Raw genomic sequence first — 55,696 nt, forward strand, 5'->3', positions numbered from 1 at the left:
TCTCCCTTAATTTCAACGGTTTGGATTTTTTGATCACCGGTAATCACCACTTTAATACCCTTATCCTCAACCTCAATCTCTTCAGCCGCCAATTCCCGTTGAATGGCCATCGCCTGATCGCGCATCTTCTTCAACTCTCTCATTTGTTGAAATGAATCAGTAATTCCCATTGAGAAAAGAATAACGAATTAAGAAAGCTTTGTCAATTAGCCCGAGTACCAAAAATTTCTTCCGCCACCTGGAAAACATCTGGTTCTGATTTTTCTTCTTTAACTATTTCCTCTTTCTGACCCAAAACACAACGCAGTTTAAGTGGTTTGTTGGCCACTTCACTGACCACCTCTTCGACCACAGACCGACATTTATCTGTTTCCAATCTTTCTTTATGAAATTTATAAAAGACTTCGAGGATTAAAATACTACCCTGGACGCTGGATGGTCGACTTGCTTTTAAAAGAGCTTCGACCGAATGATTAAGTGGCCTGACACTATCAAGAACTTCTTGCCAATGATTTTCGATTTCCTTAAACAATTCACTATCCTGACGACTAGACTGTTTATTAATCACTGGTTGTTCTTCAATTTTCTTTGTTTCCCCAATGATTTCTTTCTGCTCATCTCCCAACCACTCGACCACCACTAATTCTAAAGGTAATTGAGGAATAGGATTAGTTTTTAAGTCATTAATCGCTTGAGAAAAAAGGCGAATTAGACTAGTTAATTCTCTAATATTAAAACCCCTGACTTCCTCAGGCGAACTAATTTCAGTTAAGCCAGCCTGGGATAACAAACCCAAACGAAGTTTGTCCAAAACTTCTCGGCAATATTGAGACAAATCAGCCCCTAAAGAAACAATCCGATCAATTTCTAAAAGAGAGCTTTTTAAATTTTTTTCAGCCAAAAGTTGTAATAACTTACCCGGCGCTGTGGCTTCGACTCTACCTAAAAGTTCCTTTGTTTTCTCTAGACTAATTTTCTTTTTTTCCATAGCCAACTGGTCAAGAATCTTTTGGGCATCCCGAAAACTACCATCAGTTGACTTAGCGATTTCCTCCAAAACCCCTTTTTCTACTTTAAGTTTTTCTCCTTTGATGACCCTCTCTAAGGACCGAAAAATTTCATCCTCAACCGCTTTCTTAAAATTTAAACGGAGACAACGAGAAATAATCGTGTCCGGTAATTTCTCTGGCGCGGTCGTACAAAGAATAAAAACCGCGTGTTCCGGCGGTTCTTCTAAAGTTTTCAACAAGGCATTAAAAGCCTCTTTGGTCAACATATGAACTTCATCAACGATATAGACCTTGTAACGACACTCGCTGGGAGAAAATTTAATTTTATCCCGCAACTCCCGAACATCATCAATCCCTCGATTCGAAGCAGCATCAATTTCAATTAAGTCAATCGCCCGGCCTTCGGTAATTGACTGACAAATTTGACAACGATTACAGGGCTCGTGATCTTTTTTCTTACCAATACAATTAATCGCTTTGGCCATGACCCTGGCCGCTGAAGTCTTCCCAATCCCCCTGGGTCCAGAAAAAAGCAAGGCATGAGGAATTTTTTTGGACTTCAAAACTTTGGTTAGAGTTTCGCGGACGTCAGTTAAATCAAGTTCGGAGATTTTTTGAGGACGATATTTGAGATAATAAACTCTGTTGTCTTTCATTAGCTTTGATTAGATTCTTTAATCCATGAACCAATAATTCTTCAAGAGAATAACCTTTTTTTTCGGCTTCTTCTAAACAAATAACAAGATCGCCTAAAATCTTTAATTTTCTAGGGGACTCTGGAAAAGCCTGCCCCTCATTTTTCTCCTGCTGGGAAAAAGTCAAAACCGTGGTCACCTGATCAATCTCTCGATATTGTCTATTCAATCGCCGCATTATTTGCCCTTTAACAAAGATCAAACTGACTTCAACATTGTCAATCTTTTCTTTTTCTAAGAATGACTTGATTATCTTTTGGGCCTTATTGTTCTGTGCAGGAGAGCGATTTACTGGCTTTATTAAAACGGAAATCATTCAAAGCTGTCAACTATTAATAAACATATCAGAGGGTATCATTGACTTAAAATCTTTTTAACAGCCTCACTCACTGTTTGACCATCAGCCCGACCCTTAACTTTAGTCATCACCACTCCCATCACCTTACCAAAATCGCCTGGCCCACTGGCACCAATCTCCTTAATCACCGATTGGACAGTTGTCTCCAGCTCTTCGACAGATAATTGTTGAGGAAGATATTTATTCAATGTGGCCAATTCTTCTTCTTCTTTACTAACTAAGTCATTCCGCTTTCCTTTTTGATAAGCTTCAATTGATTCCTTTCTTTGTTTAATTTCTTTTTGAATCAAACCAACAATTTCCTCTTCACTTAATTGGCTCTGTTTAGCAATCTCCTGATTGTGAATCTCGGCCAATAACAAACGCAAAGTAGAAACAACGTTTTCCTTTCTCTCTTTTAAGGCCTGATTTAAATCTGATTGAATTTTATCTTTCATTAATACCTCTTTACTCGTCTTCTCCTTAATTCTGCTTTTTGCTTTTTTTTCTTAACTGACGGTTTTTCGTAATATTCTAACTCCTTAATTTCGGTTAATAATTGTTCTACTTGAACCTTTTTCCGAAATTTAGCGATAAGCTTATCATCAGATTCTCCTGGTTTTTTACGTACCACGGTTGCCACTTCATATAGCACCTCCTTCCCCAAGTCTCTTTCTAACTAACTCTATAAACTCCGGCAAATCTTTCCAACCACCCACCAAATGAAGATGCAAGTGAAAGACTGCTTGTCCTCCTATCTTACCACAATTAAAAAAAACACGATAACCTTTTAACTTCTTTTGCTTAGCAATTTTACTAGCGGTCAAAAGAATTTTACCTAAAACAACTTGATCATCACTCTTAACTGTCTGAATCCCTTCAATATGTTTTTTGGGAACAATCAAAATATGGCAAGGAGTTAAGGGATTGATGTCATGAAAAGCAACAACATCTTTATCTTCATAAATTAAATCATTTGGCATTTCTTTTCTAATAATTTTGCAAAAAAGACAATCTTTCATTTTTTAAAAACCTCAATTATTTCTGCTAAACTTAATTTGGTTGGTTTCATCTCATGACTGGTGGCGGCATTAAGCAATAATTTTTTTGATTGATGCAAATACCAATCTGAATTAGGGTCCCTTTTTCTGAATTGATTATAAGCCTTAGTCAAATCAACCTCAGTATCATAACGACCATAAATCCTCACCCCGCCCGATTCCGGATCTCTTCTAATCACCAAACTATAACCACCCTTTTCTCCCTCCCACAAGACATTATCATTACCAGTTTCTAAACCAATGCCTTTACCCCAAAGGGTTGAAAATTCAATCCCCTCTTTCAATTCTTCCTGAGCGTCAAGACTTTTTTTAATTTGATGGAAAACCGCATCCATCCCTTTTAAGCCAAAATTCATTGCTTCCTCATCACTCCCAGCCATGCCTCTAATCCCAGCAATTAAACTATGTAAATAAAAATCATAACGATGAGTTTTTGTTTCTGGCCAATTCAAATCCCGAGCATTATCAACTTCAGTCGCCACTTTAATTATTTGAATCAAAGATTTTTCATCTAAATCTTTAAAAGGACTTCCTTTCCTTTCTTGCTTAAGGAACACAAAACAACGTTCAGCGGCCGAAGTTATTTCTTCCAACTGGTGATGATCAAGTTTCCCCAAACCAGTATCAACATGTAAAACATTGGGGTCTTTATCTGGTGGTTTTTGGTCAATCGTTTCACCAGCTTGACAATAAGCAATTTCCGCCTCTTCCCAATCAGGTAAAAAACGTTTGATTAACCAAACAGCCACCACGGCATCCAAATCAGGATTAATGTGAGTAACGATCTTTTTCATTGAAACAATTCTATCACAAAAGTTTAATTATTGCCCGAGCGAGTTTTTGCGAATCATGACGAAGAAGATTGCCTTTTTGAGAAAAATCTCGAACGATTACTACCACATTAAAATTTTTCCCCTGACCTAAATCATTCTTAACCAACTCTGCTTTGTATTTTTTATACCAACGTAAAGTTTTGGGGGTCACTTTAACTTTCTTACTGACTAAAGCATAATTTAATCTCTTTCCCGCCGGCCCTAAATATTTTTTTATCTCCCTGACAAAATCACTGGCTTTAAAACCATTAGTCTCACCATGTTTAGTCATTAAATTAACAATTAAAATTACTTTTGCTTTTGAATCCTTAATCGCTTTGTTAACTCCAGAAACTAAAAGATTAGGAATAATCGAGGTGTAAAGATCGCCAGGTCCCAAAGCAATCAAATCAGCTTTTAAAATCGCTTTTTTTGTTTCAGAAAAAATTCTGCCTTTAGGGGAAAGGTAAATTTCCTCAATCGGTACTTTTGGTTTAATATCCCGAACATCAATATTAGTTTCACCTCGAATAATTGTCCCGTCCTTGAGACGAGCAATCAATTCGGTCTTACCTGTCGTCACTGGTAGGACTTGGCCAGAAACTTCCAAAATTCTGGCGGCTTCAGAGATAGCGATATCGGTCCGACCGGTTATCTGCATTAAAGCTGCTAAAAGTAAATTACCCAAAGAATGACCGGCCAATTCACCATTGTCAAAACGAAAATCAAAAAGGGCGTTAAGCGTTTTCTTCTTAATCCGCAGACCAGATAAAGCCAGTAAGGCTCGGCGAGCATCACCAGGCGGTAAAATACCTAACTCCTTTCGTAAACGACCACTCGAACCACCAGAATCAGACATGGTCACCACAGCGGTTAAATCAACTGGAAATTGACGAAGTCCAAGAAGTACTTGGTAAGTACCTGTTCCCCCACCCAAACAAACTATCTTGGGGCGTCGCTTCATTAAGGAATCATTATAACAAAATAAAGCAAGAAGGTTTTTTTATTTTAATAAGCTTGGGCAAAAAACCAACGATGTTGAGCAGATCGACCACAACAAACACACTTCCCTTTTTCTACCTTAGCATCTAAAGGCAGTAATCGCGAAGTTGCTTTAGTTTCTTCTTTAATTTTAGTTTCACATTTGGGATCCTCACACCAAAAGGCCTTAATAAAACCTTTCTTTCCTGTCATTATCTTTTTAAATTCCTGATAATCCTTAACTTCATGAGTATTATCATCTAGAAATTTCCGGCTTTCATCAAGGATTGAATCTTGAATTTCCTCAAGAGTTTTTCTTGTCTCTGCTACTACCTTATTCAAGTCTACCTCCCACTTTTTTTGTTGATCCCGTCGTCCTAAGGTAACTATTTTCTTTTGAACTTCTTTTGGACCAACCATCATCTGAATAGGAACGCCTTTTAACTCCCACTCATTAAATCGCCAACCAGGTGTTTGCTCTTCCCGAGAATCAAGAACTGTCCGAATACCAGCTTTTTCTAAGTCATATTTCAGTTTACTAGCCATTTTAAAAACTGCCTCGTTATTCTTATCATTAATAGGAATAATCACCACTTGATTGGGAGCAATTTTAGGAGGTAGAACTAATCCTTGATCATCACCATGAGCCATAATTAGAGCGCCAATCGAACGAGTCGAAAAACCCCAACAAGTCTGCCAAACATTTTCCAACTTTCCTTTTTTGTTTTGAAACTGAATCTTAAATGGCTTAGAAAAGTTTTGACCCAGATCATGAGAAGTACACCCCTGAAGAACCTTACCATCAGGCATTAACATTTCGTAAGCAAAAGTATCAACCGCTCCAGGAAATTTCTCTGCTTCAGATTTTTTTCCCATTAATCCTGGCAAAGCCAACCATTCTTGATAGAGTTTGGCATACATCATAAGAGCTCTATCAACTTCTTTCTTTGCCTCCTCATGGGTAGCATGACAAGTATGTCCCTCTTGCCATAAAAACTCTGTGGTTCTCAAAAAAAGATAAGTCCGTTTTTCCCAACGAACAATGTTGCACCACTGGTTAATACATAAGGGTAAACTCCGCCAGGAATCAATCCACTTGGCGAACATTGAATAGATAATTGTTTCTGAAGTAGGCCGAACGACTAATTTCTCCTCCAACTTTTCACCACCACCAATGGTTACTACCGCCAGTTCTGGTGAAAAACCCTCAACGTGTTCTTTTTCCTTTTTAATAAAGCTTTCAGGAATAAAAAGAGGAAAATAGGCGTTTTTAATCCCAGCTGATTTAATCATCTCATCCAAAGCAGACTTAATATTCTCCCATAAACCATAGCCATAAGGCCTAATTACCATACAACCCTTAACCGGTGAATAATCAGCTAAGCCAGCCTTCAAAATAACGTCGGTATACCAACGAGAAAAATTCTTTGATTTCTTAGCAATTTCTTTTTTTTCAAATTCTTCTGCCATTTTAGAAAGATTCTAAATTATCTACAAAATTCATTATAGTGAAACCTATTTATAAGAGCAAGATTAAAATGGAAGAATTGAATGAAGTTTGGTTCCCAAAGAAGTCGTTTCAATTAAACGTCGCACATCATTAATCGTCACTAAGGCCAAAAGTAACATTAAAAGTGCCATACCAATCAGATTAACCCATTGTTCAATCTTGGGTTTAGGTTTTTTTCTGGCAATCGCTTCGTAAGCAATAAAAATCAATTTACCGCCGTCTAAAGCCGGAAAAGGCAAAATATTAAGAATCGCCAAATTAATTGATAAAACACCAATAAACTGAAGAATAGTTAGCCAGCCACTTCGAGCCACGGTTGAAGTTAATTGAAGAATTCCCACTGGACCAGCAATTTCCTTAGGCACCTGGCCTTTAGTGACCAAATCACCAAACATTTGACCGATACCTCCAGCAATCAAACCTGTCCAGGCAAAAGCTTCTTTAAAACCCTCTTTTGCTCCGTAAAAGGGCATTTGCCAAAGCGGATACTTTTTCATTTCCATATCACTAATCACCACTCCCAAGGCCCCTTCGCCTTCAGGCGGATTTTCCCGCGGTGTCATAAAAAGAATTAATTTTCCATTCTCACAACTAAAACCCAAACCGCCTAAAACCTTTTCCAAACAGGGATTGTTTTCTTTTCTGTCTACTTTAAGGGTAATTTGTTTGCCTTTTTCCTGATTAACCAAGTCAACAAATTGATTAACATTATCAACCACCACCTCATTAACACTCAAAACAAGATCACCTGTCATTAAACCGGCTTGAACCGCCGGTCCGTTTTCCACCAAACCGACAATTTCCACTTGATTAGTCTTGGTGGGAATACCGGCTACCGAATAAACAACCGAAAAACAAACAATGGCTAACAAAAAATTGCCTATAACGCCGGCAACAATCACTCCGGTTCTGGCTCTTTTTGATTTATTCCAAAAACTTCTCTCTTGTTTTTTAAGTCGCTCACTTTCTTCTAAATCTTCACCCAAAAGCCTGACAAAACCACCAAACAATAACCAGTTAATTGAATAAACGGTCTCACCAATCTTTTTAGCAAACATCCGAGGCGGGTAACCAAAGCCAAATTCTTCCACCCCAATTCCGGCTCTTTTGGCCACTAAAAAATGGCCCAGCTCATGAACTAAGATTAGAAGGGATAAAACTAATAAGGCGAGAATAATGGTTAAAAGCATTTAGATGGTTAGTAATTGGTCTTCTTTTTGCTTACCTATTTCCGCAATTTTCTGATTAAACTCGTTGGTAATTTCCTGTAATTCCTTTTCTCTTCTAAATTTTTCATCTTCAGAAATTTCTTTTTTTTCAAAAGCACTCCGAATCTCCTGCATCTTATCCTGACGCACCTGACGAATCATCACCCGGCCTGATTCCAATTTTTGACCTAAAACCTTAACTAACTCCTTCCGTCTTTCCTCACTCAAAGGAGGGATGGTTAAACGAATCGTCTCACCATCAACCACCGGATTAAGACCCAAATCCCGATCCAAAGATAAGGCCTTCTCAATATTTCTGATAACCGCTTGATCAAAAGGGGTAATTAATAATTGGTTGGATTCAGGAGAGGCAATCGTTGCTAACTCCACCAAAGGCATTTTTGTTTCATAAGCCTCAACCTGAATTTGTTCGACTAAAGCCGGTGTCGCCCGGCCCACTTTCAAACTTACCAGTTCTTGGTGCAGGAGGTCGAGCACTTTTTCCATTTTTTGACGAACTTCGTCCACTTTACTCTCCTAATTCAAAACGGGCCACTCGATTAACAACAATATTCTCACCGGTCTTACTGATTAATTCCTTGACTAAAGAATCAATTGTTTCCTTTTCGTCTCGAATCCAAACTTGTTTTAAAAACTCTTTCACATTTTTAGGTTTCATTGCCGCCGCTTGCATGGCCAATTCATGAGCTAATTTTTTAAACTCGTCTGTTCGAGCCACAAAGTCGGTCTCACACAAAAGTTCAACCAGACCGGCAATCTTGCCATCATTATGAAGATAAACCTCGATCAAACCCTGTTTTGTTTCTCGACCCTCTCTTTTAGAAGCTGATTCAATCCCTTTTTTTCTCAACCAAGCTTCGGCCTTTTTCAAATCACCACTCGACTCTTCCAGAGCTCGACGACAATCCATCACCCCTGCCTTGGTTTTAGCTCGAAGTTTCTTAATCTGGTCTGCCTTGATTTTGGTCATGATGTTTCCTTCTTTTCCTTACTGGCTTTTTTCTGCCAAGCCTCTCGGCCACTTCTCGCTGCTTCACCGATAATTGAAACAATTAATTTAATCGCGCCGACGGCATCATCATTAGCTGGTATTAGATAGTCTACCAAATCAGGATTGGAATTAGAATCAACAATCGCCACCACTGGAATATCTTTCATCTTCGCTTCCCTAATCGCAATTTCCTCTGTCTTGGTATCGACCATAAAAATAGCGGCTGGCAAATCTTCTAAATTAACCAAACCGCCCAATTTTTTATTCAATTTTTCCATTTCCCGATCAAGTAACAATTGTTCTTTTTTAGTATATTTCTTATAATCACCTTTTTCCTTCTGCTCTCTCATCTCTATTAAGCGATTAATCCGTCCCTTGATTTCTTGCCAATTGGTAATCGTTCCCCCCAACCAGCGTCGATCAACAAAAGGCATACTGGCTTTCTTGGCTTCTTCTTTAATAATCGCCTGGGCCTGACGTTTAGTACCGACAAAAATAATTTGACCACCTTGGGCCGTCAATTCTCTGACAAAATCAGCCGCTTTTTCTAAGCCCTTCTTAGTTTTGACCAAATCAAAAACATGGACTCCGTCTCGAACCCCAAAAAGATAATCCTCCATTTTAGGATTCCAACGACGCGCCTGATGACCGAAGTGAGCTCCGGCTTCCAATAAATCTTTAAGCGATACTTTAGTGGCCATTAATTTGTTTCCTTAAACCTCTATCCGGAAGGAGCAGTCAGGAAACTTCGTCCCGGATATGTGTGATGAAATAATTTTAACACAAAACTTAAGGCTTCACAAGCGTTTTAGCTCCATTCAAAATCTCATCAATTTTATTTTTTAATTCGACTAAATATTTTTCATCTTTAATAAAAGGAAGGTTGGCCCGAACATTTTCTAAAGCTCCGTAAACAGCCGCTGTCGCCAATTCAATGGCGCAAAAAGCATCAGAGCGAAGATTTTGGTTACCATATTCAGAAGCATAGATAGCTCTTTTTAAAACTTCCAAAGATTTTTGCGCCGTCTCCAAGGGCACTTCAGCTGCTTTTTTAGTGGCCGCTTGGCCGCCCTTGGTTTTAACCACCGCTTGATAAGCCCGCATATCCTTATCAACTAAAATAAACAAATCTTTCTGAAGTTTAACAATTTCCTTGTTTAACTGTTTAAACTGTTCCTCAACCTCTCGATACTTGCCTTTACCAATCGTTAAAAGACAAACCTTATTCACCAAAGCCGCAGCCAAAGCACCAGCCAAAGCCGAAGCACTACCTCCACCAGGAGCGGATTTTTTAGAAGCAACTTCATTTAAAAATTTTTTCATTCTTTTAATTTGTTTTCCAAAATCTGGTCTTCTTTAAAATCGATTAATTGAAGTTCAGCTAAATCAATCCCCTCTAAAGCCGCCTTGGGAACCATACCATAGATTTCAGAGCCAAAAACCTTAATTCCTCTTTTTCCCACCTCTTCCTTAACTTTTCGAAAAACCACATCCATGTTCGTTTTTTCAAAATCACATAAATTAATCGAAACCTGAACAAAACCTTTATCCTTAATAGCAAAACCTAAAGCCTTGACTGCCGGAAAACCACCGTCTTTTTCCCGAATCAACCTGGCAATCTCTTTAGCAATTTCAACGTCTTGAGTATCAAGATTAATATTGTAAGCGATTAAAAACTTCCGGGCGCCAATCACCATTGCCCCAGCTGTGGGATGCATTTGACTCGGACCAAAGTCAGGTTTTCTTTCAGGATTACTAGTAATTTCCTTTTTCAAATCCTCGTAATCACCTTGCCTGACATTAGCCAAATTAACTCTTTCTGGTCTACTAGCCGCCGCTTCATATAAATAAACTGGAATCTTCAATTCTTCGCCAACTCTTTTCCCCAATCTCTTAGCTAATTCAACACACTCTTCCATGGAAACATTGGCCACCGGTATAAAGGGAACGACATCAATGGCCCCAATTCGAGGATGTTCACCCTGATGTTTTTCCATATCAATTAATTCGGTTGCCTTTTTAATCATCTCCCAAACCGCAACCAAAACCGCTTCTGGTTCACCAACAATTGTCGCTAAAGAACGGTTATGATCCTTGTCCCACTCAACGTCTAAAACTCTAACCTTTTCTTTATCACGAGCGGCATTAGCAATGGCCTGAATAATCTCTTGGTTTCTACCTTCAGAAAAATTGGGAACACACTCAATAATTTTATCCATCAGAAGAATTATATAATAAGATTCTCTTGAAGCCAATTAGAAGTAATAATTAAAATTGACAATGCCCTCTGCCAGACCTACTCTCAACTCTAGCAATAAAAATATCTCCTTCTTGGATAGGCTCAATAATTTCACAGGAAACAGAGCCAATTTCTCCAGGATAACCAACATTAACACTTCCCCCTACTTTTAAGCTATTTAAAACCTCAGAGCCATAAACTATTTCTTGTTGAATATCGCCTTCAAATCTAACTCTTATTGATCTTTCTTGATTTTTATATCTCTCCATCCTATTTTTTAATAATCTTTTAATAATTATTTATTTACCAAGTCCCCTCGATATCCTCAGGATTAACTCCAGAGTTTAATAATCGGGCCGCCTCTTCAGCTGTTTCAGGATCGAGAAAAAGCTGATCACCCGCACCGGTTCTGGCTCCTTCTCCAAATCTAACAATACCACCTTTTTGGGTATCTCTAACATGGGGATAACACCCTATCTCACCAGGTAGATAAACTACCTCAAACCTTCCTTCAGCTTCTAAATTCCTTCCCATTTTATTTTTTAATTATTTTTCTTTTTTTCAAAGCCTCTAAAACCTTTTCGTGAATCTCTTGAGGCGTTAACAAATCATCATCAAAACAATTAATTCTTATCCAATAAGGATATCTTCTTACCAATCGCAAATAAACTTCCGAACTCTTTTTTTGATGGTCCAAATCAGCTTCGTGAATATCCCGCCCCTGACCTCCAATATAACCACGATTTCCCTTCTTGTCAACCAATAGCTGGCCAATAACAACTGGCATATAAAGAAAAATAACAATATCCTCCTTGGGAATACCAAAAATTTCATATTCCAACTTTTCTAAAAAACGAAGAAATTTTATTTGTTCTTCTTTAGGCAATTTGGCGGTCTGGTGACCCATACTCGAACCTGTATAACGATTAGCGACCACAAGTTTGCCTTGAGTCAACCATTTCTCAATTCTTTCCTTGGCTTCAAACCGATCACCAGCATAAGTCAGAGAAGCTAAATAAGGACTGACTTCATCATTGCCACCAAATTCCCCTTTTAAAAACCGCCCCACTAACTTCCCAAAAAAAGAAGTGTAGTATTGAGGAAAATCAGCCTCTTCAACCTGATAGCCATTTGCTTTTAAATAGAAAATCAACAACTTTAACTGAGTTGTCTTCCCGCTCCCATCGGTTCCTTCTAAAACAATAAACTTGCCTTTCTTCGTTTCCTTAACAGGTTTTCTCATTTTAGTCTATCCAAATGAGTATAATTCCTAACGCCAGCGTAATTAATAACAGCCCATTTTCTATAAGCCCTCTCGCCATGAATCTCAACATGGCAATGCGAACAAACAGGAATATAAACATTCTCAACGGCTACTCTTTCTTGATCAATCGGTACTAAAGGCCTCACAACATATTCCTCTCCATCACTAAGCATTCCTTTCCAGTAATAAAGCTCAGTCAAGGCTTGTGTTTCTGCTCCGGCACCACAAAGACATTGCGGATACATTGTAAAATACTCAATCTCTCTATTTTCTCTCTGAGCCCTTAAGACTTCTAAAATCGGTGGGAAAGCTTCTCCAGTAGCAAATCTTTCTATAAGTCCACCAGCATACTTTATACCCCTAGCGATAGCAATCTCAGGAATTGTTACCGCAGCTCTTTCTCTTTGGTAAAGATAAGGCAAAGCTTTAGATTTCCCAAAGGTTATCAAATTAATTTCATCCTGAATAAGCAAATCAACATTACATTTTCTAACAACCTCTATAGCTTGAGCGATATCTTCCACCTCAATAAGTTCGACCGAATCAGGAAAAGCCTCAATCAACGACTGATGTCTATCTGCTTTTCTCGCTTTTGCTGGTCTCAAATGAATAACCTTCAATCCTCTCTTAGCAGCCTCATAGCCTAATCCGGCTAAAAATATACTTTTACCTCCCCTCATCCCTCCTCCTGCATACAAAGCTTTGTAATCTGCATCTCCCTCCAAAAAACCATGTCTCTCAACAACAAGTTTAACCATCGCCTCGACCCGAGGACGAGTCTGCCAACCAAGTTCTCTGTCTGGAGCAAGATAATAATTAACTCCTTGTTCATCCATAATAATATGACCGAACTCGCCATCAACAACTTCAGCGGCTGGTCCTGGAAAAGGAGCCTCTTCTTCCATAAAAGAAGGTAAAGGTTTTTCCTTTATCTTTGGATCAAAACTTTCAAATCTAATCGACCCTGACCAATGCAAATCAAGATCCTGCTTCATTTCAGAAAATCTTGTACAAGGACTATTTTCGGGTGTCACAAATTATTAATTCCTTTCTGGGCAGAAAAGAAATAAAAAGGAAGAGTCTAATGTTTTTATTTTTAGCCCTTATCCTTTTGCGAGTCAAGACTTAAAGTTTCTTCAACTCCTGCTCGCCATTGTTGATAAATCTCTGGATGACCACAGGATTTTGATTCTTGACACTTACCTTTGTAACAACTAGGTCCAAGCTCTTCAAATAATTCTGGGTAATTTTTAATTGAAACCTCGGCAATCTGAAACATCCAATCACGACTTTCCCATTGGGCTCTATCACAGAGTCTTCGCTTACCAATATGAAGAATATCAGTGGCATTGGTCACTAAAAACGTAGGTACACTAATCATAACAAGAACCCCATGATCAAGTTCTGGCTCCGGAAAACCCAACTCCCGGCCTTTTCCGATAAAAGCCTTTGATAAGCCCAAAGTTTGGAGAAATAATTCTTTGGCTCTGGGATTGGCCTCAATTGAAGGCGGAATAACCACCTGATACCTTTTAGCGGCCTCCCAAATCGTCATTGCCCGTCTAATAGGAATTCTATGTCTCCTTATTTCTTGACCATTAGCTTCACTCATCGCTCCCATAACCAGAAAATGAGGATGTTCAGTCACAGAGGTATGGCCTGATTCAATAATATTCTCTAAAACCCTTAACTGTTCTTCTCTAGAAAAATCGGTAACAAATTCTGAAGGCGGTTTCTCCTGCCAGCAAGTCTTGGCCGCAACCGCCGCTCGGCCAACTGGATTGAAACTTAGAGGATGAACAATCACCTCGCCTTCATAACCATATAAATAAGCGGCTCTCATCTCTTCGATTCTCATCCGGTCCTCAAAACTAATTCCTTCTTGCTTAGCTACCCTTTTTAAATTTTCAATCGTCATTGGTAACTCTTGACCTAAAGTTTGAAGAACCTCCTCAGCCATATCCCTCATCGCCTGATAGGGTGAATTCAAATTGTCAATGGCAAAATCAACTAATTTCGGTCCTTGAATGGTAACCACCATATTCGAATCAAAAGACCAAGGAAAAACATAACGAGCGTCTTCTTTAGGAATTCCCATTTCAACCATCTGATTATAAGCAGCCATTGCTTGGTTCGCTAATTCCAAAAATTGGCCTTCAAACTCAGTTCCCATAATGCATTTAGGAGGATGAATCCTGCTAAGATCACCTTTTTCAATATTAATTCTCGCATAACGCCATGACTGGGCGCTGTAAACATCCCTGCCTAAGGTAATTAAATCATGGTCTAATCTTGGAATATGTTCCAAAGAAAAGCCAACTACGATTCCGGCCAAGGCTTGTCTTAGACCTTCAGCGTTAAAATATTTTTCCGAAACCATTTGTTCAAGAGTATCTCTTAATTCAGGCGAACAGCCAATTTCCATCTCTTTAACATGGGCTTCTTCAGGAGGAAAAGGAGATTCGGCTCTAAGACAATAAAGTTCACCTAAAAGTGGCTCTCTTCCTAATTCTGGCGAGGTCATTCTGTCCTTTCTACTACTGATAACTGGCAGAAAACTATTTCTTCTTTTGGGGTAGTTTAGTTAATTTAATCTTCGCTTGTCTTAAAAGTTTTTTTGTTTCCGGATCAGGTCGATAGACTCGACGATAAACAATTTTTTCAATGCCAGCATTAATCAAAACTTTAGCACAATTATAACAAGGAAGCCAGTTAACATATAAAGTCGAACCATTAGTGGAAACGCCGTGATAAGCCGCTTGAACAACAGTATTGACTTCAGCGTGAACTGTCCGAACACAGTGACCACCCCTCACCAAACAACCCTTAGCATAACAATCAGGAATACCCTTAGGGGCGCCACAATAACCAGTAGAAATAATTTTCTTATCCTTGACCAAAATGGCGCCAGCATGAAGACGTTGGCAAGTCGCCCGAGTTGAAACTAAATCAGAGATTTGAAGAAAATAATCATCCCAAGAAGGTCGGAAGTTTTTCTTTCTTTTGCCTGCCATCTGTTATTTGATAACAGATAAAGAAAATCTTTGTCAACTAGCAAAAGATAAAATTAAAGAAAAATAATAGCAATATTTTTACTTTGGTTTTGTCCAAGAAGCCCAATCACATTTAGGGTAATTGGAGCAACCATAAAATTGTTTGCCTTTTCTAGTTTTCCTGACCACAATTTCCCCACCACATTTTGAACACTTGACTCCTTTAAGTTTCGGCACATAAGGAGCCGTGTATTTACATTCTGGAAACCGGGAACAGGACAAAAACTTACCAAACCTGCCAATCCGAATCACTAGTTTCCCTTGTTTGCATTCCGGACATTTTTCATCAGTGACTTCAGTAGGAATTTGAACCCGCTCGGCCACTTGAGCTACTCCCTCAAGCTGTTTTTCAAAAGGCTGGTAAAATTCTTTAATGACTGGCACCCATTTTCTTTTACCATTAGCAATTTCATCTAATTCATCTTCCATCTTGGCGGTAAAATCATAATCAACAATTTCCGAAAAATATTCGACCAAAAAATCATTAACCGTGGTCCCTAAAGGGGTTGGCTGAAAAAGACCTTCTACCTTTTCCACGTATTGACGAGTCTGAATCGTAGAAATGATGGGAGCGTATGTCGAAGGCCGACCAATGCCTCTTTCTTCTAAAGCTTTAATTAAAGAAGCTTCGCTGTATCTGGGTGGCGCCAGGGTGAATTTTTGTTTGGGATTAAGCTTAACCAAATCTAAATCATCACCTTTTTTAACTTCGGGCAATTCCATCCCTCCCTCTGGCTCCTGCCGATTATCAAGAATTAACCAACCAGCAAATTTAATAATCTTGCCTTCACTGGTTAAAAGATAAATATTTTTCTTAGAAGTGGCTTGGGTTTTAATCTTCGTTTTATCCCAAAGAGCGGCTTTCATCTGCGAAGCCAAAGCCCTTTTCCAAATCAATTCATAAAGACGTTGTTCTTCACGACCTAATTTTTCAGAAATTTTATTAGGCGCTCTTTGGATATCAGTCGGTCTAACCGCCTCGTGGGCCTCTTGAGCCACCTTGGATTTAGTTTGATAAAAATAAGGCTTCTCCGGAACATATTCCTTCCCATAAGTACTATTTATATAGGCGCGCATCTTTTCGACGGCTGACTGAGCCAAATTAAAGGAATCAGTCCGATGATAGGTAATCAAACCTTTTTCATAAAGACGCTGGGCCGCATACATCGTTCTCTTACTGGAAAAACCTAAACGCCGAACCGCATTCTGTTGTAAAGTGGAAGTACTAAAAGGCGGCAAAGGTCTTTGTTTAACTTCTTTTCTTTCAACCTCGTAAACCTCGTAATTAGCCTTCTTCAAATCATCAACCATTTCTCGAGATTGAGTTTCATTCTCAATCTTGACTGTCTGGCCATTTTTCTTAATTAATTTGGCTTCAAAAATAGGGGCGTCCTTTAATTGACCACCAAGAAGCTTCTTTAATTTAGCCCAAATCTCCCAATATTCTTCAGGAACGAATTTTTCAATCTCTCTTTCCCGATCAACAATCAAACGAACGGTCACTGACTGAACCCGACCAGCTGATAAACCCCGTCGGATTTTGCGCCAAAGGAGAGGGGAAAGTTTATAGCCAACTAGCCGATCAAGAATCCGCCGGGCTTGCTGGGCATGAACCAAATCAAGGTTAACTTTCTTAGGATCAGCCAAAGCTTTTTCAATTGCCTCTTTAGTAATCTCATGGAAAACAATTCGAGCTAAATCATCGGCTTTTCTTTTAAGAATATAGGCAATATGGAAGGCAATCGCTTCACCTTCGCGATCCGGGTCAGTCGCCAAAAAAATCTTCTTAGCTTTTTTAGCGGAATCTTTAATTTTCTGAATCGCTTCTTTCTTCTGAGGTACCAAAGCATATTCAGGTTTAAAGTCTTTTTCGACGTCAATACTTAATTTCTTTTTAGGCAAATCCCGAATATGACCCATCGTCGAAACCACCTGATAACCTTTACCCAAAAAGCGAGTTAAAGTTTTTGATTTCGTTGGTGACTCAACAATAATTAAATTCATTTCTTTATTGAATATAACATATTACCCAAATTTTTGATTTGACCCTTGATTTCCATCAAACTTATAAGCTTCATTACCTGACCAGGATCAAAACCTGATTCCTGGACAATCTCCTCAATAGATTTTGCCTGACTCTTAAGTAAAAATAAAATCACTTCTTCTTCAGGATTTTCAGCAACTATTTCCTTTAATCTTTTAATTCTAGTCTCTTTGTCAAAACCTAACTCTTCTAAAATATCATCAACCTCAAAAACAAGTTTGGCTCCCATCTTAATTAAATAAGCCGGACCAGCCGCATTTGGCGAAGTAATCGGACCGGAAACAGCAAAAACCTCCCGGCCTTGTTCGGCCGCATGACGGGCGGTAATTAAAGTCCCAGATTTTTTCGGCGCTTCAATTACCAATGTCCCTAAAGATAAACCAGAAATAATCCTATTCCGGGATGGAAAACTGCCTGGCGTGGGTCTCACCCCTAAAGGAAATTCGGAAACAACTGCTCCATGATCCTTAGTAATCTCCTGAACCAAACCAAGATTCTCAGGCGGATAAACCAAATCCAAACCACAAGCCAAAACGCCAATTGTCCGACCACCAGCTTTTAAAGCAACCCTATGAGCCAAAGAATCAACCCCGCGAGCTAATCCAGAAACAATCGTCAAACCGGCTTTTACCAGTCCCTTAACCAGGTTTTCCGTCACCTGATAACCGTAATTTGTCATCCTTCTTGTACCTACCACCGCCATTGCTAATTTGTCTCGAGGACTGATAGTGCCTTTACTATATAACACAAATGGCGGATTATCTGTCTTTTTTAAGCTTTCTGGGTAACGATTATCATCTAGAAAATAGCACTCTATTTCATTTTCACGCAACCGAAGAAAATACGAATCTGGATTAAAGTCACGCCTGAATCTAACCAACCGAGAAGTTAATTTTGGTCCCAAACCAATCGCCAACAACTCCCCTTTCTTGGCTTGCCAAGCTTTTTTAGCCGAACCAAAATAATTTTTAAGAAGAGCAAATCTTTTAGGACCAATTCCCTCAAAAGCCGAAAAAGCTAACCAAGACAATCTCTCTTCATTCACCCTTCTAGAATAACATAAGAAGTTTCTTGCAAAAAAGTAGCGAGGTTTAACGCTTTTCCATTCGAATGGAAAGACCTCGCAATAACGTACACTTTACGGGTGTAAACCGTTTTCTTGAACTTGAATCGAAACCAATTGGTTTGACGGTTGATCTGGATGAGGATCTGTTATTCTCCAGACCAAACAGAGAAGAATCATAGCGATGACCCGATTCGGCTGGCAGTTGAGTATGTCATCTACTAACCAGAAGGCAATCGGATACGAAACCAGCCCGCTGATGAAAATGTAGAAGCTGGTTCTGGCTATGATTCTATCCGTCATCGTCAACCCAATGACTCCAGTCATGATGAAGAGGAGTGGGATCAAGATCATATAGAAAAGCACAGGCACCTCCCATAGGAGATGAATGCTAATCTCTCTCATCTGAACCCACCTCAGCCAGGTGCTGAAGATATGATACTCGAATATCACAGCAGCACCTATCAGACTGAAGTAGTAGAGTCCCGCCAGTACCTTCTTTCTCATCTCTCCCCCTCTCCCTTAGTAGGAATTCTTCACCATGAAATAGTGGCAAGCAGCCGCTCCCGAGGCAATGCTCGCAACAATCAGGACCATTCTCGGGATATAGCGCCAAGCTAACGCAGGGTCTCTTAGTATGAGGAGAAACAGGATTATTCCCATGGCCAAGAGTCCAAATATGCCACCCCACATGAACATTCGATATGGCGGCATTGGCGAAGGGTAACCTATCTTGTCTATCCTCCAGTAATTGAATGCTGCTACGAATAAACAACCGCCCGCGAAACCCTTCAGTAGATCCCAAAGCATGGTCCCCTCCCTCCTTTAGTTTACTTTTGAGTGTGCTAAAATCTAATATAAATAGTATTCTATCAATTATTATAGGATTTGTCAATCAGTTTTAAACCAGACCTCCATTACTTCTTTGACAATCGGCGCGGCCACATAAGAACCCTCGCCTCCAGCTTCTACTAGAGCGGTAACGACAATTTCTGGATCATCCACCGGCGCAAAAGCGGTTAACCAAGCATGAGTTCTGTCTTCAGGATCGCCAAATTCAGCCGTTCCGGTTTTACAGCCTACTTGAGGACTAAAATCAAAGAAAGGAAAAGCGGTCCCTTCAGGCGAACAAGCTTCTTTCATTCCCTCTTTGATTAATTTCAAAGTTTCCGGTTTTAGTTTTAAATCCACACATTCAGCAGTCTGATCTCCTTGTTTGATTTTGGGTGAACAAAGCTTGCCATTATTGGCAATGACACTGGTCATCATATTAACCTGCAGAGGTGTTGTTAACAGGTCTGCCTGACCAATGGCAAAATGATAAGTATTGCCTAAAAACCATTTTTCGCCAATGGTTTTTTCTTTCCATTCTGGTGTCGGCACTAAACCCTTAACCTCTCCTTTCAAATCAATTCTCGTTTCCCGACCCAAACCAAACGCCTTACCCCACTCTGCTAATTTATTGGCCCCTACCCACTCGCCAATTTTGTAAAAGAAAGTGTCGGTTGAACGTTTAATCGCCCTGACTAAATTAATTTCTCCTTCGGTTCGACCGTATTGAGTGTAATACCAATTCTTGTAAATGTAATCACCAATCTGAATAAAACCTTGGTCTTCATAAACAGTTCCTTCATCAACTTTACCCTCCTCAATCCCCGCCGCTACCGTCACAATTTTAAAGGTTGATCCAGGTGGATAAGCCCCACTAATGGCCCGATTAAACATGGGTTTTGACTCATTAATTAAATCTTCAGACTTAATCTGATTAGGATCAAAGGAAGGCGAAGAAATGAGTACAATAACTTGGCCGGTTTTAACTTCAGTAACCACCACGACCCCTGGTCTGCCTTTTAAGGCCTGGTAAGCTACTTTTGAGAGCTGGGCATCAAGGGAAAGATGAAGATCTTGACCTGGCAGAGATTCTGTCCGACCAATTTCCCGAACCCGATTCCCGGCCGTGTCCACTTCATAGATAACACCACCATCCTGACCCCGTAGAATCTTCTCATACTCTTCCTCAATTCCGGTCCGACCCACCAAATCACCTAATTGCCATTGATTTTTTCTGACTTCCTCTTCACTCGCCTCGCCTAAGTAACCTAAGACATGGGCCAGAGCCTGACCATAAAGATAATCTCGACCGACATCTAAACGCAAATCTGCTTCCTTTTTCCCACCAGCCACCTCAATCCTCAAAGCTTCCTCACGACTAATTTCCTCAAAGCAATCCCCTTCTTCCAAATCACAATTTTCTTTTTTCAATCGGTAAACCGGTTTGTTTTTAATTAAAGGCTTTCCCTGACGATCATAAATCATTCCCCTGGGCGCCGGAATGATTTCTTTTTTAATCCGATTCTCCTCAGCTAAAAGCCTATTTCTGGCGCCAAGAATAATCTGCAATTCAAAAAGACGACCAATTAACAATAAAAAACAAATAATTAAAAAACCATAGAAAAAATAGATTCTGCCTAAAGAAAACCTATTACCTTGTCTATTTTCTATATCTGATTCTGTCAGAAAAGAAGAATCAGGTTTAGCGGTGATATCTGTAGAAAGTTTCCTCATTGAAGTCTAAGTTGCTTGCGATCAATCCGACCAACCAAAAAGACTAAAAGATATCTGGCTCCTAAAGCCACCAAAGCCAAGATTAAACTCTCAAACCAGAACCAATAATGAGAGAAAATAAACCTATAAACCAAAGAACTAAAGAAAACAAAAACCGGTAAAAATAAAGGATAGAGTGAATCAAAACGCCGTGAATAAAGGGAAAGAAGAAAAACAACTACCAGGAAAATTAAACTCGAAAGACCAAGAGGCATACCCTTAGCCAAATCAAGTAACAAACCTGAAAAAAAAGCCACCAGAAAAACTTCTTTAGTTGGCCGAAAGATTGCCCAAGCAAGAACTAAAAGCAAAACCAAATTAAGCCTTAAAAAAGCACCCTGTAAAATAGCTAAGAAAAAAACCAGAATTAGAATTAAATAGGGCTTCATGGTATGACCAAGAAAACAAACCTTAATGACGAATAATCAAGTAAAGGAGAAACTACGGCCTGCTGATAAATCTCGGCTGTGCCTTTGTTCACTTCCTTGATCTGACCAATGACTAAATCAGGCAAGTAGCCTTCTTCGCCAGAAGTGACTATCAAATCACCTTGACGAATATCTTCTTCTTGTAAAACCCGTTCCAAAACCAATTGACCCCCAAATTTACCAATCAATAAACCTCGGGCTTGAAAACCAGTGGCCCCAGGTTGTTTAATCACCACCGGTATTCTTGAATTAGGGTCAGTGGGTAACTGGACCAAACTTTCTCTTTCATTAACCATAACCACTCGACCCACATAAATATTTTCTGAAACTAGATTCATGCCTACCTCAACCTCCTTACTCCTCCCTAAATCAATCTTCAGTTGTTCAGTCAAACCAATCACCCTAACCATTTTAAACTGCCAAGCTGAAGGTAAAGATGTTCCCAAAAGTTTTTTCAAGTATTCGTTTTCCTCAAGGCAAGTAGTTAATTTATTTTGATCAAGAGCCAATTGACGCAATTCAACCTGAAGTTCAGCAATCTGCTGACTTTCATTTCGATCAGCCAATTGATTAAAAGACTGATTAACAGATTGATAGACTGAATAAAAAGGACGTTCAATAAACAAAAAAGGTCTTTCGAAAAAACCTGTCACTCCGGTTAGCCAACCAAAATAATCAAACAAAAAGAAAAAAATAGAGATAAAAACTAGAAGTAAAAAGAAAGGAAAAATTTTCCTTAAAGAATCGTTACTCATAAAAATATCTTAACATAGAATATTTTAATTAACAGGATAATGGGCAATAAATTTAAATTCGCAACTAAAAAAACCGCAATCCTCCTCTCCAATCTCTTAAGACTCTAGATAGACAATGAAAATGAAAAATAATAGCAATTAATCTAAGGGGGTATTTCCTGCCAAGTGTAAGAAGGGGTAAAGAGCACTGAAGGAGCAGTCATCAAAAAGTCTGGTCGGTAAACAAATTTCTCTGCTGGTCTTGTTCTGTTCAAATCCTCTCCTAAATCTCTTGCCAACTCAAAAGACTGAGCCACAAAAACTCCTTCACCCACAAACTGAACATCGTTGCCTTCACCAACTTTATCAACCTCAAACTCTTTATCAGTAATAAAGACTCCTTCCACTTGAGTTACTGTTTCCGCTACCTTGATTTTTCCTGAGGCAATAATGGCTAAAAAGCCATTAACATCAAGATTACTATCAATATTCACCTCATTATCAACTAAGATAACAATTTTTGTTCCCTCAGGAATACTCCAACCATCAACCGTTAAAGCATCAGCAGTGTAGTAAACTCCAGAATCAGATGGTAAACCACCACCGTAATCTTCTTCAGGTGAACCCAAAAGTTCATAAAAGTAATTGAATCTCTTCCGAGAAAATTCTGTATTGGCTAACCAGCCTTCCACAGAGACGTTCCCTTCCCCCCAAGGATTATCTCCCAAAGTTTCTTTATGAGAAACCACGCCTGGAGTGCCTCCCTCACCCGCTAAACAAAAATTATCATCCTCTCCAGGTAAATCAGAATTAATACTCTCTTGAGAATGAACATCACCTTCTTGAGCCTGAAACCAAGACCCAGCCGCCTTAGTCAAACCAATATTGATTGTCTTAGTTTCTCCTCCCTCAGTTAACATCACTTGATTAGTCTCATCACCCTCATCATCACAATAAATCGGATCAGAATACTCTCCAGGAAAAGCAGTCATCATCACTGTATGCAATTGATCTATAGGTACCTCAAAGGAATAATCAGGATCAGGAGTATCTGTACCATAACCGGCAATTTGAACGGTACCCCCAGAAACGGTTTCCCCTAATTCAGAACAGGAAGATCCTTCAAAAACCGTCCCCTGAATAGTTCCAGTTGGAGCAGGATAAAGAATTGAATCGGCACAATAACTCCATTCAGCTGTTTTAAACTTAACTCTTGCCATTACCGAATTTTCGCCAGGATTAAGCGTTAAAGGATAACTGAAATTTCCACCCTCAGGAATATCCATAACTGACCCCCAGGTAGATCCACTATCAATACTTAATTGAATTTTGCCATCTTCAACCGCTCGAAAGTGCCATATTCCCACTTTATGGGTATACATCGCATCATCTACGTAATAAACAAGAGAATTATTAATAACTTCAGCTTCTGCTTCATGGACGTCATCTGTTTTTAGTAAATTAAGCTCCATATCATAGAGCTCAAAACTATTAACATTACAATCATTTTCAGGATTTTCTTTTTCAGATATCTGGGAGTAAACAAAGAAATATTTCGTTCCTCTATCCATCTGAATTGTTCGCTTCCCTGAACTGGTGTAACTAGCGATGATTGCATTTGCCCTTAAGCCATCACTAAGATGCCAACGCATTCCTCGGGAAAAATTAAGACTACCGTGGCAACCTGTCTTGTTACACATCCTAAAATCAACACTGAAAGTAAAAGATTTGATCACATAACCAGTTGGAGCAGTAACCTTAAGAGCAGCTCCACACGGTTGTTCGCCGTCACATATTATGTGCTCAGTAAATCTTAACCGACTGTCTCCCGCAAGGTGTCCAAATTTTCCAGGACCACAAGTTAACTCACAATCATAGCAGGCGTGACTAGAAGGAGCACAAGTAGTTCCAAAAGCAGGATAACAACCGCGACAGGGTTGACCGGCACTTATACAACTCCTTCTTTTATACAAACAGCCATTAATTACTTGACCAAACCGGCAAACTTGGTCACCACCTCCTTCTGTGTAGCCATTACCACCCGGTCCAATACCGTAATACTGAAAAAGATTCCTGAAAGCGTTACCATGATTACCAACATTCCATGTTTCAAGATAGCCCTCATCCCTTAATTGATTGTCACTCTTGCCCTGAATTCGAGGAGCTACTTCAATAAAACAGACAGCGTCTCTTTCAGACCCTTTATTATGTACGGCAAAATCATTGGCGAAAAAGGTTTCTTCACCATCAACCGAAAGATTGTAAACTTCAACCGGCTCTTGTTTGTATTCAAGTTTAGTGATTTGCTCAGGCACCAAACCCTCTTCTCCCTTAACAAAAACCACATCGCCAATATTTAATTCCTTAACCTGAATAAATCCAGCCTCTTTAATCTCCGGTCCAGGAATTTCCACCACCTCTTGCGCATGAATGGTTTTAGAGAAGACGAAGAATAAACTAATTCCTAATATCCAATATCCAATATCTCTAACCGAGAGCAGTTTTTTCATCTTATTTTAATATTTCACTTACCTTCGCCTGTAAACCAGTAATCAACCGATAAGTCAGCGTATTTGAAAGAATATCTTTAAATTTATCAAGTGTTGTTTGGAGTTTGGTGCTTGAAGCTTGGTTATTCTCGCCTTTAATGGCGAGGAATGGGTGTTCTCCCGTCACCTTCACCTTCTTCCCACTTTCAGTTTCCAGCCCATAGTAGCCTTCCCGAATTGTTTTAGTCACATTAGAAACCGTGCCTTCTTTTATTTCCCCTGTCTCCGGATTAAACGAAGAAACAATCTCACCCGGTTTCAAGTCTTTAATTTGCTTCGTCTCCCCCTTCTGCTCTCCTGCTCTTTCACCCTCCTGTCCTAAATTAATCTCCGTTTCCCCAGTAAAACAAGGAGCACCACATGAAGAACAGGGGCAACAATATCCATCGGACATTTCGCAACCAACACACAAACAGTCACTCCAGGAACAACCATCCCCCATTTGACCCACCTCAATAATGCAACGTCCACATTCACAAGAAATGCGTCCAGTTGAAGTACAAACATCCCCATAAACACTTTTTGCCGTAAACATTAGGACACAAACGGTGAATAGCAAAACTAAAATTAAAGTCTTAGTTCTCATAGCAAAATTACTTTCTTAAAAAACTTAAAAGTGATAAAAATTCCCCCGTGATTATTCCTGTCTCTCCTAAATTAATTTTATTTACAACAACAAAGTCACCAATATTGATTAACAGGTTTAAATTGTCAACTTGGAGTCGATGAGAGTCTATAATGATCCCTTTTTCTCGGAGTTCTTTGTCTATAATTTCTTTGCTTTTTGTTATGCTTCTCTCTTCATTCTTACTTAGATTTAAACCCACTTTATCATCGGAAGTGCTCTTTGGCTCTCTAGTAATATCTGCATATTCAAAATCTTTGTTAATTTCTATTGTAACCTCCTGCCTATTATTTTCAATTGTCAAAAACCAACCATCAATCTTCGTCACCCAACCCCTGATGGCGATTGGTTCTTTAGTTTCTTTATCGTACAAAAACACTCCCTCTTGGTAAACAACTTCAGTATTGATATATTTTGATTCCTCGGCTGTCTTTCTTAAAGTCCAAAGATAATAAAAACCTTCAGCAACTATAATCAAAATTAAAATGAATAAGATTGGAAGTAAAACCTTAAGTAAACGAGGCAACCCTAATATTTTTTCTCTAATGGCAGGCAGCTGCATTAGTTAAATTTAAACAAATTTACTACTAGATGTCAACAACTCGGAAAAAAATTAACAAATCATTCAGCCTCAATGATTATATCTCATGTATTCTCCTATAAATTGGGGCCAATATAAATCAACCATCGCCATTATCTCATCTTGAGCTCTTTCATCAAATTGAAGTAACTGAGCACTAAAGAGTTCATCCCATGATAAATGATTCCCTCTTACTTCTTCGTAATCATCCGTCATAAGGCAAGAACCGCTAGCCATCGAGTTAAGCAACCCTTTAAATGCGTCTTTACCTCCCTCTTTCAGGACACCATAAACATAAACAACCGGAATGAGGCGAACCGAAGGCCCTTCTGGATAGAGAACTTCAAGCCCTTTCTCTCTCAATATTTTTAAAGCAAAATCCTCCACAGCCTCTTGGGTGGCATGAACAAATTTCGATTCTGGAGTTCTCGTCGCCCAATCAACACCTTCAATACCTGGGGCTCTTTGGGCTTGAGGGAAGGAGTGAATTGCTTCATGGATATATTGGACTATGAAATCAGCTGCATATTTATTATAATCCGAAACTGGTTTTGCATAACTATCTCCAAATATCATGACGCTGTTTGGATAACCCAAGCCTGCCCCAACTGTACTCCATCCAGGAAGAATCAACGAACTAAGAATTTCCTCTTCCTCCTCAGGTAGTTGAGGAATAACTCCATCACGAAACAAAGCAGGGTTAAGATTGTCTCTAAACATTTCATTGATAGACCTTGAGATTGGTATAATATCAGAAACCACCTGTTTCATAAATGGACTCCTGATTCGTTCTTCGTGGGAGGCTAATGATAGGTATAAACCCTCTTCTGTTGGAAAAGGAACCGAATCAATGATCTCCCCACCTCTTCTTTCTCCATTTAAATAGGCATAAATCCAGAAATCCCTAAAAGGCCCAGTTCCTGGTTCTATGTTGCCTTTTCCTCGATTGACTACCTCAAAGAAATTGATAACTCTCTCATTGAGTCTCGAATCTAGCTCGGGATCAATCCGGTCCACTAATCCTTTGGGGATAACAAATTCACCCGGCCCGGAAGTCAAAGAAATTCTACATATCGCGTTGATCTCGGGGGACAGGATCTCCGCTTCTCCCCCCACTCCCGCTCCTTCAGGATTGACAATATTTAGTTGACCACTTCTGATTTCATCCGCGGTAGGGGTGACGACATTTAAAACAACATTTTGTTCTTGATTGATTGCTTTAATTGTTGCCTCAAACTCCCCCCCTTCTCTATCTTCTGGAGCAGGAAGAATTCTTGGAGTTGGGCCTGATTCGGAGGCTGAAGAAACACCAATACTAGCCGCTCCCTTAATTTGAGCAGCCCCCAGGGCAGCAAGAACGAGACCCGTAGTAACTGCTTGACTTCTCGATATTCGCTTTCTGGGTTCTAATCCAGTTAACTGTTCCTCAGATCCCAACCCCTGCCTTCTTCTCTCCCTTTCCTCCCTAATTCCTCTACGACTGGCTACCTGACTCTCTCTTAGCGCTTGTTTATATAATGGACCGCCGTTAAGCTCGTCGGTTTCTTTGCCCATGTTTTCTTCCATCTTTCTAAAAATCTCCCGCAATTCGGAGGATGTTAAACTACTTCAAAATTCCACGAAAAGATTCAATTTTGGTTTAAAAATCATTTGGGCAATTGAAATTATTATATCACTCTTATTAGGTGAGGGGAATCTCTAGCCAAGGTGTCCCTATTCCCATAATTACCTCAATGATTTTTTCTCTCGGAGAATATTATAGTCAATATATCTATTTGCAAATCCATCACAATATATTTCTTTGTCTTCATCTCCAATTTTGACTCCTTGCAACTTAAGCACCTCGTGGCCTAATTCATGGAGGAGAGTCCACTCTAATCTTTTTATACCAATTAGCTGATTGTATTTTGAATAATCTCTTTTACCACTATTTTCCGGCTCTGCTAAAGATGCCGAAACACTTAGCCACCTGGTTTTACCCTCTCCGCTTTCAATCTCTCGAGCTATTCCCAAAGCAAATTTTCCTTCATTTCTACCACTTTTGATTGGGATTAAATCACGATAGAAGATAAACATTAACGGCATTAGTTCTCTGCAATCAACACCGCTATCTTCTAAAATTGCCTGTATTGTCTTATCATCAACTGTATAGTCTAGTCCAGGGTCCATACTGAATTCTTTAAAATCGCACAAACTCTCTGGGGTAGGAGGGGAAATTATTGATTCAGCGCGACCTGGACGGATAGACGACTTGGGGGACAAATTTTCCAAAACCCCATTTCGCTTTAGTAAATATGAGGCTCCTTTTATCATCAAGATTCCAGTTGCTGCAGTTCCAACTATTAGAAATTCTCTCCTAGTCAATGGTCTTCTTCTTTTTTCTTGGCGGATTGAAATTGACTCGTTTTTACCTTGTTCAATTACCATTATAAAAAATCCTCCGTTTTTCGGATGATATTAAACTACTTTATTTATCTACCAAAAGATTCAATTTTGGTTTAAAAATCATTTTGACAACTATGAAAATTATACCACTTTTTAGCAAGAATTTCAGACTAACAACTCTGGTATACTAAAATTATGAAGTTCAAACAACTAAAATCTCTTTTCCTCTATCTGACCGCCTTTCTTTGCGGCGTTGCCGGCATGATAGTGGAACTGACCGCCGTTCGTTTAGTCGCCCCTTTTTTCGGCTCATCGATGGAGGTCTGGGCAACGATTATTGCTTTGGTGATGACTGCCCTCGCCTTAGGCTACTTCTTTGGTGGCCAGCTTTCAAAGAGGATCAAGAAAATAGATTCGGTTGTTTATTTGATTATTGCTTCTGCCGGCTTGTTAATCAGCTTTTCCTATCTTTTTGTCGAGCCTATTGTTTCTTTTACTTCTCTCTCCTTACAATTAGCCAAGTTTTCCCTTTCTTTCAAAACCTTTTTAGTCGTCCTTTCTCTTTTCTTTCTGCCTGTTTTTCTTCTCGGCTCAATCTATCCCTTAATTATTGCCAGCTTTAAAAGTAAGAAATCAGGCCAGGCCGCGGGCCTTATTTTTGCTATTTCCACTGCCGGCAGCATCCTCGGCACTCTTCTTCCTTCTTTTGTTCTTATTCCCTTAATCGGCACTAAATTAACTTTTTTCTTAACCGGTATTGCTTTGGAAATCATTGCCTTAATTGGTCTACCCAAATTCCAGAAAATTATCCCGGCCTTAATTTTAATCATCCTCCTTTTTAACTTTCCCAAATCCCAAAAGCTTTCATTTTCACCAAATAATGAGGTTATTTATCAAACCGAATCTCTTTATCAAGAAATCAAGGTTATCAAAAGGGGAAAGATTTATCTTCTTTCCTTAGGTCCAAATAGTTTTATCAGCTCTTCTTATTCGCCTTATTCCTATTTAACCGATGGATGCTTTGATTATTTCAACCTTTTGCCTTTGTTGAGAAACGACAAAAACCTAGACGTTCTTATCATTGGCTTAGGTGCTGGTACTATTTCTCGCCAGTACCAGCATTTCTTTTCTAATCAATATGATCTCAAAATCGATGGGGTGGAAATTGATCCTGAAGTAATCAAGGTGGGCAAAAAATATTTTGAATTAGAGCAACCTAGCTTAACCATCTATCAAATGGATGGCCGGGCTTTTCTTAATCAAACTGAAAAAAAATATAACGTTATCATTGTCGACGCCTATGCCCGCCAAACCTATATTCCTTTTCATTTAGCCACTGAATAGTTTTTTCAGGAAGCTAAAAATCATCTTCAAGAAAAAGGTATCCTTGCCTTTAATATTGCCACTTCTTCCCAGAACAGCTTCCGTTTTCAAACAATCAGTCAAACAGTAAAATCGGTTTTCAACTACACTTATTCTTTTTCAGTTGATAATGGTAATAGCTTAATTTTTGCTAGTAATGAATCTATAAAGCCACTAAAGAATATTAATTTAGAGGAAGTTCCTGATGAGCTAAAAGCATTAATCCAAAATCTGACTCTTCAATTCTTAAAACCGACTAATCTTGATAAGCCAAATTTAATCCTCAAAGACGACACTGCTCCAACAAGACTTTAATTGTTTTTTAATTATTGGGATTTTTTTAATTTCTTCTGAATTTCTTTCTACCTTAAACCACCCGTCACTCTAACCTTTTTTAATAAAGATTCATCTTCCAAAACCTTACCACAACCTCTAACCACGGCATTCATCGGATTATCGGCCAACCAAACAGGCATCTTGGTTTCCTCGGCAATTAATTTATCTAAACCCACCAATTGAGAGCCACCGCCACATAAAGTAATCCCCCGAGCAATAATATCGGCCACCAACTCTGGGGGTGTTTCTTCAATCACTTCCGAAATCTGATCAACAATCTGACGAACGACTGGTGAAATCGCTTCCCTAATCTCTTCTGAACCAATTTTCAAAGATTTAGGCAAACCTGTTTCCAAACCCCGACCTCGAACAATCATCTCCCGAATTCTTTCTCGAGAGTAAGCTGAACCAAGTTGAATTTTAATCTCCTCAGCCGTGGCTTCACCTAGAAGAAGAGAATATTTTAATCTCATGTAAGTGATAACCGCTTCATCCATTTCATCGCCAGCAATCCGCAAACAACGCTCAATCACAATTCCCCCAAGAGAGATAACCGCAATTTCCGTGGTGCCCCCACCAATGTCCACTAAAAGAGCGCCTTCTGGCTTTTCAATTGGCAAACCAATCCCAATCGCCGCCGCCATTGGTTCTTCAATCAAATAAGCTTTTCTTGCTCCTGCACTTAAAGCCGCATCCTGAACCGCCTTTCTTTCGACTTCGGTTACGCCTGAAGGAATACCAATGACCATTCTTGGCTTAGGAATTCTGGGAAAAAGAGGTCCTGACTGATGAATTTCCTCAATGTATTTCTTAAGTATCGCCTCGGCAGCATCGAAATCAGCAATCACCCCATCCTTTAAAGGCCGAATCGTCTCAATCATTTCCGGTGTCTTGCCAATCATTTTCTTGGCTTGACTGCCAATCGCCAAAATCTCTTTGGTTTTTTTATGGCGGGCAACCACCGACGGTTCCCGAATGACAATTCCCTTTTCCTTAACCCAAACCAGAGTATTGGAAGTGCCTAAATCAATGCCGACATCATGAGAGATTAGACTAAAAAGAGAGTCAAATATCATTTAAAAAAATAATCTTAAAGAAGCCATTAAATAATGGGCTTAGTATAACACAAATTCTTTAATCTGAGGAAGGAATTTTTAAACGAACTCGCTGACCATCATGAGAAACCCAAGTCCCAGGCGGTAAATCTTCAAGGGTCCTTAAATCCAAACAAAAACCTGGTTCCCTTGATAAACGGAGTGAACCCCAACCACCGCTTGGACCGTAAACCCAAACCGAATTAGCTTCCTCCCAATTATTAAAATCAACTTCATCATATCGCTTGGCTTCGTCTTCAGTCATAAAATGCCAAACATTCCAAGACCGGAAAAAACCTTTTGGTTCTGGTATCGGCTCTCGCTCCCTTAGATTCATGAGGGGAATAATAACAAAGAGTTTGTTCCTACGCAAGAAATTTGTTAAACTAAGTTAAGGTCAGGAATGAACAAGACAATTTCCCTTTTGCTTAATCGAATTATTGAATCAAGTTTTTATCTTCTTTTTTTCCTGGTTCCTTTGATCCTGACTCCCTGGAACTACGAGCTTTTTGAGTTTAATAAAATGATCCTCGCCTATCTCCTAACAGTCGTTATTATTGCTGCCTGGATTGTTAAAATGATTACTGAGAAAAAGATTATCTTTCGTCGGACTATCCTTGACCTTCCTTTAATCCTTTTTCTTGGTTCCCAAATTATGGCTACTATTTATAGTATTGATCGTCATACTTCCCTTTGGGGTTATTACAGCCGCTTCAATGGCGGTCTTTTCCCCACCATCAGCTATCTTCTTCTTTACTGGGCCTATGTCAGTAACTTTAATAAAGAAAAAACCCTGACCACCATTCGCTTTACTCTAGCTTCCACTATCCTCGTCTCTCTTTATGGCCTTGCTGAACATTTTGGTATTGATGCTCAATATTGGGTCCAAGAAGTTCAAATCAGAGTTTTCTCCACTTTTGGCCAGCCTAATTGGTTAGCCGCCTGGCTAGTGGCACTCTTACCCCTCACCTGGGCAATGATTCTTCTAAAAAAACAATTAATCTTCAAAAAATTTTCTTTTCCTTATTTTGGTTATGTCTTAACTACCATCTTTTTCCTTTGTCTTCTTTACACCAAATCCCGCTCTGGCTTGATTGGTTTGGCAGTGGCCTATCTGGTTTTCTGGGGTTTAACTGGTTTTCTTAACCGTCAAAAGATAAAAGCATTAACTAAACCCTTTATCAGCCTTTCTCTTCTTCTCCTAGTTCTAACCTTCCTGACCGGCACTCCCTGGACCCCTCATCTTGGTCAAATCAAAGAAAAAATAAAAGGAACAACTCAAGAAGCAATCATCTCGGCCGAAGCCCAACAACCAGGCTTGCTTATTAGTGAATCTGGTGATATCCGCAAAATTGTTTGGCAGGGCGCCCTGGAAATCTGGAAAAACCACCCGATTTTAGGCACCGGCGTTGAAACCTTTGGTTACGCTTATTATTGGTACCGCCCCCGAGCCCATAATGATGTTTCGGAATGGGATTTACTCTACAACAAAGCCCATAATGAATACCTAACTCTTTTAGCCAACACCGGCTTAATTGGTCTCTCTACCTACCTAATCTTAATCGGCACTTTTCTTTTCTGGTCTCTCAAACAAATCATCATTCACTTAAAAAAAGCCAAAGAAACCACTCTCTTAGTGACGGCTCTCCTCGCTGGTTATATCAGTATCCTCATCACCAACTTTTTTGGCTTTTCGGTAGTCCCGATTAGTCTCCTTTTCTTTCTTATTCCGGCCATAGCTATCACTCTCGTCAGTCAGTCAGAAAAAGAACCAAAGCCTAAAAAACAAATTATAGAAAGCAAACAATGGGCCGTGATTATCCTCATCTCTCTTCTCTCTCTAGGAGCCATCATTTATCTCATCAAATTCTGGTATGCTGATACCCGCTTTGCTTTGGCGGAAAAACTTAATGAGGGAGCTAAATATGATCAGGCCTATAATGAATTGAAAACCGCTATCAGCCTTCATCCCAGTGAACCCTATTACCGCGCCGAAATGGCTCTCTCTCTGGCTGGTCTAGCCGAATTAGCCCAAGAAGCGGATGACGCCTCGCTTTCCGCCCAACTAGTTGATTTAGCTATTGCTGAATCAGACCAGGCTTTAAAAACCAGTCCCTATCACCTTAACTTCTGGAAAAAACGGGCCAAGATGTTTATTAGTCTGGCCTTAGCCAATCCTCACTATGAACAGGCAGCCCTTGAAACTCTCCTCAAAGCCACGGACCTCGCTCCAACTGATGCCAAAATTCAATACAATCTAGCTCTCCTTTATTCTCATCTTGGTCAAAAAGAAACCGCCATTAAAACCCTGGAACACACCATCGAATTAAAACCCAACTACGCTGACGTCCGCTACGCCTTAGCTCTTTTTTATGAAGAAAATAAGCAAAGAGAAGAAGCGAGAAAACAATTAAACTATATTCTGGAAAAGATTAATCCGGCAGATACCCGAGCCAGCGACAAACTCAAAACCCTTTGATGAAAAAAACCCTGCTCGCCAAAACATTAAAGAATAAAAAAGTTGCCTGTTTTACCTGCCAACGCCGATGCCAAATCTCACCAGACCAATGGGGTTTTTGTCAAACTAGGATTAATAAAAACGGAACCCTCAAATCAGTCATCTATGGCGTCGTTTCTTCAGTTAACCTTGATCCGATTGAAAAAAAGCCAGTCTTTCATTATAAACCAGGCTCAAATTGTCTTTCTCTTGGGACTTATGGTTGTAATTTCAAATGTGCTTTTTGTTTTCTTCCTGACACAAATATTGCTACAGAAAAAGGTATTTATAACCTTAAAAAACTTTTTGAACTTAATAAAAAACCGCGTGTTTATAGTCATACCGGAAAACTAAGAAAAATTAATAAAGTTTTTCGTCACCGATATGATGGAAAAATTATAACAATAAAACCTTATTACGCCCCTCAAATAGAATGTACTCCTTCACACGAATTTTTCGTCACAACTAATTCTCAAGATAATAAAATTCAAAAAATAAAAGCTAAAGATTTAACTAAAAAGCATTATCTGCTAATTCCTAAAAATTATCCTTTTTCAAAACTGTCCACTTTTGATCTTAACAAGGTTCTTTACTCTTCAATAGGAGAATATAGAAAATCAAGAAAGACTTCATACAACGATATCTTAAAAATTCTCGAATTAAGTCAAAATGGAACCACATCTAGAATTATAGGAGATACTTTTAATCTCCATCCCGCGTATGTTAGAACTTTACGTTCACGATTGAAAAATAAGAAAATCATTCAGAAAGAGATTGTTTTTGGAAAAAACCTCCTAATAGAAAAAAATGGAGGAATTAAATTTAAGACTGAAAAACAACCATCACTTCCTCGTTTTATTGCTCTTGACAAGAATCTTGCTAAACTTCTGGGTTATTATTGCGCAGAAGGATGGGTAGTAAAAAATAAATCACGTCCTAATTCATTTCAAATAAGTTTTGCTTTCTCAAAAAAAGAAAGACATTATGCTGAAGAGGTAAAGAAGTTAATTGTAACCATTTTCGGGATCAATCCAAAAATCGTGACGCGAGAAACGACAGTCACGGTAGAAATCGGTAAGTCAAGTTTAGCTCTTTTCTTCAAAAATCTTTGTGGTTCGACAGCCTTGAAAAAAAGAGTCCCAGCAGAAATTAATCAATCCCCAAGAGAAATTATTCAACAATTCCTAGAAGGATATATTAATGGCGATGGTTGGCGAAAACCTGACGAAATAGCAATTAATACTGTCTCTCCTACGCTCGCTATTGGAATATATTGGCTGGTCTTAAAACTAGGCTTTTTACCACGATTTTATAAGTGGGAACCATCCATTACTAAAAAAATCGGTACAAGATTAGTCAAACAATCAACTCTCTATTACGTCAAATGGAAAATTAAAAAACCAACTACTCCTAAAGCTAAAGCTTCGACCAAATATATAGAAAAAAATGGTTACTATTTCATACCAATAAATAAAATCAATAAAAGAAAGTATCGCGGAGAAGTTTTTAATCTTGAAATTGAAAAAGATCATTCGTATTTAGCAAACTTTATTGGTGTAGGAAATTGCCAAAATTGGGATATTAGCCATACCAACGGGGCTTCGATTAACCTTGACAACCAAAAACTTCTTTCTCCAAAAGAAGCTATTAAAATGGCGAAAAAATCAGGCGCTGAAGGAATTGCCTGGACCTACAACGAACCGGCTATCTGGCTAGAATACTCTCTAGATGGCGCCAAACTCGCCCAAAAAGAGAAGATTTACACTTGTTGGGTGACTAATGGCTATGCCACTAAAGAAGCGATTGATAAAATTGCTCCCTATCTCAACATTTACCGAGTTGACCTGAAAAGTTTTGATAATAAGCTCTACAAAAAATTAATTGGTGTCCCCCAAGCCAAAGGGGTTTTCGAAGTCACCAAATACGTTCATAATCAATATCCCGAGATTCATCTTGAATGCGTGACCAACATTATCCCCACCTGGAATGATTCAGAAAATAATCTCAAGAAAATAGCTCACTGGATTGTTAAAAACCTGGGCAAAAAAACTCCCTGGCACGTCACCCGATTCTTTCCCTACGCTGACCTGACCAATGTCCCCCCTACGCCACCAGAAACTCTGCTCAAAGCCAGAAAAATAGGGATGAAAGAAGGTTTAGAATTTGTCTATATTGGTAACCTACCAGTTGATGAAGAAGACGATACCTTTTGTCCTAAGTGTCATAACTTAGCCATTAGAAGAACTGGCTACCGAACCGAAATCCTAGCCGTTGATAAAGACGGTCACTGTTCTGACTGTGGTGAAGATTTGAATATCAGAATGTGATTAGTCAGTAGAAAAAACCTAAGACAAAAACAAACAAAAGAATCCCTAAAATAAGGCCAACAATAATTAAATCACTCTTACCTTTTTTATTTTTCTGCCACTGCCAGAAACTATAAATCAAAACAAGGCTGATTAAAACCAAAACTGGCAAAAGAATTTCCCGCAAACCCCGAACCAAACTAAAAAAATTCTTGATTTTAATTTGCGACTCTAATTCAGTCAAACTCTCAACTGGCTCCTGATTTAAAAAATCAGTCATTTCCTCTTTAAGATTATCTAGATAAAGCTGATCAACTACCAGGGTTTTACCTTGGTGATTTAAGGTTAAATCCCAATCTTTGTTTCCTTGGCTTAAATTCTGATCAACTAAACCCTCTATCCTTCCCACCCAATCAGGCGAGAAAAAGGCAATTGGTCTACCAAAAAACTCTCTCATTGGATACCAGTGTTCTGGGCAAAAAGAATCTTGATAAAGATGAGCCGCCGCCCCTAAAAGATTAATATCTTTCTCTCCCTCAAAATAATATTTCTTTAAATAGTACTTCGCCATCAAGCGAGGTGGACAATCTGGTTTGTTATCCAAACATAAATGATTAACTTCTCCCAAAGGATAAGTTTCTTTAAAATGAACATCATCAGCGATATTACAATTGAGCCCAGTCATGGGCGGACAAAGATAAGCATGAGTCCCTCCTGCCCAGGCAAACACCGAAGCAGGCAAAAGAAAAGCCAAACCAAACAAAAAAGAAACAAAAAAAACTATTTTCAATTTCATTTTTAATTAACTATTCAATCTCCCATGGAGCAGTCTTGGGAGCAACTTTCCTTTGTCTCACCTAAATTCGGTTCACAAAAAGTATTGCCGCAAACCTCCTGACTTCCCGATGGTGAAGATTCTTCTAAAGGAAATCCCGAAGGGATTTTACTATTTTCTCGAAAATCTTTTAAACCAAAAAACAAAGCTAAAATTAAAAATAAACCAGTCAAAACCGCCAAAGGAATAATGACTTTTTTACTAATTTTCAAACGACTTTCCTCTGGTTTCCTTAAAAGATTAAACCGAACCAAAGCAAAATAAAAACCCAAAGCCAAAAGGGAAACTAAAGTACCGAGACCAAAAAAGATGGCCAGGGAAGGTAGTTTATTTTCTTTACCTTCTCTGATATTCGAGTCGACGTCTAACATTGCCCCCTCTGGCTCTGGTTCAATAATTTCCTCGCAAGGAAAAACCTTGCCTTCATCCTTGCTAAAACTTTCGAAAAAGTAAACGGAACCGCCTGTCCCCACAGCAATGTATTTGCCGTTACCAGAAATATCAATTTCTTCAACATACTCATCAAAACTAACCTCTTTTTTTTCTTGACTATCCTTGAAAAGAAGATGAAGTTTGTTGTCTGTACCGCCAGTGGCTAGAAAACTACCATCATCAGCAATATCAACCCCACCTAAGGCTGCCTGAACCTGCCAAGAAGCGACCGGCTGATTCGAGTCTTTGGCAAAGATATAGGCGTTACCCGCAAAAGTAGTTGCCCCAATATATTCACCACTAGGCGTAAAATTAAGGGCTCTCACCGAACTACCACCGGGCACCGGAAATTGCCAAAGAGGTTTGGTTGAGTCCTTGGAAAAAAGAAAAACCGCTCCCCGATCTGATTCCGTCCCAAAAGCGACCAACTGACCATCACTGGAAATTTTGGCCCGATGAACCGGTGAATCCCGAGTCAACATCTCTGATTTCATGATTGGTACATTAGATTCCTTGGAAAAAATATAAGCCCTCCGATCAGGACAGCCCGTGGCTCCAGCAATAAAACTACCGTCAGCAGACAAAGAAACATCATGGAAATTACCCGAACTGTGGTATTGCCATAAAGGTTTCTCGCTCTTGTAATCCCAGAGAATTAAAAGATTAGAATTGAGATTAGCTTCTTCGCCGACAGTTGCCGCCGCCATGTAGCGACCATCCTTAGAAATGGCCACATTATAAGTGTTGCCTATTTGAGCTTGCCAAAGAGGATTATTACTGGTTTTGTCAAAAAAAAGAACCGAATCACCAATCCCAGCAATTATTCTTGAGCCATCACCAGAGATATCAATCCCGCCTTTGACATCACCACCGACTTCACCACCGGTTTGTTCATAAGACCAAATTGGCGCCTTAGGAAAAGCCAGATCAAAAAGATAAATATGGTGGGAAGTTTTAGCGGCTAAATACTTGCCGTCATCAGAGAGGGCCACCCCACCGACCCATTCTTTACCGGTTGGATAGCTTAGAACCCTTTCTCCGGTTTGTTGATTAATGACGGCAATTTCATTCTGATCAAAAGCACTCTCAAACAGAACTGGGCCGTTATCCGGCGAATCAATAATCGAATCCCTAGCCTTACCTAGCCCATTAGAAGCTTCGAAGTAATAGAAGTTAGAGCCTAATTTCTTAGGCACAAACTGATAAATATATTTGACTCCTTTTTGGTAATCATTATCTTCAGGATTCTCTTTCTCAATATCAATCATCTGACCATTAAAGTAAATTTGAATATATTGAGGCGGCCGACCTTCTTTATCCCGATAAACCACGGAATAGGTGTAACGCTGACAAACCGGTCCCCAACTCGGATAAACATGACCATTTAAAAGTTCAGGATCATTAGGGGTAGTCGCTAACTTAGGAATCATCCCTCCAGAAGGAGCATTCATCTTTTCTTCAGCCAAAGAAAAAGAAGCCAAACAGAAAAAGAAGAGAAAGAGAAAAACAAAAGGCAGCCACTTTTTCATTAACTCCATTATTGATTTTTAGAAAATAAGTGTCAATCCTTGCTTGACACTAGATTTCAAAAAAGAATAAAGTCAAAATATAATGTCGTAGTTAAGAAAAAGATAAAGAAGAATCTCTAAAATATCTATTCATTAATAAATAATGGAAAAAGTCATTACCCCTTCAGTTCTTTTTGGCCTCTTAGCCATGTTTGGCTGGGGCACGGGCAGTTTTGTAGTCGCCTCTTTAACTAAAAAGTTTGGCGTTTTTAAAGTCGGTTTTTTAATCCAAATCCTAGCTTTTTTTCCTACCCTTCTCCTCCTCCCAATCATTAAAGAAGAATTAATTCTTAATCAAACTTGGTTTTACCTTAGTTTAATTGCTCTGATTGGCAGTCTCGCTTATATCTCCATTCTCAAGAGTTACGAACAAGGGATTATTTCCATTGTTGTCCCCTTAAGTTCTGTTTGGGCCATTATTACAGCCATCCTCAGTTTTATCTTTTTAAAAGAAAGCGTAGTTCCCATTAAAATAATCGGCATGAGTATTGCCATTATTGGCATTATTCTCATTTCCACTGACTTTAGAAAAGTCCTTAAAGAAAAAAAGATTAAAATTTATAAAGGGGTTAAATGGGCCAGTCTAGCCGCTCTGGCCTGGGGAGTGGAAATGTTTCTCCTCGCTTTTTTCTCAAGAAAATTAGGCTGGTACACAGCCAATCTTGGTCTCCGATTCTGGAACCTGGTTATCTTTTTCCTCTTAGCTGTTTTAATTAAACAAAAAATTCCTCTTCTCTTTAAAAAAATCCCTAGATTAATCTGGCTGGCTATTTTAATTGATGTTTTTACTCTCACCACCTATAACCTAGGCTTAGTTAGAGGTGAACCAGGTGTGGTTTCAGTGATTGCCAGCACCAGCCCTCTAATCACGATTATTCTCGCCACCCTTTTCTTCAAAGAAAAAATAGAACTAATCCAAAAAATAGGCATCTTCTTGATTCTCGCTGGTATTGCTAGTTTGTCTTTGGTTTAGAAGTTAAAATAAGAGTTTTAATTGAGTTAATAAATTACCTATAATCAGTTGGTTATGAACGAAAGTCAGGAATTAAATATTCAAATAGTCAGAGATCTTCAAGAAGTAATTAGAGAGGGTGGTTTAATTGACAAAACTGTTTCTGAAGAAGAAGCAAGAGAATTCCTGCCTCAACTTCTTCTTACTGGAGAACAAATGGGAATTTCGGCACCTGAATTAGGCTCAGCCATGCAAATAACCGAGGCTGGTATTTTAAAGATTGATGAAGCTAGAATCCAAGCCAATCATCCCCAATTCCAAGGGGTAATCAAAATTTCAGGTGAATTTTACAATATTAGAGGAACACCAAAAGGTATTCTTGCTCAAAGAAATCTTAAAGTAGAAACAGAAGGAACTGGAGTTAAAGCAGCTTTGGTCAAAAGCATGGTAAAAATAAAATTGGCTGAACCTCACAAAACAATTGTCACCACACTAAGAGAACAGGCAAGAAAGCAAAACCATGAATTAAAACAATTTGGAATTTGGATTCAGGGTGGTGAAGAGAAAAGCCTCAGAATTCTTCTTGAAGTTACTTAATCAAAAAACTCAAATTTTTGGATCCTCATGGCCAAAGATATCACGATATTTATCATCCAGGTCTCTTGACCAACCAAAACTTGATCTAGCTACTTCTGGCGAATCCGCTCCCGAAGTAATTCTCTTCCCTCCCACCTTTTCCATTTCTGCAACAAATTTTTTGGCTCCTTTTTCACTAGCAGCTGCAACAGAAAACACATCACCTCCAGGAATAATTTCACCTTCATTAACCACTACTCTCGAATCATCACCTTCACCAGCTGTATAAAACAAAAGTCTATCTCCTTGCGCTAAAGCCATACCTGGTTCTCCGCCTGCAGCAATATTTTTAATTACTTCTGGTGGTTCGGGAATTTCTCCTTCTTTCATACTTCAATTACAACTCCTTTAAATTGAAGACGAGTCTAACAAACCAAAATGAAAAAATCAAGCAAAAACCTTTTCTTCTTTCACCTTTGTCAAAAGAAAAAGACCAATGATCATTAAGAAAACCAAACCAAAACCCGCCACTCGATATTTCAAAATCCCATGCTCTCTTAACATCAGAGTAATTACACCCCAAGTCAAAGGGCCAACAATTGAAGCAAACCTCTCAAAAGTAGAATAAAAACCAAAATATTCACCTAATTGTGACCTAGGAGAGATTTTGACTAACAAGGCTCGGAAAAGAGTGTAAAAACCACCCCAACCAATACCCGCAAAAACAGCAAAGAGATAAAGAATCCTGGGGTCAGAAGCCACAAAACAAAGAGCAAAAATTAAAATCAAATCAAAACAAACCAAAACCAAGAGTCTTTTAGTTCCATATTTATCCGCCAACCTTCCTAAAACATAGGCAGCCGGAACCGCAATTAAAAACATCATCCCCAAGATCTGAACCTTAACTGGATCAGAAACTTTAAAAATCTGATCCATTAAAATGGCAAAATAGAGCTCACCTGTCTGAATAGCATCAGAGATAAAGAAAAAGGCTAAAAGAAAAAGAGTCACATTCCGATTCTTTTTTAACAAATCCTTTAAACCCTGAATCGTCTTATTATAAATATCCTTAAAACTAATCTTTTCCTTTATCTCTTTCACTCTAGGTTCTCGAAACCAAAGTAACATTGGCCAGGCTAATAAAGCAAACAAAATTACGCCTGGTAAAAAAACCTGGGTTCGGCCAGGTTGACCAAATAAAGTAATTTTCCCTTCATTAAAAGGCAAAAGCAGAGCCACACCCACAATCCAACCAAAAGAACCCACGGCACTGCCTAATCCTGAAATCTTGCCCCGACTCTTAGAAGTTGATAATTTATCAAGGAGACTATTGTAAAAAATCAAACTTATCTGATAAACATATTGAATAACCAAGAAAAAAGCCAAAGCCATCATTACCCGAAAAAGTACAGAAAATTGAGAGTTGACCGTAAAACTCAATAAAAACCCAAAAACAATCAAAACAATGGTCATCCAACTAATAAAGGGTTTTCTCCGACCAAGTTTATCTGACCAAGCTCCCCAAAAAGGTGAAGTTAAAAGAAGTAAAAGAGTCGCTAAAGTAAAAGTCCCACCATACCAAATATCATCAAAACCATTATCAATCACAATCCACTGACCTAAATAAAGCCCAGTCACGGCCGCCATTAAAAAAGAATTGGCCGCATCATAAAGAAGCCAAACAGAAAGATTTCTTTTCACAACCCAATTTTAACATAGAAAAAGAAGATTTATTCGTATTTTGCTAAAATTGCTGATCCCAAAATAATCAAAAAGAGGGCTAGAATCTTGAGAAAACCAACTGATTCACCTAAGAAAATTCCAATAATGGAAGCAATGGCAATACTACCACCAATAATAATTGGTCCTCCCACCGATATGGGTAAACCTTTGGCATAAGCAGAAAGAGCCAGAAAATCAATAAAAAAAGCACAAATTCCAGCTAAGACTACAAAAAGAATTCCCTTGGGATTGCTAACTAATTGCTTGTTTTTCAATTGAGGTAATAAGATAACCGCCCCCAAGATAACCGCTGTTAAAGAAACCAGAATGGCTCCGAAAACTTGATCAATATGAGGAGAAGCATATTTATGAAAGATTGTCCAAAATCCAAAAGCAATTGCCGCTAAAAAAGCTAAATAAACAGCTGACATATTTTTATTCTATCACAAAACAAATTTAAAAATCCTTATCCTTGCCGGCGTGGCTAGTTTGTTTTTGGTTTAGGGAGAATTCGAGGGCGGGGTAGGAAAAAATTGATGATATAATTATGTCAGGGACAGAAACGATGATAAATCTTAACGTAAGAAAATTTAGTTTCGTACAAACCCTATTACTCGTTTTGGTCTTTAGTATAATTACTTCCTTGGGGACATTGTTTGCTTCGGATAAAGTAATAATAAACCTTCCTGAGACTGGACAAAGGAAAGAATTAACCATCGAACCTGGAAAAACCTTAGAGGCCACGCCAAATCCACCTACACCTATAAAGAAGGATAAATGTATCAGTGGCGATTTTGAAGAGTATAAAAACTTCTGGGAAGTCGATGAATATTTCAAGATTGACGAGGAAGGATATTATTGCCCGATGAGAAGAGGTTATCAACTTTGGGAAATCTGGTATACAGAAAAACTTCCTGTTGGATTTACATCTGCAACGTTAAGATACCTACTAAAAGATGGTACTCCAGGAAATGATATTCCACCTCCTGCCGTTTTTTCCTACGGAGATAGTAAAAAGAGATTTTACACAATAATTATACCGGATGGGGATTTAAAAAGCGTTAGATTCAAGGGAGAAGAAGGGACTGCAAAACCGCAAGGGCGCCTTAAAGAAGAAGTGAACATAGATAACGAAATGACAATTATAATAAAACCAAGAGTACCAAGCCCAACTAAGAACGAAATTAAAGTCACGTTTGATTCGACCTACATCTCTAAAGACTCCGGTGACCAAATGCCACCTGAAACTTTTGAGTACGATACTAAGGTTCCAACCGTCAGCCCAGAAGAAGAGGGAGCTAAGAAACTATTCGGCTTTGGTACCTTTAATGGCGATTGTATTAAGCCAATATGGTTCGAAATCTGCCCTTAACCTAACTTGAAAACTTAATCAAAAGCAGAGAAATTTTACTTCTTTTTTTATTTTAATTTAATCTCTTTTAGGATTTCTTTAAGAATACCCATTAGCTGTCTAAATTGATTTGGGCTCATTTATATCACCTCCTCTCCCACAAAAAAATATTCGCCAATTCTCTTTTTGAGAAATTAACTTCTAATTTTTTTGAATAGGCTCGATCGTCTCATTCCTCTTTTTTATTACATTCATAAGTACCTTCTTTAAGAAGATGTGATTCTGCGGCAATTCTATTATCTTCGCCGCTCAAAAGGGCATATTTAAAGTAACAATCTTCATTTACCAAATTCCTTTTTAAACAGCTATTTTGTTCGTTTGGCGAAAGATGTTCAAGATAGCGTTTTCTAAGATGGAAGGCTCTGCCGACATAAACTCGAGTCATTTTGTCCTTTTCCCCATCATTTCTTAACACCTTATAAATCCCACCAATTTCTGGTACCTTGTAGGAATTACCCGTTGTGTAGCGAAAACTTGTCGACCATTTTAGATTTTGACAACTCATATCTTTTTCACCTCCTATCTTCGTAAAATTCTAACAAAAAAAGGTAGGCTTCTCGCTTTGCGAGTCGCTCTACCTCCCAATCGAAAATTCTAAAGTCTAACCCCTGTCCTTGTTAACTGAATTTTTTAAGGCAGGATTCAACATAATCTTCTTTCGGGTCGTTAGAAAACGACCCCCAAATTGACTAAAATTACCTTACCAAAGCTATCCCGAAAAGTCAAGCCCTTTTTAAGGCTAATTTTAGCAGACTTGTTTGGAAACTGCTGGAAATTTTGGCTTTTGAAGCTTGGTTGGCTAATTAACCTTGTTAGTTGGTTTGCCTTTGAGGAAATTTTCAAGATTTTGAACAAAAATTTCTTGTTTTGCTGCTGTCGCTTCTTTAGTAGTATAGGCAATTGGCGGATAAAGGATGCAGTTTTTGTATTTTGAAAGTCTTTTTGCGATGGCTGGAGAAAGTTCGTCTGAGTGATCCAAGATAAAAGTTATGTCTCCCTTCTTTAACCTTTTTTCCAGGGCCTTGATATCTAAAAGCTCCATCGGTGCCAGATTAATCACCACAGCTCCAGATTTAATCAGCCCAATTCTTTTGCTATTCAAAAAATTTTCAGTGTCTTTATTGTAGGCAAGATTGAGAGAAAGAAAATCACATTCTTTGATTAGAGATTCTACTTCTTGGTATTTTATTCCTTTTCTTTCATATTTCTTCTTTCTTATTCTCGACCAATATCTTACATCTGCCCCAAAACCATCATGAGCAATCTCGGCAATTCTTCCTCCAATTTGCCCCAAACCAATAACGCCAAATTTTTTACCTTTTATTTCTGAAACTCCAAAGAAAGTTGCCTCAGAATAATCACCTTTTCTCGCCTGATTTTTACCCCTTTCAACTTCTCTTAAATGTTCCAAAATGGCGGCAAAAGCAAACTCCGTCACCGCTTCTGTGCTGTATCCTGGAATATTACAAACAACAATTCTCTTTTTGGCTGTGTAAGCGTCATCTATCCTGCCGTAACCTGTCGAAAGAGCACCAATGTATTTTAGTTTCGGTGCATGGTCAATTATTTTCTTATCGACAGTAATACCGAGACTAACGAGTAAACAATCTGTTGTTGAAAGATGTTTTTGAATATCCTTACTGTCTGCTGGAAGTAAAACTTTCTTTTCGGTTAAGCGGTCAATTTTCCCCCAAGTTTCTTTTGTAAGACTTCCTTTTCCTATACCAACGACTAAGATTTTTTTAAATCTCATCTTTGCCTTGAAAATAGCATATTTTTCCTTATTTGTCTAGGTAAAACTAATAGGGAAAGTTTAATTTTATTCTCTTGCCCTCTCAAACCCAGCCTCTAAAGCCTCTCCCTCAGAACAAAACCATCTGTCTCCATGTTTCAAATTAACTTCAGTGGCTTCGTAATGCCTAAAACTAGGCAAATGATACCAACGTTTATCTAATCTATCCACATTACCCTTTATCTGACAGCCATTCTTATCAAGAGCACAAACCTGCCAAAGTCCTTTCTTTTCATCATGAGCCTTCTCGGCTGCCTGAGCCAAAACTTCTTGATGTTTTAAATTAACGGTATCTAAGAAAAACTCTCCGGCTCCTTCTTCTAATAAAAACTGATTAACAAAAACTTCCTTTTCTTCCTCTTGAACATAAATATAAGCCAGGTAACGACCAAATCTGTCCATTTCATTAACATCCCTTTCCAATCTAACCTCTTTTCCTAAAACCAATTCCTCATTTATTTTCTTTGCTTCTTCAGCAAAGCATTTCTCTTCTTCAGGCGCATCCAAACCAATGTATCTTACTCTTCGACCATCATTAAGCCTAATCGTATCGCCATCAATCACTTCACTAACAAGAAAAAGTTTTGGAGAAGAAAAATATTGCCAAGAGAAAAAACCAAAAAAGGAAAGAAAAAGAAAAATAATAAAAATAAGAGGGGTTTTAGACCGAGGTCTTTTGACCATGCTTCAATCCTATCAACAAAAAACAGTTATTACTAGAAGAAATCTAGTCTTAAGACTCTCTTACCAAATCATATCTTGTGCCCAGCTCAGGATTAGCATATTCCAAAACATGAACTGTTATTTGAGGATTGTTTGTTCTCATTACCGTTACCTCTGCTCCGCCTTCGCTCCGCTCACCTTTGACTCCTTCCTCATGATACTTTCTAGTAATTTGTTCCCTAGGAAGATTAATTAAATCCACACCTAAGTAAGCCCTAACACCAACAATAATCACTTCTCGAGCCTCAGCACTCAGTTTTTCCCACTCATAAGGATCATTGAGTATTTGTTCAAGTCCATATCTCTCTCTAACGCCAATAAAATCCATTTCAACTAACTCAATTACCTCATTAACTTTTTCTTTAATCCGAGCCGCTAGAATTTCTATTTGCGGTTCTAATGCTTCCATTTCAGAATTTAATTCTTCGTTTTCCATGCCATTCTATTTTATTATATTGAAAAAAATTGGCTTTTTGAAGCTACTTTGGCAAGAAGCGAATTTCGAGACGCGTATTTAAAGCTCCAGCTAACCGCTGAAGAAAATTTAAAGAAGGATTAGCCTTTCCAGATTCTAACCGAGAAATGGCTGATTGTTTAGTCTTCATTCTTCTTGCTAACTCTTTTTGAGTTACCCCTTCTTTTACTCTTGAATCAATAATTTTTCTAATAATAGCAAACTCTGGTTGAAGCTCCAGATAAACCTGACGAACCTTGGGGTCTTTCATCAATTGTTTCCGATGTTCTCTCCAGGTCATTAACTTTTCTTTTCTACGTCTTTTTGTTTCACTCATGGGTTCAATATATCATATATGTTATAACTTGTCAAGACGCAAAAGAGCTGTCTTGATTTCTTTAAGTGGGGTTCTTTGAGTTTTCTTTTTAAAAGCATGAAGAAGAATAATATTTCTTTCTCGCACCGTATATAAAACCCTAATTTGTTCTTTACCAGTTATCCTTAGTTCGTATAAATCTTTTCTTAACTTTTTAGTATATTTTCCACTTAAAAATGGCCCATATTCTTCAAGAAAATCAATCATCCCAATATATTTAGCTTTGACGACAGGAGCCAGCCCATCAATAAACTTCTTAACAAATCTCTCACCCCGAGGACTCTCAAAATAAACCACTCTCCAAGCCATATTTTTATTATAACAAATGTTCTTAGAAAAACTGACTTTTAAATCTTTGCTATAATCAAATCAATGTTAGTCTTTGCTTGTCTCTCGCCTCACCCACCTCTTATCCTGCCTTCAGTTGGTTCAGAAAAAGATAGGCAAGAAGTTAAAAAAACGATTACCTCTCTAGAAAAACTAGGCAAACAACTAGCTAAGATCAAACCAGATTGTCTGATCATTACCTCACCCCATCCTGATTGGGGTTTTAATGTTCCTCTTCATTATCTAGCCAAAAATCTTCATGGAATTGAAGTTAAGGCTCATTTAACTGACCTTGAATCACCTGAAGTTCACTTTAATAGAGGCAAAGAATTAATCAAAAACCTCAATTACATTAAGAAACTAGCTTGGGTTGCTTCTGGGGATATGAGCCACCGACTGAAAGAAGATGGTCCTTACGGCCTCCATCCCTCTGGTCCAAAATTTGATAAGGAATTCATTAATCTCCTTAAAAGAAAAGATATTGGTAGTCTTTTAAACATAGATCCCAAGCTCATTGACGAAGCCGGTGAATGTGGCTTAAGAAGCTTTTGTCAACTATTAGGTGCCCTAGAAGGTGCCAAGGTCAAATGGCAATCAGAAATTCTCTCTTATGAAGCCCCTTTTGGTGTGGGTTATCTTGTGGCTAATTTTAAAATAAAAAAATAACTTAAACTTAAGAATCTTTTGGTTCTAAAATCCACTCACCCTGTTCTATTCGCCGCAAAATCGTTTCTGGTAGTAAAGGATCCATCCGTTTCCTAACTATAGAGATGGGATTTAAAAGAGGTTTGATTTTTACTCTTTCTCTTCTACCCTCTCTTTTCTCAATCCCCACTATTTCAAAAGGAATAGATTTTGAATTAACTCCAGTCCTACCAATCAGTTCTCTAACCTCATCTAAGGCAGAAGGGCTGCCCTTTCTTTCAACTCTCTCCATCTTTAACTCCTTTTACTCTTAAATTCTATTATTTTTCTTACCAAAACTCAATCAGTCAAACAGTCAAACTAATTTTTTCTTAATTTTTCTCTAGATAAATGCTAGAATAAATTAATTATGGATCCAGTCATTAAACTTGCCAAACAAACAATTGAAACCTATCTTAAAACCAACCAAATTCCTCCTTTACCAGAAAAATTGCCTTCTGAATTGCTCAAGAAAAGAGCTGGGGTTTTTGTCTCTATCCATAAAAAAGACGGCTCCCTTAGAGGCTGTATTGGTACCTTCTTACCGACTAAACCCAACCTTGCCCTAGAAATTATAACCAATGCCATCTCTTCAGCCACTCAGGACCCCAGATTCCCACCAATCACCAAAGAAGAACTCCCATCTTTAATCTATTCTGTTGATGTTCTTTCAGAACCAAAAAGAGCCAACAAAAAACAACTCAACCCCCAAAAACATGGTCTGATTGTGGCCACTAAAGATGGCCGCCGGGGATTGCTTTTACCGGCTCTCCCTAATGTTAAAACCGTAGAGCACCAAATTGAAATTTGCAAAATGAAAGCAGGGATTGGTCCCAAAGAAGAAGTCGAATTCCAAACTTTTACAGTCAAGAGACACGAAGAAAAGTAGCTTCTAAGCCTTAAATCTGCTAAAATTTCCTTATGGCGATTAAAAAAATTATTACGGTCCCTAATTCCAAACTTCGTCAAAAATCAAAACCAGTTAAAAAAATTGACAAAAAAATAAAACAACTGGTTAAGAATTTAATTGAGACCGCTAAAGCCGCCGAAGAACCTAAAGGTGTCGGCCTTTCTGCTATCCAAATAAATAAGCCAGTCAGGGTCTTTGTCATTAAAAGAGGTAATAAATTTACTCCCTTTATTAACCCCAAAATTACTTGGCAATCTAAGAAAAAACTCTCCCAAGTTTTAGAAAAAGAAAAGCTGCTGTTTGAAGGTTGTCTCTCTATCCCTGGCTTTTATGGTTTTGTTGACCGCCCTTATGCGATCAAATTAAAATGGCAAGATTTAGAAAGAAAAAATCATCAAGAAAAGTTTGCAGAAAAAGAATCCACTTTTGTTCAGCACGAACTCGACCATCTTAACGGGATTCTTTTTACTGACCACATTCTTAAACAAAAAGGAAAAATCTTTAAAATCGAAAAAGACGAAGAAGACAACGAAGTCTTTGTGGAAGTTGAAATCGAATGAAACCTAAAGTTATTTTCTTTGGTTCAGACCAATATTCTCAAATTGTTTTAGATCTTCTTAAAAAAGATCAGCGCTGGCAAATCGTCAAATCTCTAGAAGAAAAACCCGATGTTGGTATCTTGGCTTCTTATGGCCAAATTCTTAAAAAAGAAGTCTTGGAAAAACCAAAACACGGCATTCTCAACATTCATCCCTCTTTACTCCCTAAGTACCGTGGCCCAACCCCTGTGCCTACCGCCATTCTTAATGGCGAACAAGAAACCGGTGTCACCATTTTCAAGATGGACGAAAAAATTGATCACGGACCGATCCTTTCTCAATTCAAAGAAGAAATTAGACCCAATGATACGGCCGAATCCTTACTCAAACGTCTTTTTCTGGCTGGAGCCAAAGTTCTGACCACTATCCTTCTTTCTTATCTAGAAGGCAAAATAGAATTAAGAGAACAAGATGATTCTCAAGCCACCCCTACCAAAAAATTCACCCGAGAAGACGGCAAAATAAACTGGCAAGAAGAACCAGCTAAAATAGAAAGAAAAATAAGAGCCTTTTATCCTTGGCCAGAGACTTGGACAGAAGTCACAATCAAAGAAGAAAAGAAAAGACTAAAAATTCTTAAAGCTCACTTAGAAAATAATAGACTCATTCTTGACCAAGTCCAACTAGAAAGCAAAAAAGCAGTCACCTACAAACAGTTCAAAGAGGGCTATCCTGAAGCAAAGATCGTAAGTTAATGATTGAGACTACTTCTGGGATTTTTAATTTATCCGGTCTATTCTGAGTGAGTCTTAAACACATTTCACCTCTGGAAGCACCGTGGGTAAACCACCAACCATCAAGAAGCTTATCCCTTTTGCCTTCTTCATCATGATCCATCACTGAATGACATCTTTCTGCGTAGCGGATAAGTAGTTTAGAATTTTTATCTTCACCTTCCTGGAAAAAAGAAGGTGAAACAAAACTATTTAAACTATTATTGGTTGGATCAAATAATTCCAGCTTGGTGATTTTATTATCCATCCCACCATACAAGAATTTATTGAGGCTGTAGGCTTGAAAAGAATGACCGGAATCAATTACTACCCAAATAATATCTTTTTCTTCTGGGAATAGTAAGGAAAGTCTTTTCTTGACTTTAGCCAAATTCTCAGGGGTTGGTTCACACTCCAAATCCATCATCAGAATATGACCCAAAGTACTACCAAACTTTACCTGAGAAGAAAGGCCAATATCATAGCCATCATAAAGGTTATTCTTCACTAGCTCTTCAAAAATGCCCATCTCATCGATGGTAAATTCTAGATGAGGATCTTGTTGCGCCAGTTTAGTCGGATAATAAGAGTACCGAACAAGCGAGCCCATGGTGATTGACTTTTGATTTAATCTAAAAATTGTTTCGGCGACTTTAATTGAAGTTTTATTGATCAGTGATTCGGAGGGAAAGATTGTTTTCTTTATCTTCATCCAATCTAACCATAACAACTAAGACCATATATTGATATAACCAGATATATCAGGAAAATGGCTATTCAGCCCGAATTAACAGTTGATTTTTAGGAAATAGTCAGGTAAAATTTTAAATAAATAATATCAATATATTGCTATGAATTGTCCATTTTGTCGAAGTTCTCAAGTTTTTGTTACTAATTCTCGCCCAACAAAGGGAAATACTCAAATTTGGCGTAGGCGAAAATGTTCAAATTGTAAAAAATTATTTACTACTTACGAAAATATTGATCTTTCTTATCTCATTGTTATAAAAAAATCAGGTAGAAGACAAAGGTATGATCGAGCCAAACTATATTCAAGCATCTACCATGCGGCTATTCAGGAAAAAGGTAGTGATCGAGGCGAAACTGGCAACTTAGCAGAAGAAATTACTAAGGACGTAGAAACAGAGATTCTCTCCTTAAAAAGAAAAAGAATTAAAACCTCTGAAATCTTTAATATTGTCTTTGATATCCTTAAGAAAAAACATCTCAGCACTTCCTTAAGATATTTAGCCTACTTTCAGAAACCTAGCAATTTATTAAGTCTTCGGAAATTATTATTTTAATATCCTAATTGATTTTGGAAACAGAAGATTTTTCAGGAGCAGGTTTTTCTTTCTTAATCTCTTTTTTCTCTTTTGCTTCTCTTTGTTTTTTCTTAATCGTTCTTAAACACTGAGTGCAAAGTTTCCATTTCCCCATCTCACCATTTAACTTCCCTCTGTAAGTTTGAAGATTGGGTTTTAAAACTTTTTTACTTTTTGGGGCTCGATACTTCCAACGACCACCAGCCACACCTTTTTTGTGTCGCTGTTGAGAAGTAATCACAATCCCTTTACCGCACCGGTCACATTTAAATGCCATATGATGTAGTATAATAACAGAACAGGCATAATGTTACAATATCTTTTTACCAATCCTTTATCTTTTGCTATCTGGGCCGCCGCTCTTCTGGTAGCGGTCACGGTTCATGAATTTGCTCATGCCTGGACAGCTGATCATTTAGGTGATCCTACTGCCAGACTAGCCGGTAGAGTCACCCTCAACCCCATCGCCCATCTTGATCCGATTGGTACTCTAATGCTCCTTGTCTTTCGTTTTGGCTGGGGCAAACCAGTTCCGATTGATCCCTTTAATCTCCGCAACCCTCGCCGAGACGCCGCTATTATCTCTTTTGCCGGACCAGCCGCTGATTTAGCTCTGGCTCTGATTCTTTCCTTAATTATTCGCCTTTCCTATCTTTTTCTTAATTCTGCCCTCCTTATCCAAACCATTCTCCTGCCTTTTATCACCTTAAGTGTTATTCTCGCCATCTTTAATATGATTCCCATCCATCCTCTAGATGGTGGTAAAATCCTAGTTGGTCTTTTACCCAAAGAAAATGCTTACAAAATAGACGCTGTTCTTAACCGATATGGTTTCTTCATTCTCATTCTTCTTATCTTTCCTTTTTTCGGCACTTCACCTATTATTGCCATTATCTCGCCTATCATTAACCTTATCCTGTCTCTTCTTCTCCCAAACGCCCCGCTCGTGTAAAAAAACTGACCTATTACGATATAGTTTAGCCTCTTGACTATGAAAATAAAAAATGTTACCTTTAATTTGTCCTGCCGGAAAAGGATCAGGAATGTAAGCACTTTTCCTCAACGTTTCTAAGGGAGTTTAGCTCTCTAAACCTCGTGGGGTTTAGAGGCGAACACCCACTTGAAAATCATTCAGGAAAAAAGCTCTGCACTCCCCCTCTTCGGTGGGACTTACATACTCAAATTTATTCCTTCCAAAGATTAGATTTCTCTCTCTTTTTTTGTTAAAATCAAAAATACAAATGCCGCCTTAGCTCAGCTGGTAGAGCACTCGCTTTGTAAGCGATCGGTCCTCGGTTCGAATCCGAGAGGCGGCTCCAGAAAAATGAAGCCCTTCCTTGCCCAAATAAGCAAATTAAGTTTTCTTACCCTTGTTTTCATTTCACCACTAGTAATTGCTAACCATCTCTCTTCCCCAAAAGTCATCTCTCTCAAAGAAACATTAACTCCAGCCATTGCTTATCACTCCCAAAACCAACTAACTAACCAAAATCCAACCAACAAAAATAAAACCAAGTTTGCTGTTCTCCTTGCCCAAAATCCTCAACCAAAAGTACTTGGAACTGAAACAACCAAAGATGAAGAAAAAGAAGAAAAAACTGAATCTTCTCAAACCACCGGTACTTACACCATTGCCCTGCTTGGAGATTCAATGATTGATGTCATGCAACCAGATTTACCCCAACTAGAAGCGGCTTTAAAAAAATATTATCCCCAAGCTCAATTCAAACTCCTTAATTATGGCGTCGGCGCCAGTAACATCGAATATGGTCTGACCAGACTAACCAAAAAATATACTTATCTAGGCAGAGAATTTCCGGCTCTCTTATCCCAAAACCCAAACATTATTGTGATTGAATCTTTTGCCTATAATCACTGGGACAACAATCAAACCGGTCTAGATCGCCAATGGCTAGCCCTAGGCGGCATTATTCAAACCATCAAAAACCAAAGCCAAACGAAAATTGTCCTGGCCGCCACCATTGCCCCAAACGAAAACACTCTTTGTAATGGAATTGATGGTATCAACTTACCCCCTGATCAAAAGAAAGAAAAGGCTCAAACTATAAAGAAGTATCTCAATAACCTCATCAACTTTGCCAATTCCCAAAACTACCCCTTAGCTGATGCCTATCATCCTAGCCTTAATGAAAATGAAAATGGCCAAGCAATCTACATTAATGAAGGTGATCATCTTCATCCTTCAGGCCCAGGCGGTGAATTATTTGCCGAGAAAATAGCGGAAGCAATCTTTAAAAATAAACTCCTTTAGTTAATTATTTATTTAATTGACTAATCCTTAAAACCACCTTTTGATTATCAGCCACAAATCTGAATATAACCGGATAATCCAGACTATTAGTAATATATAAATTCTGGTTAGGACTTTGAGAACGAATCGAAGTCCCGTATTCCCGAGCCACACCAGGAATTAAGGCAAAATCGTGACTAGCTTTAGCGACTACTTCTAAATCCGCTTCAATGGCTACCCAGTTAATCAAAGAAGCTAAGTGACAAACACCATTCCCACCCAATCCCCAAACACTTTTGTAGCCCTCATCAACAAAGAAACGAGAGTTCATCGTCACCTGAGGATTCTGGTATTCAGTTAAAACATTCTCATGGAAAGCAAAAACCTCACCCGATTGAAGCACAAAACTGACTTCAAACGGCTGACGCGCCCAATCCCAATTAATTTTGGGATTTTTAATATCACCTTTTAAATAATGCAAAGCCAATAAAATATTGTCAGTATAGCCCTGATTAGCGTTTGGATTCGGTTCACGAATCGTTAAATCCAAGGTTTCTTCAGCCAAAACTTCATCACTCTGATTAAAAACCAAAAGATAATCAGGTACTGGCGACAATAGCGGACCCGCCGCCTGAGAAACCGGCAATAAAGCGGTGGAAACTAAAGCAACAGCACTAATAAGCGTTTCTTTTAACATTTTTTATATAAAAAGCCTCTGCTTTCGCAGAGGTGTCAAAACGTTAATTTATGTTGCTTATTATATCTTAAGACATCAAAAAAGTCAAGTCAGATGATGATTAAAAAGGAGAAAAAAGGTAGTTACTCAATCACTTCTTCAGCTTCTTCAATAATACCGCCCGCACCGCCAGCTCCTTGCCAACCCGATTCTGTTTCTTCACCTTCAAGAGGAATAAAAGTAAAGGTATCAAGAATATTGTTGTAAACCTCTTGCCAATAATTTTCTTCGTCAGGATACATCTCAACTAACACTAGCGAATCAATATCAATCGCCGCCACCACTAATTTTTCTGGATCAGAAAAAGCGATCTTTTTTGCTGGTTCAGTATCTAACTTAGTATCAAAAACTTGTTCCTCCTCCCCTATCTCATCGGCCAACCAATCTTCTATATCTGTATAATCAGTTTCTTTTACCCAAACTAAAATTTTACCTGAATGGTCAGGCGAAGTTAATTCAAGATGAGCGTAACTTTCTTCATCCTCTTCATGAGGATCAATTTTAATCTCTTTAGGATAAAGAAAACTGAAACCAGCCGGGTCTTCCCAGGTCACTTCTTCAGCGCTCTCGCTCTCCTTAACAATCGGGCCAACTAGCGAGCGACTACCTTTTATTTTAAAAAGAACCACGCCTCCAACTAAAACACCGATAAGAATAAGACTAGTGATTAATAATTTTTTTCGTTCCATTAAAAATAACTCTATCATATGATTTTTCTTAACTCAACAAGAAATTAAAATATTAATAATAAACTTGACAGCCAACCAATAACTCGCTATTCTCCAATTAATGAAGAAATTTTTAACAGCCTTTGTCCTGACCAGTTTCGCTCTCTTAGTTTTGGTCTCAGGCGTTAAAGCCGCTAAAACTCGTCCTCCCAGAGGCAGTGCCACGGGCACGCCCGTTGCTAGAACCTATACTCGAGGCATCTACTCAACCGTTCGCTTCCGACCCGATAGATTAGGTCTCCTAATTAATTTTTCTGGTTTTAGTGGTATCACCACGGTTACTTATACCCTTACCTACGAAGCCAATGGTATTCCCCAAGGCGCCATGGGAACGGCCACCCCAGAAACTGGCAGTGAACAAAGAGAACTGCTTTTCGGGACCTGCTCTCATGGAACTTGCCGCTACCACACTAATATCACCAATGCTCGTCTCGTGATTGATTCCAAGCTTACTTCAGGTTTAATTATCCGCAAACCTTATCGAATTAATATTTAATTAATATTTGAAAAGCTTATTCTTTAATTGAAGCTAAAAATTCTTCTTTAGTAAGCAAAGGCGCTACTTTTCTAACCTTTATCAAGATTTCTTCTTTCTTATCCTGACTATTGGCTTTTGAATAAAGCTGACGCCACTTAGCTAATTTCTTTTTTCTTCTTTGTTTAATCTTGATTTGGCTTCTTCTTTTATTTCTGTCAATCTTGGCCATTTGGAGCTGAGAGCGGGAATCGAACCCGCGTCGGCTGCTTACCGAGCAGCTGCTTTTCCACTAAGCTATCCCAGCTGGGACATAAT

Annotated in this window: 65 protein-coding genes and 2 tRNA genes (1 of these 67 cut by a window edge); 15 read left to right on the top strand and 52 right to left on the bottom strand. The window is 38.6% G+C overall.

Features of this window, described 5'->3' with window-relative positions:
• The 32 genes from VMY36_04310 to VMY36_04465 all read right to left on the bottom strand — a co-directional run.
• Positions 1-170, bottom strand: partial view of a YbaB/EbfC family nucleoid-associated protein gene (locus tag VMY36_04310; GenBank protein ID HUV43092.1) — the 5' portion only. Its footprint begins 115 nt before the window's first position; only the first 170 of its 285 coding nucleotides appear in the window; it begins with the start codon at positions 168-170; its stop codon lies beyond the left edge, outside the window.
• Positions 171-202: 32 nt separating this feature from the next.
• Entirely contained in the window at positions 203-1,666 is a 1,464-nt protein-coding gene (gene dnaX / locus VMY36_04315) for a DNA polymerase III subunit gamma/tau (GenBank protein ID HUV43093.1), read from the bottom strand.
• Positions 1,608-2,021 carry an rRNA maturation RNase YbeY gene (gene ybeY / locus VMY36_04320; GenBank protein ID HUV43094.1) on the bottom strand — a complete coding sequence of 138 codons (414 nt, stop codon included), beginning with the start codon at positions 2,019-2,021 and terminating at the stop codon, positions 1,608-1,610. The genes dnaX and ybeY overlap by 59 nt, the downstream gene beginning before the upstream one ends.
• 38 nt (positions 2,022-2,059) lie before the next feature.
• Positions 2,060-2,500: a GatB/YqeY domain-containing protein gene (locus VMY36_04325; protein ID HUV43095.1), complete on the bottom strand. Its 441-nt coding sequence runs from the start codon at positions 2,498-2,500 to the stop codon at positions 2,060-2,062.
• On the bottom strand, positions 2,500-2,685 hold the full coding sequence (gene rpsU, locus VMY36_04330) for a 30S ribosomal protein S21 (GenBank protein ID HUV43096.1): 186 nt from the start codon (positions 2,683-2,685) through the stop codon (positions 2,500-2,502). The genes VMY36_04325 and rpsU overlap by 1 nt, the downstream gene beginning before the upstream one ends.
• Before the next feature lies 1 nt (position 2,686).
• A complete protein-coding gene (locus tag VMY36_04335) occupies positions 2,687-3,064 on the bottom strand; it encodes a histidine triad nucleotide-binding protein (protein HUV43097.1) in 378 nt (125 codons plus the stop codon).
• Positions 3,061-3,897 carry a hypothetical protein gene (locus VMY36_04340; GenBank protein HUV43098.1) on the bottom strand — a complete coding sequence of 279 codons (837 nt, stop codon included), beginning with the start codon at positions 3,895-3,897 and terminating at the stop codon, positions 3,061-3,063. Before VMY36_04340 ends, VMY36_04335 begins: the two co-directional genes overlap by 4 nt.
• A 13-nt stretch (positions 3,898-3,910) precedes the next feature.
• Positions 3,911-4,879, bottom strand: a complete 969-nt coding sequence (locus tag VMY36_04345) for a gluconeogenesis factor YvcK family protein (protein HUV43099.1) — start codon at positions 4,877-4,879, stop codon at positions 3,911-3,913.
• Between the two features lie 44 nt (positions 4,880-4,923).
• On the bottom strand, positions 4,924-6,366 hold the full coding sequence (gene proS / locus VMY36_04350; GenBank protein ID HUV43100.1) for a proline--tRNA ligase: 1,443 nt from the start codon (positions 6,364-6,366) through the stop codon (positions 4,924-4,926).
• Positions 6,367-6,429: 63 nt separating this feature from the next.
• Positions 6,430-7,596 carry a M50 family metallopeptidase gene (locus VMY36_04355; GenBank protein ID HUV43101.1) on the bottom strand — a complete coding sequence of 389 codons (1,167 nt, stop codon included), beginning with the start codon at positions 7,594-7,596 and terminating at the stop codon, positions 6,430-6,432.
• Entirely contained in the window at positions 7,597-8,121 is a 525-nt protein-coding gene (frr, locus tag VMY36_04360) for a ribosome recycling factor (protein HUV43102.1), read from the bottom strand.
• Positions 8,122-8,143: 22 nt separating this feature from the next.
• Positions 8,144-8,605, bottom strand: a complete 462-nt coding sequence (gene tsf, locus VMY36_04365; GenBank protein ID HUV43103.1) for a translation elongation factor Ts — start codon at positions 8,603-8,605, stop codon at positions 8,144-8,146.
• The gene (gene rpsB / locus VMY36_04370) at positions 8,602-9,327 is read right to left on the bottom strand and encodes a 30S ribosomal protein S2 (GenBank protein ID HUV43104.1); all 726 of its coding nucleotides are present in this window, start codon (positions 9,325-9,327) and stop codon (positions 8,602-8,604) included. The genes tsf and rpsB overlap by 4 nt, the downstream gene beginning before the upstream one ends.
• Positions 9,328-9,415: 88 nt before the next feature.
• The gene (locus VMY36_04375; protein HUV43105.1) at positions 9,416-9,949 is read right to left on the bottom strand and encodes a cyclodeaminase/cyclohydrolase family protein; all 534 of its coding nucleotides are present in this window, start codon (positions 9,947-9,949) and stop codon (positions 9,416-9,418) included.
• Positions 9,946-10,845: a glutamate formimidoyltransferase gene (gene ftcD / locus VMY36_04380; GenBank protein HUV43106.1), complete on the bottom strand. Its 900-nt coding sequence runs from the start codon at positions 10,843-10,845 to the stop codon at positions 9,946-9,948. The genes VMY36_04375 and ftcD overlap by 4 nt, the downstream gene beginning before the upstream one ends.
• A 49-nt stretch (positions 10,846-10,894) precedes the next feature.
• Positions 10,895-11,134 (bottom strand): hypothetical protein, encoded by a 240-nt coding sequence (locus tag VMY36_04385; GenBank protein HUV43107.1) that lies wholly within the window; start codon positions 11,132-11,134, stop codon positions 10,895-10,897.
• 34 nt (positions 11,135-11,168) lie between these two features.
• Positions 11,169-11,399, bottom strand: coding sequence for a hypothetical protein (locus VMY36_04390; protein ID HUV43108.1), 231 nt, complete (start codon positions 11,397-11,399; stop codon positions 11,169-11,171).
• 1 nt (position 11,400) lies between these two features.
• A complete protein-coding gene (locus tag VMY36_04395) occupies positions 11,401-12,108 on the bottom strand; it encodes a thymidylate kinase (protein HUV43109.1) in 708 nt (235 codons plus the stop codon).
• Positions 12,105-13,124, bottom strand: coding sequence for a hypothetical protein (locus tag VMY36_04400; protein ID HUV43110.1), 1,020 nt, complete (start codon positions 13,122-13,124; stop codon positions 12,105-12,107). The genes VMY36_04395 and VMY36_04400 overlap by 4 nt, the downstream gene beginning before the upstream one ends.
• Before the next feature lie 101 nt (positions 13,125-13,225).
• Positions 13,226-14,653, bottom strand: a complete 1,428-nt coding sequence (locus VMY36_04405; protein ID HUV43111.1) for an FAD-dependent thymidylate synthase — start codon at positions 14,651-14,653, stop codon at positions 13,226-13,228.
• 34 nt (positions 14,654-14,687) lie between these two features.
• Positions 14,688-15,143 (bottom strand): cytidine/deoxycytidylate deaminase family protein, encoded by a 456-nt coding sequence (locus VMY36_04410; protein ID HUV43112.1) that lies wholly within the window; start codon positions 15,141-15,143, stop codon positions 14,688-14,690.
• Between the two features lie 78 nt (positions 15,144-15,221).
• The gene (gene topA / locus VMY36_04415) at positions 15,222-17,186 is read right to left on the bottom strand and encodes a type I DNA topoisomerase (protein ID HUV43113.1); all 1,965 of its coding nucleotides are present in this window, start codon (positions 17,184-17,186) and stop codon (positions 15,222-15,224) included.
• Entirely contained in the window at positions 17,183-18,271 is a 1,089-nt protein-coding gene (dprA, locus tag VMY36_04420; GenBank protein ID HUV43114.1) for a DNA-processing protein DprA, read from the bottom strand. Before dprA ends, topA begins: the two co-directional genes overlap by 4 nt.
• A gap of 93 nt (positions 18,272-18,364) precedes the next feature.
• On the bottom strand, positions 18,365-18,796 hold the full coding sequence (locus tag VMY36_04425) for a hypothetical protein (protein ID HUV43115.1): 432 nt from the start codon (positions 18,794-18,796) through the stop codon (positions 18,365-18,367).
• A gap of 384 nt (positions 18,797-19,180) precedes the next feature.
• A complete protein-coding gene (locus tag VMY36_04430) occupies positions 19,181-20,854 on the bottom strand; it encodes a penicillin-binding protein 2 (protein ID HUV43116.1) in 1,674 nt (557 codons plus the stop codon).
• Complete coding sequence (gene mreD, locus VMY36_04435; protein ID HUV43117.1) at positions 20,851-21,282, bottom strand: rod shape-determining protein MreD; 432 nt, start codon at positions 21,280-21,282, stop codon at positions 20,851-20,853. Before mreD ends, VMY36_04430 begins: the two co-directional genes overlap by 4 nt.
• Entirely contained in the window at positions 21,279-22,076 is a 798-nt protein-coding gene (gene mreC, locus VMY36_04440) for a rod shape-determining protein MreC (protein ID HUV43118.1), read from the bottom strand. The genes mreD and mreC overlap by 4 nt, the downstream gene beginning before the upstream one ends.
• A gap of 143 nt (positions 22,077-22,219) precedes the next feature.
• Positions 22,220-24,565, bottom strand: a complete 2,346-nt coding sequence (locus tag VMY36_04445) for a Hint domain-containing protein (protein ID HUV43119.1) — start codon at positions 24,563-24,565, stop codon at positions 22,220-22,222.
• Position 24,566: 1 nt separating this feature from the next.
• The gene (locus VMY36_04450) at positions 24,567-25,190 is read right to left on the bottom strand and encodes a Hint domain-containing protein (protein HUV43120.1); all 624 of its coding nucleotides are present in this window, start codon (positions 25,188-25,190) and stop codon (positions 24,567-24,569) included.
• A gap of 7 nt (positions 25,191-25,197) precedes the next feature.
• A complete protein-coding gene (locus tag VMY36_04455; GenBank protein ID HUV43121.1) occupies positions 25,198-25,791 on the bottom strand; it encodes a hypothetical protein in 594 nt (197 codons plus the stop codon).
• Positions 25,792-25,860: 69 nt separating this feature from the next.
• Positions 25,861-27,375 carry a hypothetical protein gene (locus VMY36_04460; GenBank protein HUV43122.1) on the bottom strand — a complete coding sequence of 505 codons (1,515 nt, stop codon included), beginning with the start codon at positions 27,373-27,375 and terminating at the stop codon, positions 25,861-25,863.
• Between the two features lie 159 nt (positions 27,376-27,534).
• Entirely contained in the window at positions 27,535-28,236 is a 702-nt protein-coding gene (locus tag VMY36_04465; GenBank protein HUV43123.1) for a hypothetical protein, read from the bottom strand.
• Between the two features lie 153 nt (positions 28,237-28,389).
• Here VMY36_04465 and VMY36_04470 point away from each other — a divergent pair, with 153 nt between their 5' ends.
• Positions 28,390-29,538, top strand: coding sequence for a fused MFS/spermidine synthase (locus tag VMY36_04470; GenBank protein ID HUV43124.1), 1,149 nt, complete (start codon positions 28,390-28,392; stop codon positions 29,536-29,538).
• Positions 29,539-29,918: 380 nt separating this feature from the next.
• Here the strand turns inward: VMY36_04470 and VMY36_04475 are convergent, their stop codons facing one another.
• The gene (locus tag VMY36_04475; protein HUV43125.1) at positions 29,919-30,968 is read right to left on the bottom strand and encodes a rod shape-determining protein; all 1,050 of its coding nucleotides are present in this window, start codon (positions 30,966-30,968) and stop codon (positions 29,919-29,921) included.
• 58 nt (positions 30,969-31,026) lie between these two features.
• Positions 31,027-31,323 carry a hypothetical protein gene (locus VMY36_04480; GenBank protein HUV43126.1) on the bottom strand — a complete coding sequence of 99 codons (297 nt, stop codon included), beginning with the start codon at positions 31,321-31,323 and terminating at the stop codon, positions 31,027-31,029.
• Positions 31,324-31,389: 66 nt separating this feature from the next.
• Here VMY36_04480 and VMY36_04485 point away from each other — a divergent pair, with 66 nt between their 5' ends.
• Both VMY36_04485 and VMY36_04490 read left to right on the top strand, forming a co-directional pair.
• Positions 31,390-33,465 carry an O-antigen ligase family protein gene (locus tag VMY36_04485; GenBank protein ID HUV43127.1) on the top strand — a complete coding sequence of 692 codons (2,076 nt, stop codon included), beginning with the start codon at positions 31,390-31,392 and terminating at the stop codon, positions 33,463-33,465.
• Positions 33,465-35,810, top strand: a complete 2,346-nt coding sequence (locus VMY36_04490) for a radical SAM protein (protein ID HUV43128.1) — start codon at positions 33,465-33,467, stop codon at positions 35,808-35,810. The genes VMY36_04485 and VMY36_04490 overlap by 1 nt, the downstream gene beginning before the upstream one ends.
• 4 nt (positions 35,811-35,814) lie before the next feature.
• On the opposite strand, the gene VMY36_04495 is transcribed toward VMY36_04490, so the two are convergent.
• On the bottom strand, positions 35,815-36,585 hold the full coding sequence (locus VMY36_04495) for a hypothetical protein (GenBank protein ID HUV43129.1): 771 nt from the start codon (positions 36,583-36,585) through the stop codon (positions 35,815-35,817).
• A gap of 14 nt (positions 36,586-36,599) precedes the next feature.
• Positions 36,600-38,585 (bottom strand): WD40 repeat domain-containing protein, encoded by a 1,986-nt coding sequence (locus VMY36_04500; protein ID HUV43130.1) that lies wholly within the window; start codon positions 38,583-38,585, stop codon positions 36,600-36,602.
• A 142-nt stretch (positions 38,586-38,727) separates the two neighbouring features.
• On the opposite strand from VMY36_04500, the gene VMY36_04505 reads away from it, so the two are divergent.
• Positions 38,728-39,597 carry a DMT family transporter gene (locus tag VMY36_04505; GenBank protein HUV43131.1) on the top strand — a complete coding sequence of 290 codons (870 nt, stop codon included), beginning with the start codon at positions 38,728-38,730 and terminating at the stop codon, positions 39,595-39,597.
• Between the two features lie 54 nt (positions 39,598-39,651).
• On the top strand, positions 39,652-40,173 hold the full coding sequence (locus tag VMY36_04510) for a hypothetical protein (GenBank protein HUV43132.1): 522 nt from the start codon (positions 39,652-39,654) through the stop codon (positions 40,171-40,173).
• A 9-nt stretch (positions 40,174-40,182) separates the two neighbouring features.
• Here VMY36_04510 and VMY36_04515 read toward each other — a convergent pair whose 3' ends face one another.
• From VMY36_04515 to VMY36_04525, 3 genes are read right to left on the bottom strand one after another with little or no spacing between them, the layout of a single operon-like run.
• Positions 40,183-40,542: a hypothetical protein gene (locus VMY36_04515; GenBank protein ID HUV43133.1), complete on the bottom strand. Its 360-nt coding sequence runs from the start codon at positions 40,540-40,542 to the stop codon at positions 40,183-40,185.
• Positions 40,543-40,599: 57 nt separating this feature from the next.
• A complete protein-coding gene (locus VMY36_04520; GenBank protein ID HUV43134.1) occupies positions 40,600-41,853 on the bottom strand; it encodes an MFS transporter in 1,254 nt (417 codons plus the stop codon).
• Positions 41,854-41,882: 29 nt separating this feature from the next.
• Complete coding sequence (locus VMY36_04525; GenBank protein HUV43135.1) at positions 41,883-42,305, bottom strand: EamA family transporter; 423 nt, start codon at positions 42,303-42,305, stop codon at positions 41,883-41,885.
• A gap of 116 nt (positions 42,306-42,421) precedes the next feature.
• On the opposite strand from VMY36_04525, the gene VMY36_04530 reads away from it, so the two are divergent.
• On the top strand, positions 42,422-43,246 hold the full coding sequence (locus tag VMY36_04530) for a hypothetical protein (GenBank protein ID HUV43136.1): 825 nt from the start codon (positions 42,422-42,424) through the stop codon (positions 43,244-43,246).
• 208 nt (positions 43,247-43,454) lie between these two features.
• Here VMY36_04530 and VMY36_04535 read toward each other — a convergent pair whose 3' ends face one another.
• The 6 genes from VMY36_04535 to VMY36_04560 form a co-directional block, all read right to left on the bottom strand.
• Complete coding sequence (locus VMY36_04535; GenBank protein ID HUV43137.1) at positions 43,455-43,790, bottom strand: GIY-YIG nuclease family protein; 336 nt, start codon at positions 43,788-43,790, stop codon at positions 43,455-43,457.
• 294 nt (positions 43,791-44,084) lie between these two features.
• Positions 44,085-45,038, bottom strand: a complete 954-nt coding sequence (locus tag VMY36_04540; protein HUV43138.1) for a 2-hydroxyacid dehydrogenase — start codon at positions 45,036-45,038, stop codon at positions 44,085-44,087.
• A gap of 66 nt (positions 45,039-45,104) precedes the next feature.
• Positions 45,105-45,761, bottom strand: a complete 657-nt coding sequence (locus VMY36_04545; protein HUV43139.1) for a thermonuclease family protein — start codon at positions 45,759-45,761, stop codon at positions 45,105-45,107.
• A 49-nt stretch (positions 45,762-45,810) separates the two neighbouring features.
• Positions 45,811-46,236 (bottom strand): hypothetical protein, encoded by a 426-nt coding sequence (locus VMY36_04550; protein ID HUV43140.1) that lies wholly within the window; start codon positions 46,234-46,236, stop codon positions 45,811-45,813.
• 43 nt (positions 46,237-46,279) lie between these two features.
• Complete coding sequence (locus VMY36_04555; protein ID HUV43141.1) at positions 46,280-46,591, bottom strand: helix-turn-helix transcriptional regulator; 312 nt, start codon at positions 46,589-46,591, stop codon at positions 46,280-46,282.
• A gap of 21 nt (positions 46,592-46,612) precedes the next feature.
• Entirely contained in the window at positions 46,613-46,939 is a 327-nt protein-coding gene (locus VMY36_04560; protein HUV43142.1) for a type II toxin-antitoxin system RelE/ParE family toxin, read from the bottom strand.
• Between the two features lie 63 nt (positions 46,940-47,002).
• On the opposite strand from VMY36_04560, the gene VMY36_04565 reads away from it, so the two are divergent.
• Positions 47,003-47,623, top strand: coding sequence for a class III extradiol dioxygenase subunit B-like domain-containing protein (locus VMY36_04565; protein HUV43143.1), 621 nt, complete (start codon positions 47,003-47,005; stop codon positions 47,621-47,623).
• A gap of 7 nt (positions 47,624-47,630) precedes the next feature.
• On the opposite strand, the gene VMY36_04570 is transcribed toward VMY36_04565, so the two are convergent.
• Positions 47,631-47,894, bottom strand: a complete 264-nt coding sequence (locus VMY36_04570; GenBank protein ID HUV43144.1) for a hypothetical protein — start codon at positions 47,892-47,894, stop codon at positions 47,631-47,633.
• Positions 47,895-48,011: 117 nt separating this feature from the next.
• Here VMY36_04570 and amrA point away from each other — a divergent pair, with 117 nt between their 5' ends.
• Genes amrA through VMY36_04585 form a run of 3 tightly spaced genes read left to right on the top strand, consistent with a single transcriptional unit; the run spans position 48,012 to position 49,845 of the window.
• Complete coding sequence (gene amrA / locus VMY36_04575) at positions 48,012-48,530, top strand: AmmeMemoRadiSam system protein A (protein ID HUV43145.1); 519 nt, start codon at positions 48,012-48,014, stop codon at positions 48,528-48,530.
• Between the two features lie 32 nt (positions 48,531-48,562).
• Positions 48,563-49,111, top strand: a complete 549-nt coding sequence (gene def, locus VMY36_04580; GenBank protein HUV43146.1) for a peptide deformylase — start codon at positions 48,563-48,565, stop codon at positions 49,109-49,111.
• A complete protein-coding gene (locus VMY36_04585) occupies positions 49,108-49,845 on the top strand; it encodes a methionyl-tRNA formyltransferase (GenBank protein HUV43147.1) in 738 nt (245 codons plus the stop codon). The genes def and VMY36_04585 overlap by 4 nt, the downstream gene beginning before the upstream one ends.
• On the opposite strand, the gene VMY36_04590 is transcribed toward VMY36_04585, so the two are convergent.
• Positions 49,808-50,575, bottom strand: coding sequence for a hypothetical protein (locus VMY36_04590; GenBank protein ID HUV43148.1), 768 nt, complete (start codon positions 50,573-50,575; stop codon positions 49,808-49,810). The genes VMY36_04585 and VMY36_04590 overlap by 38 nt on opposite strands.
• 139 nt (positions 50,576-50,714) lie before the next feature.
• On the opposite strand from VMY36_04590, the gene VMY36_04595 reads away from it, so the two are divergent.
• Positions 50,715-51,167, top strand: a complete 453-nt coding sequence (locus VMY36_04595; protein HUV43149.1) for an ATP cone domain-containing protein — start codon at positions 50,715-50,717, stop codon at positions 51,165-51,167.
• A gap of 4 nt (positions 51,168-51,171) precedes the next feature.
• Here VMY36_04595 and VMY36_04600 read toward each other — a convergent pair whose 3' ends face one another.
• Positions 51,172-51,465, bottom strand: a complete 294-nt coding sequence (locus VMY36_04600; protein ID HUV43150.1) for a L28 family ribosomal protein — start codon at positions 51,463-51,465, stop codon at positions 51,172-51,174.
• Positions 51,466-51,495: 30 nt separating this feature from the next.
• On the opposite strand from VMY36_04600, the gene VMY36_04605 reads away from it, so the two are divergent.
• The 3 genes from VMY36_04605 to VMY36_04615 all read left to right on the top strand — a co-directional run bounded on the left by VMY36_04605 (position 51,496) and on the right by VMY36_04615 (position 53,460).
• Entirely contained in the window at positions 51,496-52,140 is a 645-nt protein-coding gene (locus tag VMY36_04605) for a site-2 protease family protein (protein HUV43151.1), read from the top strand.
• A 291-nt stretch (positions 52,141-52,431) separates the two neighbouring features.
• A tRNA-Thr gene (locus VMY36_04610) sits at positions 52,432-52,507 on the top strand.
• A gap of 5 nt (positions 52,508-52,512) precedes the next feature.
• A complete protein-coding gene (locus VMY36_04615) occupies positions 52,513-53,460 on the top strand; it encodes a hypothetical protein (GenBank protein HUV43152.1) in 948 nt (315 codons plus the stop codon).
• A gap of 4 nt (positions 53,461-53,464) precedes the next feature.
• Here the strand turns inward: VMY36_04615 and VMY36_04620 are convergent, their stop codons facing one another.
• Complete coding sequence (locus tag VMY36_04620; protein HUV43153.1) at positions 53,465-54,136, bottom strand: VanW family protein; 672 nt, start codon at positions 54,134-54,136, stop codon at positions 53,465-53,467.
• Between the two features lie 122 nt (positions 54,137-54,258).
• Positions 54,259-54,864: a hypothetical protein gene (locus VMY36_04625; protein HUV43154.1), complete on the bottom strand. Its 606-nt coding sequence runs from the start codon at positions 54,862-54,864 to the stop codon at positions 54,259-54,261.
• A gap of 100 nt (positions 54,865-54,964) precedes the next feature.
• Between VMY36_04625 and VMY36_04630 the strand changes: the two genes are divergently transcribed.
• The gene (locus VMY36_04630; GenBank protein HUV43155.1) at positions 54,965-55,399 is read left to right on the top strand and encodes a hypothetical protein; all 435 of its coding nucleotides are present in this window, start codon (positions 54,965-54,967) and stop codon (positions 55,397-55,399) included.
• A gap of 16 nt (positions 55,400-55,415) precedes the next feature.
• Here the strand turns inward: VMY36_04630 and VMY36_04635 are convergent, their stop codons facing one another.
• Both VMY36_04635 and VMY36_04640 read right to left on the bottom strand, forming a co-directional pair.
• Positions 55,416-55,610: a hypothetical protein gene (locus VMY36_04635; protein HUV43156.1), complete on the bottom strand. Its 195-nt coding sequence runs from the start codon at positions 55,608-55,610 to the stop codon at positions 55,416-55,418.
• Position 55,611: 1 nt separating this feature from the next.
• Positions 55,612-55,685: transfer RNA gene (locus VMY36_04640), tRNA-Thr, on the bottom strand.
• Positions 55,686-55,696: the final 11 nt, after the last annotated feature.

The sequence above is a fragment of the Patescibacteria group bacterium genome (assembly GCA_035529375.1).
Lineage (GTDB): Bacteria > Patescibacteriota > Microgenomatia > PFEM01 > JAHIFH01 > DATKWU01.

What these genes read in the sequence shown, in the direction of transcription:
- dnaX (HUV43093.1), bottom strand. Translation starts at nt 1,666, where the DNA reads ATGAAAGACAACAGAGTTTATTATCTCAAATATCGTCCTCAAAAAATC.
- ybeY (HUV43094.1), bottom strand. Translation starts at nt 2,021, where the DNA reads ATGATTTCCGTTTTAATAAAGCCAGTAAATCGCTCTCCTGCACAGAAC.
- VMY36_04325 (HUV43095.1), bottom strand. Translation starts at nt 2,500, where the DNA reads ATGAAAGATAAAATTCAATCAGATTTAAATCAGGCCTTAAAAGAGAGA.
- VMY36_04335 (HUV43097.1), bottom strand. Translation starts at nt 3,064, where the DNA reads ATGAAAGATTGTCTTTTTTGCAAAATTATTAGAAAAGAAATGCCAAAT.
- VMY36_04340 (HUV43098.1), bottom strand. Translation starts at nt 3,897, where the DNA reads ATGAAAAAGATCGTTACTCACATTAATCCTGATTTGGATGCCGTGGTG.
- VMY36_04345 (HUV43099.1), bottom strand. Translation starts at nt 4,879, where the DNA reads ATGAAGCGACGCCCCAAGATAGTTTGTTTGGGTGGGGGAACAGGTACT.
- proS (HUV43100.1), bottom strand. Translation starts at nt 6,366, where the DNA reads ATGGCAGAAGAATTTGAAAAAAAAGAAATTGCTAAGAAATCAAAGAAT.
- VMY36_04355 (HUV43101.1), bottom strand. Translation starts at nt 7,596, where the DNA reads ATGCTTTTAACCATTATTCTCGCCTTATTAGTTTTATCCCTTCTAATC.
- frr (HUV43102.1), bottom strand. Translation starts at nt 8,121, where the DNA reads ATGGAAAAAGTGCTCGACCTCCTGCACCAAGAACTGGTAAGTTTGAAA.
- tsf (HUV43103.1), bottom strand. Translation starts at nt 8,605, where the DNA reads ATGACCAAAATCAAGGCAGACCAGATTAAGAAACTTCGAGCTAAAACC.
- rpsB (HUV43104.1), bottom strand. Translation starts at nt 9,327, where the DNA reads ATGGCCACTAAAGTATCGCTTAAAGATTTATTGGAAGCCGGAGCTCAC.
- VMY36_04375 (HUV43105.1), bottom strand. Translation starts at nt 9,949, where the DNA reads ATGAAAAAATTTTTAAATGAAGTTGCTTCTAAAAAATCCGCTCCTGGT.
- ftcD (HUV43106.1), bottom strand. Translation starts at nt 10,845, where the DNA reads ATGGATAAAATTATTGAGTGTGTTCCCAATTTTTCTGAAGGTAGAAAC.
- VMY36_04385 (HUV43107.1), bottom strand. Translation starts at nt 11,134, where the DNA reads ATGGAGAGATATAAAAATCAAGAAAGATCAATAAGAGTTAGATTTGAA.
- VMY36_04390 (HUV43108.1), bottom strand. Translation starts at nt 11,399, where the DNA reads ATGGGAAGGAATTTAGAAGCTGAAGGAAGGTTTGAGGTAGTTTATCTA.
- VMY36_04395 (HUV43109.1), bottom strand. Translation starts at nt 12,108, where the DNA reads ATGAGAAAACCTGTTAAGGAAACGAAGAAAGGCAAGTTTATTGTTTTA.
- VMY36_04400 (HUV43110.1), bottom strand. Translation starts at nt 13,124, where the DNA reads ATGAAGCAGGATCTTGATTTGCATTGGTCAGGGTCGATTAGATTTGAA.
- VMY36_04405 (HUV43111.1), bottom strand. Translation starts at nt 14,653, where the DNA reads ATGACCTCGCCAGAATTAGGAAGAGAGCCACTTTTAGGTGAACTTTAT.
- VMY36_04410 (HUV43112.1), bottom strand. Translation starts at nt 15,143, where the DNA reads ATGGCAGGCAAAAGAAAGAAAAACTTCCGACCTTCTTGGGATGATTAT.
- topA (HUV43113.1), bottom strand. Translation starts at nt 17,186, where the DNA reads ATGAATTTAATTATTGTTGAGTCACCAACGAAATCAAAAACTTTAACT.
- VMY36_04425 (HUV43115.1), bottom strand. Translation starts at nt 18,796, where the DNA reads ATGAGAAAGAAGGTACTGGCGGGACTCTACTACTTCAGTCTGATAGGT.
- VMY36_04430 (HUV43116.1), bottom strand. Translation starts at nt 20,854, where the DNA reads ATGAGGAAACTTTCTACAGATATCACCGCTAAACCTGATTCTTCTTTT.
- mreD (HUV43117.1), bottom strand. Translation starts at nt 21,282, where the DNA reads ATGAAGCCCTATTTAATTCTAATTCTGGTTTTTTTCTTAGCTATTTTA.
- mreC (HUV43118.1), bottom strand. Translation starts at nt 22,076, where the DNA reads ATGAGTAACGATTCTTTAAGGAAAATTTTTCCTTTCTTTTTACTTCTA.
- VMY36_04445 (HUV43119.1), bottom strand. Translation starts at nt 24,565, where the DNA reads ATGAAAAAACTGCTCTCGGTTAGAGATATTGGATATTGGATATTAGGA.
- VMY36_04450 (HUV43120.1), bottom strand. Translation starts at nt 25,190, where the DNA reads ATGAGAACTAAGACTTTAATTTTAGTTTTGCTATTCACCGTTTGTGTC.
- VMY36_04455 (HUV43121.1), bottom strand. Translation starts at nt 25,791, where the DNA reads ATGCAGCTGCCTGCCATTAGAGAAAAAATATTAGGGTTGCCTCGTTTA.
- VMY36_04460 (HUV43122.1), bottom strand. Translation starts at nt 27,375, where the DNA reads ATGGAAGAAAACATGGGCAAAGAAACCGACGAGCTTAACGGCGGTCCA.
- VMY36_04465 (HUV43123.1), bottom strand. Translation starts at nt 28,236, where the DNA reads ATGGTAATTGAACAAGGTAAAAACGAGTCAATTTCAATCCGCCAAGAA.
- VMY36_04470 (HUV43124.1), top strand. Translation starts at nt 28,390, where the DNA reads ATGAAGTTCAAACAACTAAAATCTCTTTTCCTCTATCTGACCGCCTTT.
- VMY36_04475 (HUV43125.1), bottom strand. Translation starts at nt 30,968, where the DNA reads ATGATATTTGACTCTCTTTTTAGTCTAATCTCTCATGATGTCGGCATT.
- VMY36_04480 (HUV43126.1), bottom strand. Translation starts at nt 31,323, where the DNA reads ATGAATCTAAGGGAGCGAGAGCCGATACCAGAACCAAAAGGTTTTTTC.
- VMY36_04485 (HUV43127.1), top strand. Translation starts at nt 31,390, where the DNA reads ATGAACAAGACAATTTCCCTTTTGCTTAATCGAATTATTGAATCAAGT.
- VMY36_04490 (HUV43128.1), top strand. Translation starts at nt 33,465, where the DNA reads ATGAAAAAAACCCTGCTCGCCAAAACATTAAAGAATAAAAAAGTTGCC.
- VMY36_04495 (HUV43129.1), bottom strand. Translation starts at nt 36,585, where the DNA reads ATGAAATTGAAAATAGTTTTTTTTGTTTCTTTTTTGTTTGGTTTGGCT.
- VMY36_04500 (HUV43130.1), bottom strand. Translation starts at nt 38,585, where the DNA reads ATGAAAAAGTGGCTGCCTTTTGTTTTTCTCTTTCTCTTCTTTTTCTGT.
- VMY36_04505 (HUV43131.1), top strand. Translation starts at nt 38,728, where the DNA reads ATGGAAAAAGTCATTACCCCTTCAGTTCTTTTTGGCCTCTTAGCCATG.
- VMY36_04510 (HUV43132.1), top strand. Translation starts at nt 39,652, where the DNA reads ATGAACGAAAGTCAGGAATTAAATATTCAAATAGTCAGAGATCTTCAA.
- VMY36_04515 (HUV43133.1), bottom strand. Translation starts at nt 40,542, where the DNA reads ATGAAAGAAGGAGAAATTCCCGAACCACCAGAAGTAATTAAAAATATT.
- VMY36_04525 (HUV43135.1), bottom strand. Translation starts at nt 42,305, where the DNA reads ATGTCAGCTGTTTATTTAGCTTTTTTAGCGGCAATTGCTTTTGGATTT.
- VMY36_04530 (HUV43136.1), top strand. Translation starts at nt 42,422, where the DNA reads ATGTCAGGGACAGAAACGATGATAAATCTTAACGTAAGAAAATTTAGT.
- VMY36_04535 (HUV43137.1), bottom strand. Translation starts at nt 43,790, where the DNA reads ATGAGTTGTCAAAATCTAAAATGGTCGACAAGTTTTCGCTACACAACG.
- VMY36_04540 (HUV43138.1), bottom strand. Translation starts at nt 45,038, where the DNA reads ATGAGATTTAAAAAAATCTTAGTCGTTGGTATAGGAAAAGGAAGTCTT.
- VMY36_04545 (HUV43139.1), bottom strand. Translation starts at nt 45,761, where the DNA reads ATGGTCAAAAGACCTCGGTCTAAAACCCCTCTTATTTTTATTATTTTT.
- VMY36_04550 (HUV43140.1), bottom strand. Translation starts at nt 46,236, where the DNA reads ATGGAAAACGAAGAATTAAATTCTGAAATGGAAGCATTAGAACCGCAA.
- VMY36_04555 (HUV43141.1), bottom strand. Translation starts at nt 46,591, where the DNA reads ATGAGTGAAACAAAAAGACGTAGAAAAGAAAAGTTAATGACCTGGAGA.
- VMY36_04560 (HUV43142.1), bottom strand. Translation starts at nt 46,939, where the DNA reads ATGGCTTGGAGAGTGGTTTATTTTGAGAGTCCTCGGGGTGAGAGATTT.
- VMY36_04565 (HUV43143.1), top strand. Translation starts at nt 47,003, where the DNA reads ATGTTAGTCTTTGCTTGTCTCTCGCCTCACCCACCTCTTATCCTGCCT.
- VMY36_04570 (HUV43144.1), bottom strand. Translation starts at nt 47,894, where the DNA reads ATGGAGAGAGTTGAAAGAAAGGGCAGCCCTTCTGCCTTAGATGAGGTT.
- amrA (HUV43145.1), top strand. Translation starts at nt 48,012, where the DNA reads ATGGATCCAGTCATTAAACTTGCCAAACAAACAATTGAAACCTATCTT.
- def (HUV43146.1), top strand. Translation starts at nt 48,563, where the DNA reads ATGGCGATTAAAAAAATTATTACGGTCCCTAATTCCAAACTTCGTCAA.
- VMY36_04585 (HUV43147.1), top strand. Translation starts at nt 49,108, where the DNA reads ATGAAACCTAAAGTTATTTTCTTTGGTTCAGACCAATATTCTCAAATT.
- VMY36_04590 (HUV43148.1), bottom strand. Translation starts at nt 50,575, where the DNA reads ATGAAGATAAAGAAAACAATCTTTCCCTCCGAATCACTGATCAATAAA.
- VMY36_04595 (HUV43149.1), top strand. Translation starts at nt 50,715, where the DNA reads ATGAATTGTCCATTTTGTCGAAGTTCTCAAGTTTTTGTTACTAATTCT.
- VMY36_04600 (HUV43150.1), bottom strand. Translation starts at nt 51,465, where the DNA reads ATGGCATTTAAATGTGACCGGTGCGGTAAAGGGATTGTGATTACTTCT.
- VMY36_04605 (HUV43151.1), top strand. Translation starts at nt 51,496, where the DNA reads ATGTTACAATATCTTTTTACCAATCCTTTATCTTTTGCTATCTGGGCC.
- VMY36_04615 (HUV43152.1), top strand. Translation starts at nt 52,513, where the DNA reads ATGAAGCCCTTCCTTGCCCAAATAAGCAAATTAAGTTTTCTTACCCTT.
- VMY36_04620 (HUV43153.1), bottom strand. Translation starts at nt 54,136, where the DNA reads ATGTTAAAAGAAACGCTTATTAGTGCTGTTGCTTTAGTTTCCACCGCT.
- VMY36_04625 (HUV43154.1), bottom strand. Translation starts at nt 54,864, where the DNA reads ATGGAACGAAAAAAATTATTAATCACTAGTCTTATTCTTATCGGTGTT.
- VMY36_04630 (HUV43155.1), top strand. Translation starts at nt 54,965, where the DNA reads ATGAAGAAATTTTTAACAGCCTTTGTCCTGACCAGTTTCGCTCTCTTA.
- VMY36_04635 (HUV43156.1), bottom strand. Translation starts at nt 55,610, where the DNA reads ATGGCCAAGATTGACAGAAATAAAAGAAGAAGCCAAATCAAGATTAAA.